Source organism: Vibrio genomosp. F6, assembly GCF_005146325.1.
In the GTDB taxonomy this organism is placed as follows: domain Bacteria; phylum Pseudomonadota; class Gammaproteobacteria; order Enterobacterales; family Vibrionaceae; genus Vibrio; species Vibrio cortegadensis.
On sequence record NZ_SYUT01000062.1, the window covers coordinates 1 to 44,130 of the forward strand.

General features: G+C 41.3%; 37 protein-coding genes and 2 pseudogenes. 16 read left to right on the forward strand and 23 right to left on the reverse strand.

Annotated features, from left to right (window positions below; genetic code table 11):
• Window positions 1-100 precede the first annotated feature (100 nt).
• Window positions 101-586, forward strand: a complete 486-nt coding sequence (locus FCV43_RS18085; RefSeq protein ID WP_136995936.1) for a VOC family protein — start codon at window positions 101-103, stop codon at window positions 584-586.
• 260 nt (window positions 587-846) lie between these two features.
• Here the strand turns inward: FCV43_RS18085 and FCV43_RS18090 are convergent, their stop codons facing one another.
• Complete coding sequence (locus FCV43_RS18090) at window positions 847-1,467, reverse strand: bifunctional 4-hydroxy-2-oxoglutarate aldolase/2-dehydro-3-deoxy-phosphogluconate aldolase (RefSeq protein ID WP_136995937.1); 621 nt, start codon at window positions 1,465-1,467, stop codon at window positions 847-849.
• A 333-nt stretch (window positions 1,468-1,800) separates the two neighbouring features.
• Between FCV43_RS18090 and FCV43_RS18095 the strand changes: the two genes are divergently transcribed.
• Together FCV43_RS18095 and FCV43_RS18100 are read left to right on the forward strand one after the other, a co-directional pair.
• Window positions 1,801-2,016 carry a putative quorum-sensing-regulated virulence factor gene (locus FCV43_RS18095; RefSeq protein WP_017054579.1) on the forward strand — a complete coding sequence of 72 codons (216 nt, stop codon included), beginning with the start codon at window positions 1,801-1,803 and terminating at the stop codon, window positions 2,014-2,016.
• A 172-nt stretch (window positions 2,017-2,188) separates the two neighbouring features.
• Window positions 2,189-2,518, forward strand: a complete 330-nt coding sequence (locus FCV43_RS18100; RefSeq protein WP_017054580.1) for a hypothetical protein — start codon at window positions 2,189-2,191, stop codon at window positions 2,516-2,518.
• A gap of 75 nt (window positions 2,519-2,593) precedes the next feature.
• Here the strand turns inward: FCV43_RS18100 and FCV43_RS18105 are convergent, their stop codons facing one another.
• Window positions 2,594-4,147: a sensor domain-containing diguanylate cyclase gene (locus FCV43_RS18105; protein ID WP_136995938.1), complete on the reverse strand. Its 1,554-nt coding sequence runs from the start codon at window positions 4,145-4,147 to the stop codon at window positions 2,594-2,596.
• A 292-nt stretch (window positions 4,148-4,439) separates the two neighbouring features.
• Between FCV43_RS18105 and FCV43_RS18110 the strand changes: the two genes are divergently transcribed.
• Window positions 4,440-4,760 (forward strand): YkgJ family cysteine cluster protein, encoded by a 321-nt coding sequence (locus tag FCV43_RS18110; protein WP_136995939.1) that lies wholly within the window; start codon window positions 4,440-4,442, stop codon window positions 4,758-4,760.
• Window positions 4,761-4,881: 121 nt separating this feature from the next.
• Here the strand turns inward: FCV43_RS18110 and FCV43_RS18115 are convergent, their stop codons facing one another.
• The 5 genes from FCV43_RS18115 to FCV43_RS18140 form a co-directional block, all read right to left on the reverse strand.
• Window positions 4,882-5,214, reverse strand: a complete 333-nt coding sequence (locus FCV43_RS18115; RefSeq protein ID WP_017054583.1) for a PBPRA1643 family SWIM/SEC-C metal-binding motif protein — start codon at window positions 5,212-5,214, stop codon at window positions 4,882-4,884.
• Between the two features lie 934 nt (window positions 5,215-6,148).
• Window positions 6,149-6,361: a transcription antiterminator/RNA stability regulator CspE gene (gene cspE / locus FCV43_RS18125; protein ID WP_017054584.1), complete on the reverse strand. Its 213-nt coding sequence runs from the start codon at window positions 6,359-6,361 to the stop codon at window positions 6,149-6,151.
• 622 nt (window positions 6,362-6,983) lie between these two features.
• A complete protein-coding gene (locus FCV43_RS18130; RefSeq protein ID WP_017054585.1) occupies window positions 6,984-7,886 on the reverse strand; it encodes an AraC family transcriptional regulator in 903 nt (300 codons plus the stop codon).
• Window positions 7,887-8,093: 207 nt separating this feature from the next.
• Window positions 8,094-9,317 (reverse strand): HlyD family secretion protein, encoded by a 1,224-nt coding sequence (locus FCV43_RS18135; protein WP_136995941.1) that lies wholly within the window; start codon window positions 9,315-9,317, stop codon window positions 8,094-8,096.
• Window positions 9,311-9,685 (reverse strand): MFS transporter, encoded by a 375-nt coding sequence (locus tag FCV43_RS18140; protein WP_136995942.1) that lies wholly within the window; start codon window positions 9,683-9,685, stop codon window positions 9,311-9,313. Before FCV43_RS18140 ends, FCV43_RS18135 begins: the two co-directional genes overlap by 7 nt.
• Window positions 9,686-9,809: 124 nt before the next feature.
• On the opposite strand from FCV43_RS18140, the gene FCV43_RS18145 reads away from it, so the two are divergent.
• A complete protein-coding gene (locus tag FCV43_RS18145) occupies window positions 9,810-10,820 on the forward strand; it encodes an AraC family transcriptional regulator (protein ID WP_017054588.1) in 1,011 nt (336 codons plus the stop codon).
• Between the two features lie 48 nt (window positions 10,821-10,868).
• Here FCV43_RS18145 and yjeH read toward each other — a convergent pair whose 3' ends face one another.
• A complete protein-coding gene (gene yjeH / locus FCV43_RS18150) occupies window positions 10,869-12,149 on the reverse strand; it encodes an L-methionine/branched-chain amino acid transporter (protein ID WP_136995943.1) in 1,281 nt (426 codons plus the stop codon).
• Window positions 12,150-12,451: 302 nt separating this feature from the next.
• Here yjeH and FCV43_RS18155 point away from each other — a divergent pair, with 302 nt between their 5' ends.
• The 3 genes from FCV43_RS18155 (at window position 12,452) to FCV43_RS18165 (ending at window position 14,572) form a co-directional block, all read left to right on the forward strand.
• On the forward strand, window positions 12,452-12,910 hold the full coding sequence (locus FCV43_RS18155) for an Lrp/AsnC family transcriptional regulator (protein WP_017054590.1): 459 nt from the start codon (window positions 12,452-12,454) through the stop codon (window positions 12,908-12,910).
• Between the two features lie 44 nt (window positions 12,911-12,954).
• Window positions 12,955-13,884 (forward strand): LysR family transcriptional regulator, encoded by a 930-nt coding sequence (locus FCV43_RS18160; RefSeq protein WP_136995944.1) that lies wholly within the window; start codon window positions 12,955-12,957, stop codon window positions 13,882-13,884.
• Window positions 13,885-13,957: 73 nt separating this feature from the next.
• Complete coding sequence (locus tag FCV43_RS18165; protein WP_136995945.1) at window positions 13,958-14,572, forward strand: LysE family translocator; 615 nt, start codon at window positions 13,958-13,960, stop codon at window positions 14,570-14,572.
• Here the strand turns inward: FCV43_RS18165 and FCV43_RS18170 are convergent.
• From FCV43_RS18170 to FCV43_RS18185, 4 genes are all read right to left on the reverse strand, one after another.
• Window positions 14,569-14,784 (reverse strand): hypothetical protein, encoded by a 216-nt coding sequence (locus tag FCV43_RS18170; protein ID WP_017054593.1) that lies wholly within the window; start codon window positions 14,782-14,784, stop codon window positions 14,569-14,571. The genes FCV43_RS18165 and FCV43_RS18170 overlap by 4 nt on opposite strands.
• Window positions 14,785-15,028: 244 nt before the next feature.
• Complete coding sequence (locus FCV43_RS18175) at window positions 15,029-16,468, reverse strand: glyceraldehyde-3-phosphate dehydrogenase (RefSeq protein WP_136995946.1); 1,440 nt, start codon at window positions 16,466-16,468, stop codon at window positions 15,029-15,031.
• 332 nt (window positions 16,469-16,800) lie between these two features.
• A complete protein-coding gene (locus FCV43_RS18180; protein WP_136995947.1) occupies window positions 16,801-17,844 on the reverse strand; it encodes a sulfate ABC transporter permease in 1,044 nt (347 codons plus the stop codon).
• 2 nt (window positions 17,845-17,846) lie between these two features.
• Window positions 17,847-18,287 carry a hypothetical protein gene (locus tag FCV43_RS18185; protein WP_136995948.1) on the reverse strand — a complete coding sequence of 147 codons (441 nt, stop codon included), beginning with the start codon at window positions 18,285-18,287 and terminating at the stop codon, window positions 17,847-17,849.
• Between the two features lie 112 nt (window positions 18,288-18,399).
• Between FCV43_RS18185 and FCV43_RS18190 the strand changes: the two genes are divergently transcribed.
• Both FCV43_RS18190 and FCV43_RS18195 read left to right on the forward strand, forming a co-directional pair.
• Window positions 18,400-21,048, forward strand: a complete 2,649-nt coding sequence (locus FCV43_RS18190; protein ID WP_136995949.1) for a hybrid sensor histidine kinase/response regulator — start codon at window positions 18,400-18,402, stop codon at window positions 21,046-21,048.
• 117 nt (window positions 21,049-21,165) lie between these two features.
• Window positions 21,166-21,969, forward strand: coding sequence for a phospholipase A (locus FCV43_RS18195; RefSeq protein WP_113799840.1), 804 nt, complete (start codon window positions 21,166-21,168; stop codon window positions 21,967-21,969).
• Window positions 21,970-22,060: 91 nt separating this feature from the next.
• On the opposite strand, the gene FCV43_RS18200 is transcribed toward FCV43_RS18195, so the two are convergent.
• Entirely contained in the window at window positions 22,061-22,681 is a 621-nt protein-coding gene (locus tag FCV43_RS18200; protein WP_136995950.1) for a 3'-5' exonuclease, read from the reverse strand.
• 999 nt (window positions 22,682-23,680) lie between these two features.
• Here FCV43_RS18200 and FCV43_RS18205 point away from each other — a divergent pair.
• From FCV43_RS18205 to FCV43_RS18215, 3 genes are all read left to right on the forward strand, one after another.
• Window positions 23,681-25,312, forward strand: coding sequence for a methyl-accepting chemotaxis protein (locus FCV43_RS18205; RefSeq protein WP_136995951.1), 1,632 nt, complete (start codon window positions 23,681-23,683; stop codon window positions 25,310-25,312).
• 149 nt (window positions 25,313-25,461) lie between these two features.
• A complete protein-coding gene (locus FCV43_RS18210; protein ID WP_136995952.1) occupies window positions 25,462-26,439 on the forward strand; it encodes a Gfo/Idh/MocA family protein in 978 nt (325 codons plus the stop codon).
• Window positions 26,440-26,629: 190 nt separating this feature from the next.
• The gene (locus FCV43_RS18215) at window positions 26,630-28,174 is read left to right on the forward strand and encodes a methyl-accepting chemotaxis protein (RefSeq protein ID WP_136995953.1); all 1,545 of its coding nucleotides are present in this window, start codon (window positions 26,630-26,632) and stop codon (window positions 28,172-28,174) included.
• A gap of 60 nt (window positions 28,175-28,234) precedes the next feature.
• Here the strand turns inward: FCV43_RS18215 and FCV43_RS18220 are convergent, their stop codons facing one another.
• The 5 genes and pseudogenes from FCV43_RS18220 to FCV43_RS18235 form a co-directional block, all read right to left on the reverse strand.
• The gene (locus FCV43_RS18220; RefSeq protein WP_136995954.1) at window positions 28,235-29,575 is read right to left on the reverse strand and encodes an MATE family efflux transporter; all 1,341 of its coding nucleotides are present in this window, start codon (window positions 29,573-29,575) and stop codon (window positions 28,235-28,237) included.
• 156 nt (window positions 29,576-29,731) lie between these two features.
• Window positions 29,732-31,651, reverse strand: a complete 1,920-nt coding sequence (locus tag FCV43_RS18225; RefSeq protein ID WP_136995955.1) for a monovalent cation:proton antiporter-2 (CPA2) family protein — start codon at window positions 31,649-31,651, stop codon at window positions 29,732-29,734.
• 3 nt (window positions 31,652-31,654) lie between these two features.
• Window positions 31,655-32,269 carry an NAD(P)H-dependent oxidoreductase gene (locus tag FCV43_RS18230; protein ID WP_136995956.1) on the reverse strand — a complete coding sequence of 205 codons (615 nt, stop codon included), beginning with the start codon at window positions 32,267-32,269 and terminating at the stop codon, window positions 31,655-31,657.
• A 161-nt stretch (window positions 32,270-32,430) separates the two neighbouring features.
• Window positions 32,431-32,574: pseudogene (locus FCV43_RS20875) on the reverse strand (helix-turn-helix domain-containing protein); the annotation flags it as partial.
• Window positions 32,575-32,622: 48 nt separating this feature from the next.
• Window positions 32,623-34,230, reverse strand: a pseudogene (locus tag FCV43_RS18235) (sigma-54-dependent Fis family transcriptional regulator); the annotation flags it as partial.
• A 278-nt stretch (window positions 34,231-34,508) separates the two neighbouring features.
• Between FCV43_RS18235 and exaC the strand changes: the two are divergent.
• A complete protein-coding gene (gene exaC, locus FCV43_RS18240; RefSeq protein ID WP_136995957.1) occupies window positions 34,509-36,029 on the forward strand; it encodes an acetaldehyde dehydrogenase ExaC in 1,521 nt (506 codons plus the stop codon).
• A 215-nt stretch (window positions 36,030-36,244) separates the two neighbouring features.
• Window positions 36,245-37,321, forward strand: a complete 1,077-nt coding sequence (locus FCV43_RS18245) for a threonine aldolase family protein (RefSeq protein ID WP_017054614.1) — start codon at window positions 36,245-36,247, stop codon at window positions 37,319-37,321.
• A gap of 54 nt (window positions 37,322-37,375) precedes the next feature.
• On the opposite strand, the gene FCV43_RS18250 is transcribed toward FCV43_RS18245, so the two are convergent.
• From FCV43_RS18250 to FCV43_RS20440, 4 genes are all read right to left on the reverse strand, one after another.
• A complete protein-coding gene (locus tag FCV43_RS18250) occupies window positions 37,376-39,070 on the reverse strand; it encodes an RluA family pseudouridine synthase (RefSeq protein ID WP_136995958.1) in 1,695 nt (564 codons plus the stop codon).
• A gap of 133 nt (window positions 39,071-39,203) precedes the next feature.
• The gene (locus FCV43_RS18255) at window positions 39,204-40,451 is read right to left on the reverse strand and encodes an iron-containing alcohol dehydrogenase (RefSeq protein WP_136995959.1); all 1,248 of its coding nucleotides are present in this window, start codon (window positions 40,449-40,451) and stop codon (window positions 39,204-39,206) included.
• Window positions 40,452-40,669: 218 nt separating this feature from the next.
• Window positions 40,670-41,818 (reverse strand): L-threonine dehydrogenase, encoded by a 1,149-nt coding sequence (yiaY, locus tag FCV43_RS18260; RefSeq protein WP_017054617.1) that lies wholly within the window; start codon window positions 41,816-41,818, stop codon window positions 40,670-40,672.
• A gap of 332 nt (window positions 41,819-42,150) precedes the next feature.
• Window positions 42,151-42,303 (reverse strand): hypothetical protein, encoded by a 153-nt coding sequence (locus FCV43_RS20440; protein WP_170961691.1) that lies wholly within the window; start codon window positions 42,301-42,303, stop codon window positions 42,151-42,153.
• 212 nt (window positions 42,304-42,515) lie between these two features.
• Between FCV43_RS20440 and yjjG the strand changes: the two genes are divergently transcribed.
• A complete protein-coding gene (gene yjjG / locus FCV43_RS18265) occupies window positions 42,516-43,190 on the forward strand; it encodes a pyrimidine 5'-nucleotidase (protein ID WP_136995960.1) in 675 nt (224 codons plus the stop codon).
• Between the two features lie 16 nt (window positions 43,191-43,206).
• Here yjjG and FCV43_RS18270 read toward each other — a convergent pair whose 3' ends face one another.
• Window positions 43,207-44,031 carry a sensor domain-containing diguanylate cyclase gene (locus tag FCV43_RS18270; RefSeq protein ID WP_136995961.1) on the reverse strand — a complete coding sequence of 275 codons (825 nt, stop codon included), beginning with the start codon at window positions 44,029-44,031 and terminating at the stop codon, window positions 43,207-43,209.
• Window positions 44,032-44,130: the final 99 nt, after the last annotated feature.

Sequence of the window (44,130 nt, forward strand, 5' to 3'; positions counted from 1 at the left end):
ATTTTAATAACTATCAATAATTTTTATTTATACCTTAAGCAACATACAATCATTTCATCGACACAAAGTACGAATCAATCATCTGAATTTGGGGTAAGTTATGAAAATGAATCATGTAGGCATAATGGTTGGCGATATGGATAAAGCGGTTGAGTTTTATACTAATGCTCTTGGCCTAAACGTTGTAATGGGTAATACCAAAGTTGAAGAAGAGCGCGAAACAGCCATTGGCAGAATGTGTGTCGCGGTTTTTGGCGAAGGCTTTAAAGGGTTTAACATTGCACACCTAATGACTTCAGATGGCATTGGCGTTGAATTATTTGAAATGAAAGAGCGCCAAGAACGTCATAATGTTGATTTCTCTCGAATTGGTATTTTCCACTTTTGCCTGCAAACCGATGACTTCCACGGTGTGATTGAACGCACTAAACAATTTGGCGGCAAAGTACGCATGGATATTATGCGTTACCACCCAGAAGATGAGACAAAACCAGCGCAAATGGTTTACCTAGAAGACCCGTTCGGCAATCTATTTGAGCTTTACTCTCATACTTATGAAGAGACTTACGCATCTGATTACGAATAAAATCGTCGTGTAAAATGAATAGCCTCAAGAGCTTCTTGGGGCTTTTTCGTATTTGAAATAACTCAGATCGCTTAGACGAACTAAAACCGATAAAAGGAGGCCATCGATGCCTCCTGTTCTATTACTGCTTTTAGAGCTGATGTGACGAATGCTTGCGGATAAAAGGAAGAACTCAAATCTTACTTTAGGTTACCTTAATGTCTCACGACATCGTCTTTATTATGGGCACAGTTATCCCGAAATTCTATGTCATGTATCTCTCATACATGTGTTATAGCATCGTTAATTAATTTACCTAACTCTTCCCAGTTACCTTCATCAATGAGGTTGGTAGGTACCATCCACGTACCTCCGCAAGTAATCACGGACGAAATGGATAGATACTCATCAAGATTTTTTAAGCTTACGCCTCCTGTCGGCATAAACTTAACAGGATAAACAGCAGATAGAGCTTTGAGCATTGCAGTGCCGCCAGAAGCTTCAGCTGGGAAGAATTTTAAGGTGCTAAGTCCCATATCCATTGCCAGCTCTACGAGGCTAGGGTTATTAACGCCAGGGATGATGGGGATATTTTTATCCAGGCAATACTGAACGGTTCTAGGATTAAACCCAGGGCTTACAATGAAATCAACGCCAGCATCGATAGCTTGATCTACTTGCTCGTTAGTTAAGATCGTACCAGCACCAATCAACATCTCAGGGTATTTGGCTCGCATAATGCGAATGGCTTCTGGGGCACATTCAGTGCGGAACGTTATTTCAGCACAAGGCATACCATTATCAATAAGAGTTTGGCCAAGAGGGATTGCGTCTTCCGCTTTATTGATTGCAATCACGGGAATGACTTTAAAGTTTGCTAGTTGTTCATTCAATGTCGTCATTATTTTCATCCGTTCAAATGGTACAAAAGTGATTAACCAGAATTTATGGCTGTGTTTGTCGATAAGATTATAAAGATTAATGTGGCATTGCATAACGTAGAAGAATAGGCATAGGTGATGGGTCACATTTTCAGTTAAGTAGAATGTGTAAAAACAAGAACTCTAAGCTCGTATCGATGATTGATGTGCTCTGTCAGGCGAAGCAACTCCATTTCGTTGCATGAAATGAAAATTTAATAGGAAAAATATGTGTTCTATTATTTGCTTTTGGTAAGCCACAAATTCAATGTTACCCTCCACTTTGAACATGCAGATTATTACGGTAGATAAAACGTGTTAGAAAAACAAAATTTACTTAAACTCGCTAAAATCAAGATGCCATATGGAAAGTTTGCGGGTCGTGTCCTTATCGATTTACCCGAAGAGTATTTGTTGTGGTTTGATAAGAAAGGCTTTCCTGAAGGCGAGCTAGGTGAATTATTAAAGCTTTGCTTATGCTTAAAAATTGAAGGCTTAGATAGTGTCGTAAAGCCCCTAAAAAGGATGTAGCGGAGCTAGGGTGTTCTTCAAGACTTCATTCTGCATGTGAGCAGAGCTTGTAAATTGAGCGAATGACAACTTTTCATTAGTTAGATCAAATGAGATGCAGTGTAAGTCAACGACAGGGTTCATTTAATTCGATATTATTTTTCTCGTTAGAATAACCAATGGCTGGGATAAAATGAGAATTTCCGTTGATGGCGGCTCTTTTAAAGTTGCAATCGAAACTGAGTTTGATGGTTTGGTTGCAGAATCAACCGACATCTTTCACGCTACTCGTAAACAAGCTGAATCAACTGATAAGGCCATTTTGCGTTTTTTGCAGATTATTATTGAGCACAGTGATGAAGATGATGCTATCGGCTACGCTGTGTTAGGTTTGCTGGGATGGTACAACGAAGTCATTAATCCGATAACGGATAAAGACATTGACTTGAATTTAGCAAAAATCTTGCCTCACCTGATTAACCCTAAAGGGGATTTAACAGCGCTGAATGTCAATAAGCATTAAGTTAGCTTCGAAAGATCAAAAATGCCTCCATCTTTGAAAGAAATGGAGGCATTTTTTGTCATGTAAAACAGTGAACTACTGGTTCTTCTTGGCTAGCTTTTGCTTATACATATCTTTGTCAGCTCGACCAATGAGTGACTCCACGCTGTCGTTATCCAACAATTCTGCACAACCGTAACTCATGCTCCAGTCCATGTTGCCCTTTAAGCCTAGAGTTCGTAAATTAGCTAAAATACGATGCATAGAGTGACTGGCATCTTCTACGTTACAGTTCATAAAGACAATTAGGAACTCATCTCCTCCAAGACGTGCGGAAAAATCAGAGGTACGCACTGTTGAGCTGATCGCTTTAGCCAAGCCTTTAATTAAATTATCTCCTGCCTCATGGCCATAATTGTCATTTATCTTCTTAAGATTATTCGCATCAATAAAGCCAACAGATAAAAGAGGAATGGAGCTTGGGGTTTTATCTATTTGTTCTTCGAGGAATTCTACAATAGCGTGGCGATTATAGAGCCCGGTCAAACCGTCATGGCGAGCTTCAATGGTTAATTTTTCTACAAGCCATTTCTGTTCTTCCTGTGAGCTTGCAAGTTGGTATGACAAAAAGGCCACGATTGGAGTAACTAAAAGGATCGCAATGAGGATGTTTTCCATCAGGGTTGAAAACTCATTAGTGAGAACACTCTTAGGTACATGCATCACAAGGAAGAGGCTCTCGCTATTGACACTAGAAAGCTCATTAAAGGGGTTTAAGGCGGTTTTTAGAAAGTAGAACTCACCTTGAGGTGTTGTCACCATTCCTTCAGGTGACGTCGTCATTGAAGCCCAAACCGTAGAAAACTCATCTGAGAACTTATACTGCTTTTTCTCAGGGTACATAAAAGACCACTCTTTCTCTTTGTCATAGCCTTTCAGCAAGTATCCATTGTCGTTAACAAGATAGATATTATCATTATTATGAATATTTAGATCGTCAAGAGAGTGGAGAAGGTCGCTACCTCTGTAGTTGATAATGCCAATACCAAGAAAAGATCCAGTAGAAGAGTAAATAGGTGTTGAAAACCTGATCATAGGTTTAATTGGGGATTCAACTTTTCCATGTTCTTTATTGAGGTCAAACTTTGAAATGAATATCTGATTTGGCTTCAGTTGACGTGTTTTTTGGAAATAGTAACGTGCGGATTTGTCTTGCAACCCCTCACTCGGGACTTGAAAGAATGTGTTAGTCGCCTGTTGATCGATTCGGATCACTTCTTGACCTTGACTATCGATAATTCTAATTTGGTCGTACTGTTTTTTTATCGTAGTGATTTTCAGCATTAATGATGCTAGGTATGAAGAGCTTTTAGGTTCATTAGACATCAATACCGACTGAGCAAGATCGCTATGTGCGAAGTAGGTAAGGTCGGTGCCTATTGATCTCACTTTTAATAAAAGGTGATCCTGCATACGCAGAATTTCGGAGGTTTGCTTTTCAGCGCGAGCTTGGTCGATATTTTTGTGAGTGACTAGGCTGATCGCTGTTGCAACAAATAATATGAATAAGAATATAAGGGCAATATAAGCAGAAAAACGTCTATTTTTACTGCGTAAAATGTCATTTCTTTCTCTAATAAACTTGACCATTTTGTAACTGTATTCTCACTTCTTACGACGCTGTAACATACAGCATCTAATGACGTATAGTATATGATATAAAGTAACAGCACTCAGTAGAAATCGTACAATCGATGATCAATTTGAGATGTCCGTTAGATATTACCTAGCACAACACATTATGTGATGTTGCTTCAATTCTCTTGAGTTAATGTCTAGCTCTGATCTTGTTGTAATATAGTCAGTGTCGTTTTGAAAAGATTTGAGAGAAACTTGTCAAATTAGGCTACTATGCTTGCAATTGAGTTAAGTGTATTTATTTATGACGATTGAAGTAACCAATATTGAAGTCGCTAACGTTAGTGGCACGGATAACGAAGCGTTAGAAGTTTCTTGTGCAAACTGCCAAGCTTGTTGCTGCCGTTTAGAAGTGATTATTATTTCAGACACCGGCGTTCCAGAGGAACATATAACTCACGATCAATGGGGTGGGGAGGTGATGGCTCGGCTTAATGATGGTTGGTGCTCTGCTCTCGACCGCTATACTAAAATGTGTACGATTTATGAGAATCGCCCATGGGTTTGTCGTGAGGTACAAGTGGGTTCATACGAATGTCTCGAAGAACGAAATATCTTTTTATAGAGATTTAATAAGGTATGTGAGGCAAATTGGTGAGTGGACTCAGAGCTTAGCTAAACTGAAAAATTGACAGGGTTAAACGTCATTGAAGTATTTAACCCTGTATAAATGTACGAAAGGCTATTTAAGCACAGCACTTCTTATATTTTTTACCACTTCCGCAAACGCATGGGTCGTTACGGTTAGGTGTTTTTTCAAACACTGTTGTTTTCGGCTTATTAATGACCGTATCAAACTCAATTGTGTTCTCTTCTTTTTCTGCATCAACGGTAATCGTGACGAATAGTGCATGTTCTGCCGCTAGCGCTTCCATTTCCAATTTACGAGCTTCTGAGTTAACCAATACTGAAATTGGTGATTCTTCTGTTCCCGCTTTGATCTTACGGTCTACATTGTAGCCAGATTGGACGTGATTCTGTCTTGTTTCGATTCGGCCTTTGAAGAACATTTTAGACATGGTTATTCCCACTTAGGATTGTTAATTGGTAAGGCGGGGATTATACGCATAATTGATGAGGGTTAAAGGATAAGCGAGAGTCTAGGTAAAAAATTTCAAATGAGGTTTTATTTTACGGATAAGATAAGGCAGTTTGTGAAGATTTCAGATGCTTTCGTTATTGAGAGTCAGTTGAGAGGATAAAACCGACTCTGTCCATTTTTACATTTATCGCTGTTTTACAGACTAATGCTGTCTGCTAAGCACATACTATCGAGGCCTCTTATCATTACTGCAATGAGAATTGTCCGATATTGTGTTCATTTTGATCTAATATTTTTCCGCTTTTCTCAAATTCGTCATAAGTGAAATGTATGGATGAGTTTGAGAGGTTTCCACTGTGCATAACATGACGATAAAGCACGTCGCTATTTAGCTGGTGAATGGTTGCATTCCAAGATGTGTTATTCGTGTAAATGGTAAACAGTATATTCAAATAGAGTATTCCTATGTTTTAGTATGTTGATGATTTTTTGGTAAAGCGTTGATTCTTATGGTTATAACATGAGTTTATGTCAGTCATAAGACAAACAGTGTATCGATTAATTTATTTACGAAACGTTTTTGGCTGAGAGCGATGATACCAAATGCGCTTTGGGCCTGTATTTTTTGACATATGTGCCTTTTATTTAATTTTGGTGAATTTGTAAATTAGTAATTAAAAAATCAGTTACTAGTAGTCGAGATCAATTGACTGAAATTACTTCGGATCAAATGAATCAATAAACTTTGTAAATCAAGGGATTATAAAAACAGAAAATTATAAATGGAGTATAAAAGAAGTGTTTATAAGTCGGAGATTGACGCGGTAGAGAGTGAAGAGAAAACGCTATAAAGAAAATAGACGCTAGAAGCTAGCGTCTATTCATATAATTCAGTTTAATTCGATAAAGAATTAAAGTGCGATTACGTTCGCAGCTTGTAGGCCTTTTTGACCGTTTTCAACATTGAAAGAAACCTTTTGGCCTTCTTTCAGTGTTTTGAAACCTTCTGATGCGATTGCACGGAAGTGTACAAATACGTCAGCGTCGCCGTTGTCTTGAGAAATGAAACCGAAACCTTTCTCTTCGTTAAACCATTTTACTGTACCAGTATTTGTATTAGACATAATGTGTCCCTTAAAATTTAATTGTATGTATATATAAAGTGCTGAGCGGTAGAATTATTTATCTTGCTTACAAATAGGGAAATCAAAAGACAATAACTGGTAGGTTGCATCTGAGGGTTTCACATTTACTTGAACTCTAAATAACTCTGAACACAGAGCGGGTAAGATATTACCATACACATTATGAAAGTACAGTGGTTTTTCTCATTAAATGATATTGGATACCAAGGCGAACCCGGTTTCGATAAATTGATAAGCGCGTGATATCTAACAGAACATGTCGATGGGGTTGCAGTTGTCACCTGAAAGGGTTTGTCAGCGGGGGTATTGATTTTGAGACAAAAAAATAGCCAATCGCAAAAGGGCAATTGGCTTATATATAATGTGAACAAAAATTATTCACTAACAACGTCAGTTGGCTAGGTGACCCTCGGCTTAAGAAGGGTCATTTATATTAATGCACTTAGTGTGCCAACTTTTATATGCACGTTTATGCCCAATTTGTGACCAATTGAGTTCAAATCGGAGACCGTCTTTGCATTTTGCAATTGTATTTTGCAAATGAATATAACATTGCTAATGATAAGGATATAAACAGCCTGAGACTAATAACCAAAAAGTATTAGTCAGCTAGCGCGGTGCAAAAGCTAACGTCAGCGACTCCCGTGTTGATGTCGTAGCTGTGATACAACTCGAAGCAAGGGCGATCATCGCAATCTAGTCCTTGCTCAACCACCTGAGACATGAGTTCATCCCAAGCGGATCCATATTGGTCTTTGCTAGTGATGGTTTTACGGATCACGCCATACTTCCCACCAGTAAAGTTCTTTGTCTCTATTCCTGAGCCTGGTTTTGTGTCTTCAGGAACCATCAGGCAGATATCTGTTCTACATTTCTCGGTGGGTGTGATTTCAGGGTTGTCATGGTAAATGAAGATTGATGTGTTACTTGCCAGTCCGTTTGGCCCTGCCCAGTTATAGAGTGTTCCAACCGCGGGCTCGTAGTTTTCACCGTAAGGCCCTGTTACTCGTATATATGCTAGCGTACTTGAATCGAAGTGTTGAATATCCATGGTGCTGCTCCATTGGGTTAATTTAGATTCAGTATAGCGAGCGTCATTTTCTGAATCGTGTCCAATCTTGCGCAGTGTGTGTCCGATCTTGCTACTTTGTAATAATGCTGAAAACGAATCAATGTTGGAACAATCTCTGATTTGACTCGGTGTGAGGTTGAAATATTGGCGGAAAACTTTCGCAAGGCTCTGTGAACTCGAAAAGCCATACTCAAGTGCGACTTCTATCACTGGGCTTTTCTTGTAAAACAGATCATTAGCAGCACTCTCGATTCGTAGTCGGCGTAAATATTCATTTAGAGTTTCACCTACCACAGCTTTAAATATTCGATGAAAGTGATAGGGCGAAAGATAGGCAAGATCGGCGACTTTTTCTAAATTTAGGGGCTGATTAAAGTTCTGTTCAAGGTACCGAATAACAGGAACCAGTCTGCGATGATAGTCTTTTTTCATAAGTGGTCGCTGAGTGAATGTTTCGTACCATCTTAAACAAACCAATATAGAGGATGCGATACTTACTTTCGTTTTGCCTTTTAGTTCACATAAAAATAGTGAGCTATCTACATTGCTCGCTCCGCCAGAAAATGGAAAAACCGACTAAGTTAAAGTGCTTAATCGGTTTTGTCTTGGATTATTAAACGCTAATGGTGTGCCTATTCATTAGATGGAGTAGAAGAAGTACAGCTGTGACTTCATTCTTATGATGATGCCACGAATAACATCTAAGAAGCCCATAAACGCCACAGGTTTATCTCCACTTATCCAGGCTAAACCAACAGAGCCAACCGGAATATCATAGCCTTCAGGCTCATCTAGTTTAAGGCGAACAAAGTGGTGTTTATTGTTTAAGTTTTTCCCTGTTGTTGTTCTGACTGAAGGTTCCAAGCCTAGTAGATTACTTTGTGATTCTCCCGTGGCCTCAACAATCCCTTCAACTTCTGCTGAAAAAACTTTGCCTGGATACACTGATGATGAAAATTCAGCGACTTGCCCAGCCTTCACATTGCGTATTGCTTGGTGATTGACTCGCATTAAGATGTATTTCTCATCGGTGTACATTTGTAAGCGTGGAATTCGGGAGATTAGTTGCCCTTCACGTAGAATGAAATTAGTCACAAAACCATCTGCTGGTGCGTATACCTTAGTACTATCTAGATCCCATTGTGCTTTTGCGACCGTTTGCTCCGCACTTAATATGTCTGCTTTTCTGCTGTCGACGGCAAGCGTTGACTTAGTGATATTTAAGTTTGCTTTATCGGCATCCACTTGTTTTTTCTTAATCTGTGATTGAATTGTAACCACATTTTGTTTTGCCATATCAACCGTGCTGATCTGCTTATCAATGTCACTGGCAGTGATGGTATTGTTCACGACACGGTTTTGCTCTTGATAGCGCGTCAACATTTTTTGTTGAAGTGTATAATCCACTTTTGCTGACTCAAGTTGGCTTTCCGATGTCGCTAGATCTTGTTGCCTAGAATGGTAGTCAGCAGTGGCAATAGCAATATCTTCTTGAGCTGCGGTGAGTGCCACTTGTGCTACGGCCTTTTTTACTTCCGCTTGGCGTAGGGCTATCTCATACTGTTCACTATCAATCTCATAGATCAGTTGGCCTTTAGTGACTCTCTGATTCGGTTGTATGTAAATGTGTTTTACTTTTCCATTTATGTTGATTGAATCTGGACGAAGTTGAATGTGAGGCGATTGCACCACAGAGCCACCAGAGAGATCCATTGGGGTATAATTGATCAATCCAACCCAGACGAAAAGAAGCCAAGATGTACCACCCAAATAAGAGAATGACTTAGTCGCTTTGTTCCATGGCATGCCGATTAATCTCAGCAAATAGATGAAAAGAGCCCATACCGCTAAACCTTCTAACATGATTGATTCTCCATTGCTTTCTCTTGTTGTTGGTTTATCGTTGGTTCAGTTTCTGGAGCTAAAGTTACGTTACTCGGTTCACTTTTCCAGATGTCGCGTAAGTTTAGGATCGCTTTTTCCATATCTACGAATGCCAGAATTACGGCTAAAACCCACACCCAGTGCCAAACAAAACCAATCCATGTGAGTGCCGTTATCAATCCAAGTTGATGGTGATCTTTACTGTGCGCTTTATTAATTGGTAATTCGTGCAAACGCCAGAAACCAAATCCAGCAGCAGCAATAGTGGCCAACAGTACGACACCAGCGACAACATGTAAGGCTGTATCAGCGCCAGTACCGACAAAGGGTACGCTAAGTAAACTCATTGATTGATCCTGTATTGTTTCGATGGCTTTATTGTGACTTAAGCCTCAATTATCTTTCAGGAAATGACAGATTATATTATATAGGCGTTATTATTGATGTGTTATGTTGTCTCTGGGAGCGAGGATGAAAAAACATGGGCATTTTGTTAGAGGGTTAAGTGTCATCTATATTTACCAAGAAATGCTTGATGAGTATGACATTAACTCGGCAGATTTAGTTTTCCCCCCATCGGTATTCAAAAATCCGATGAATTTGATCCCTATCTCGGAAGTGAATCGCTGGCTCAAGAGCCTTAACTCCGTAACGGGCAATCCTGATGCGATGTTTGAGGCTGCGAAAAGGGTTAACTTGGACAAAATAGGCTCGATAGGATATTGGTTTTTTTCGGGTCACGACTTATCTTCAACGATTCGCCGGATTAATACTGGGATTCACTGTTTGCAATCTGGTGTCTTTCTTGCTGGCGCTCAAGTTGGGCCGATCCTAAAGTGGACTTACCATAACCCTTCTATTGAATCTGAAGCAAAAGTACACGATAGCGTTCGGGTTGCCGTTTTCATGACTAAGGTGCTTCGTCGCTATCTAGGTGAGGATTTTTCCCCTGTTCGCGTCATGCTGTCTGGAAAAAGAGATAACGATTCGCTATATCGTCAATACTTTGGTTGCGAAATCGAGTGGAATCACTCGAAAACAGAAGTGTGGTTTAACTCAAACTTACGCTTAGCAACAAGGCAGGTTCTTTCTGGCGATAAAAAGCGTTTGGCGATGAGTTTTAGTGACTTAGATGAATATTTGAATATGCCAGACGCAGAAGATGAACTGAAAGTGATTTATGAAACCATCAACTACAGCCGTCATTTTGGTTTGCCAACGCTTGAAAGAGTGTCTGGGTTACTTGGTTTATCTGAGCAACAATTTCAAAGGCGTCTGCATCGACTTGGGTTAAATTTTTCCACCATCATGGGGTATGTATTGAGTAACATTGCTGTCGAGTTGTTAAGACACAACATTGCCATTGAAGAGATAGCGGAGCGATTAGGGTATTTGCATGTTGCGAGTTTTAATCGAATGTTCAAAAAGCATCGCGGTCTAACTCCAAAGCAGTATTTAGACCGTTTTAGTGATGCTTTTTAATTAAAAGCAATGTAGGCAATAGCGAATCGTTTATCTCGCAGTGAAGCCTTATTTTTGTTTTCTAAGGTTCTTATCCCAAGAAATAGAGCGATTGATGAAAATGCGCTTCCATGGAATAGAGAGCAGAGCAAAGATAGTAATGGCATACAGCATTGACCACCCTAAGCAGACAAAAACCAAGGTGCAAAGTAGAAGAGAGATAGCCGCAAGCCATTTTGCAAACCCAGTTAGTAACTGGAAAGCGGCTAGCATCGCGAGCAGGTAGACAAATACAAATATCCCGTTGGCAAGCTTTAGGAAAAACTCCAAATCCATACCAGATATTTCCCCAGCGATACATGAAATCAATAGGATACCGCCAACCAGATAAGTGGCATTAGCAGGAACGCCTCGGCGGGATACTTTCGCCAGTTTCCCATCTGGTTGATGCTGCCTAGCTTGTGCCCAAATCATTCGGGATAAACTCTGCGTGTAAAGGTTAATACTGGCAAAGCAGGCAAAGAACCCGAGTAGGCTGATGACGGTTTTTATCCCAGAACCAAACAGGTGCTCACTCAGCCAAGGGATCGAAGTACTATCAAAAGCGGCACTGCCATAAGCATTGAATTTTAGTATCACGACTGAGCAAGCCCAGTAAGTCGCCCCTGCAACAAAGCAGCCGACAATGATCGCAATCGGAAAGTCACGTTGCGGGTTTTTAAACTCTTCTCCCATATGAGCAAACGCTTCTATCCCAACAAAACACCAGAACATAACCCCTAAGGCCGCCCCAATAGACCAGAGTGAATCAGAGGTTAATGCGGGCATCGTTAAGTCTTGTGTGCCGATACCTCCGACCCAGAAGAAAGCGCCAACCAAGGAAAAGATACTTAAAGCGATAACGGTTTGTAGCTGGCCTGAAGATTTACTGCCGATCAAGCTGACAATAATGAGTAGCGCTATCGTTAACACTTGCGCCAACATGGCATTGTTGAGCGGAGAGGGGAGCAGTTGTTGGGCGAACCCGCCAGCCAGTTCAATGGCCGCAGGAAGCCCGACAGGAATGACACTGACAAATAACCACGCAACGCTGCGCTCTAACTTCACGCCAAACGCTTGTCTAACAAAATAGGCCGTACCGCCTGCGTTAGGATAACGTTTACCGAGTTGGGCAAAAGTGAGAGCAATAGGGCAAATAGCGATGAAGAGTATTATCCATGCCCACAAAGAGGCCTCCCCTGCGATACTTGCCGCAATGGCGGGGATCATGAATAGCCCTGTACCGAGTAGAGTCGTCGAAAGTTGTCCGATCCCGGAAAATAAGGTGATCTCTTGTTTTAGTTGGCTCATTAATCGTTCCTTGAAAAATGATCTAACGGGAAATGCGCTGCATGTGAACGATCAATTCGCTGTATAGATAAGATGTTAATTCAGATTAAATGCAGCATACCTTGGATTGGCAATGGACACAGCTACCAAAACGTCTCATATCACCGTCATTTTGACTTTTATCTTTTCCGCTTAAAGTCATATTGCCTACTTTTCGGATGTTATTTTTTGTGTCAAATTAGAAATAAGTCTGCGTAATAAGTGGATAAATAATAAATGGACTGGAATAACACATAACATTCATAAGCATAAGGAAGTGAGCCTTGGATAAGTTTGATCAGCAGATCATCGACATATTGAAAATTAATGGTCGGTGTTCGGTGAGTGAGTTAGCTCGTGACATTAATCTATCGCGCTCTGCTGTTACCGCGAGAATGAAAAAGCTAGAAGATGATGGTGTCATTCTCGGTTATGAGGTGAAGCTGGCAGAAGCAAAGTCTGAACGAACAAGTCTTGGAGCATATTTAGCATTAAAGTTTGATACATCAAGTTCTACACACTGCTGCGAATCTTATGCAAAGAAAATTGAAGCAATACCCGAAGTTCAGTGGTGTCATGCCATTAGCGGTGAAACCGATATGATGTTGTACGTGGAGGCGTGTAGTATGGCTCGGATCAATGAGATTCGTGATCACTTACATACTTACCCTGAACTTCGTCACTTAATGACACACGCGGTATTGAATGAATTTTTCAATAAACAGATGAAAGACAAAAAGTAGATGGTCTATTTCTCTTACCGAGCGGTTCAATTAATAGGTTGTATATGCTGAATAAAATGAATCTTAACCTGTTGCGCTCACTTTATGTGTTGTTAGAAGAGAGGCATGTCAGTCGAACTGCTGAGCGTTTGCATATCACCCAATCCGCCGTCAGCCGTCAACTGAGCCAATTAAGAGAGTGGTTTGACGACCCTTTGTTGGTTCGAGATGGGAATCAACTTATCCCCACTCCAAGAGCCGAACAGTTGTCACTTAAGCTGGTGGACTTATTTAGTGAATTTGAAACGCTTATCGATGATAAACCCTTCGAGCCATTAGAGTGGGATGATCAATTTGTGATGGCATCAAGTGATTATGTCGCCCAATATATTCTTCCAGAAATTGCTCAACTGTTTGCAACTCAAGCACCGAAAGTGAATTTACATTATCAGTTGTGGCTACCAGAGTATTTGAATCAACTGGCCGAAGGGTCCATTCAATTAGCTTCAACCATGCTGCCAGAGAAACCTGCAGGCGTATCAAGCGTACAAATAGGAGAAGATCGCTCGGTGTGTGTGATGAGAAAAGGGCATCCGCTTGATCGTAATACCGCTCTTAGTGTTGAAGAGATGCTAGCGTATTCTCATATTCGAGTTTCTGGCGGAGGGGATAAAGATAGCTATATTGATAAAGCATTAAAGGACATTGGACGCGCACGAAACATTGCCCTTACTGTCCCTTTTTTCTCTGCAGCCTTTAATTCGCTCTGCCGAAGCGACTACTTGATGGTGATTCCATTTCATATTGCACATAACCTGTCGCAGCATATTGAACTTTCATATCTACCATTGCCAGTAGAAACACCGACTCACAAATATTGGTTACTTTGGCATTCAAAATACGACCAAGATCCTGCGCACCAGTGGGGTCGAGAGATGATTAAATCAGTGCTGGATAAATCAGAATACTCGATAGGGTATGTTTTAAAATCATGAGTGATATGATTATGTTTGATTTCAATTAATAGCAGAGACTTGTTACTGTGAATTCAGTATCTAGGAGAACATTATGACATTCACAGTTTGGTTATCACTTTTCACAATTTGTATTTTAGGGGCCATGTCCCCAGGTCCGAGCTTGGCAATGGTTGCGAAGCACAGTTTAGCTGGTGGGCGTAAGAATGGGTTAGCGACCGCGTGGGCACATGCATTTGGCATTGGTATCTATGCGTTTGTGACCTTAATTGGTTTGGCGGTAGTATTGCAGCAGTCGCCAATTATCTTTAAAACCATTAGCTATGCAGGCGCGTTATATCTGGCTTATTTAGGTTTTAATGCGTTGAGATCAAAGGGGGGAGTGGCTGAAAAACTTGAATCAGGGAAAACAGTCAGCGTGTGGCAATCCGCTCGTGAAGGGTTCTTGATTTCACTTTTGAGCCCAAAAATCGCTCTATTTTTTATTGCGTTATTCAGTCAATTTGTCGCAGTTGGGGGTGAACCCGTGAGTAAAGCGATTATTGTTGCGACTCCATTTTTAGTTGATGGTTTGTGGTATACCTTTTTAACCTTCATGTTATCGAGCCCTAGATTGCTAGATAAGCTACGCTCTAGAGCTCAACTGATTGATCGCCTTTCAGGTGCGGTGCTTATTCTTCTTGCCGCACGAGTGGTGTGGATGGTTTAGCTTCCAGATTTTGAAGACATCTCTTCAAATTCACCTTCAATGACATGTGCGTTCTCTGGTGTCGCATTGAAACCCTGAGCGCGCATTTGGTTTTGAATTCGTTTTCCTGTCACTAACGCTGCGATGGTTAGTGGGATTGCAAGTAGCAAGCTAGTAATTAATGCCATGAAACCAGCGAATAGCGCAAATGCAGTAACCAATATTCGTTTCATATTAACCTCTCTTATTTCTGACTCTAATCTAGCGTACCTAATATGAATAAAAGATGAACGAATGTAGATTTTGATGAAGACGATATCAATGCTACGACTAGTTCTATTTGGAATACCAAAAAAGCCGCTCACGTAGAGCGGCAAATGCGGGGGAGTGTATCTCATTGTTTTAAGCGTGGAGTTTAATTCTTTGCGCTGTATCTTAAATGAGCTGATTTTTCACTCAGCTCATTTAATGAGTCGCTTATTTAACGATCGGATAGGTTTTGTATCGCACGCCCATCATCTGTTCCATACAATGAACAACTTGGCAGCTATAACCAAATTCATTATCGTACCAAATATAAAGTACACAGCGATTATCTTGAGCAATTGTTGCTACACCATCGACAACGCCAGCATGACGAGATCCTACCAAATCGCTAGACACTATTTCCGTAGAATCTGTGTAGTCGATTTGAGCTGACAATGGAGAAGAGAGAGCCATTTCACGTAGGTAAGCGTTTAACTCATCTTTTTCTGTCATAGATTTCAAGTTGAGATTTGCCACCGCCATCGAAACATTTGGTGTTGGTACTCGAATCGCATTACCCGTTAGCTTTCCTGCTAATTCAGGTAGCGCTTTTGCTACCGCTTTAGCTGCCCCAGTTGATGTCAACACCATGTTCAATGATGCAGAGCGCCCACGACGATCGCCGGAGTGGAAATTGTCGATCAAATTTTGGTCGTTAGTGAAAGAGTGAACGGTTTCAATATGACCAGAAGTGATGCCATATTTATCATTAACGGCTTTAAGAACGGGAGTTATCGCATTTGTGGTGCAACTTGCAGCTGAAATAATAGTATCTTCAGTTTGAATATCCTTCTCATTTACACCGAATACGACATTTTTGATATCGCCTTTTCCTGGCGCGGTGAGAAGCACTTTGTCTGCGCCATTGCACGCCACGTGTTGGCTTAAGCCTTCGCTGTCACGCCATACACCGGTGTTATCCACAACAAGGGCATTATTGATACCATAAGTGGTGTAATCAATATCTTCAGGCTTGTTGGCATAAATAACTTGGATGTAGTTGCCATTCGCAATAATGGCTTTACGTTCTTCATCGACAATAATGCTGCCGTTAAATGGACCGTGAACGGAATCTCGGCGGAGCAAACTCGCACGTTTTTCTAGATCACCTTTTTTCCCGCCACGAACGACAATTGCACGTAATCGCAAAGGGTAACCAGGGCCGCTTTTTTCAACAAGTAAGCGAGTCAGCAAACGGCCGATTCGACCAAACCCATATAAAACAACGTCACGAGGTGCTTCTAATTTTCGTCCATTTAATGCATCAATCAGTGCGGTTTGAAGAAAATCTGCTAGAGCATCCGTATCGTCATGATTCGTCCAATATTGGTGAGCAAGTTGGCCTACATCGACTCTACATGGGGAAAGATCCATGGATGATAAATGTTGAATAAATGGGAGAGTTTGTTCAGGTGAAAGCGTTGTGCCTGTGTAGCGTCGTGCAACACGGTGGGCTTTGATAAATTCTATGGTAGTAGCATTGACCAGTGGTTTCCCAAAAAGGATAACCTCTACACCTTTTGTTCTATACAGTTGACCAAGAGTGGGAGATACGGTTTCGGCAATCGTTTGGCTAGTTTGCCAGTCTAGAAGATGTTTCTCAGGACTCATTTTTACTCAGGACCTTTCACGTTCTCGAATCATTTAGATTGTAGGGGGCTCTAAACATTCAGGGGTTATTGGGGGTGTTTTTATGTTGTTGTTTTTATGTGGCGGAATTGTAATTGCAAAAGTCTTAATCTGCTAGTAAAAATAATGAAGCGATTTATAGTGGTAAATCTTTGATTTCTAGGCTTTAAAAGCTTGTTCATTCTGCTTAATAGGGAATTGACATTTAAATATAGTGAGACTTAATTCTCGACGATATGGTTTTATCACACCATTTGTAATGTAATTGTGTACTTTACCCTAGCTATTGATGAGATATTGGTCTGGTTATCAACTCAAAAAGTAAACGACAATCCTAAAGTATAGAGTTGAACTTCATTCTCTATCCCGTCCTCTGGTTTTTGGATTTGAGTAAAGTGTCCATTGAGAGCATTTTTTTGTCCGTAGATATGCTGAAATTCCATGTTTATGCTCAAATTAGCTAGCAGCGAATATTTGACACCACATAACAGAGATTCGCTACTGGCTATCCGTCTTTGTTGGCTGTATTGACAATATGGCGTCCAGTTATTCCAGGTTTTATCCACGCTGATGTACCAATTAGAGTGCAGCTCTTTGGTAAAAACGGTCTCAATGAGTAGATTGAAACCATGGAAGTATTGGTTCCAACCTAACGAGATCATATCGATCTCTTCATCGGTTCTTTCATCTTGGCTAAGTGTTTGTGTGTATGAGCTTTTTAGGTAAGCGAGTCGTATAGCGTTATCGTCGTAGTAGATATCAGCAGATAATCCGAAAGTGTAGTGAGATTTAATCGACAATTGTAAGCCATAGGCGTTGTAGTGCTGTTCATGAGGGACGGTTACAAAAGGAGACAAATGCAGCTGCATGTCATCCGTCATCCAGTGATCCCAGCCAAATGAAAGACCATCATAGTGTGTGATGCCTAAAATACTTTCATAGACATCTTGAGGAGGTCGGATCCAAGGATAGGCATGGGAAACATAGTAGTATTCCGACATCATAAATAGTGGGAGTCTTAAGCGACCCAATTTGATATTGAAATCATTAAACTGATAAGAAATAAACGCCCATTCCAGTTCGGGCTCAGAAAAATCATCTTGGGGCCTTTTAACTACTTGAATGGAACTTCGTAATTGAGGCGAGAAATCCAAATCAAGTTGGGCTCCTAATATCGTATCGCAGTCAAAACACCAATCGTTATTAATCATTCTCTTAGTGAAAATAGGAGTGTCTTGATTTGTTCTCGCTAAGCTAAAACTACCAAATCCACTAAGTTGTAATGAATCATTTAATTGCACTTGTGAAAATGCAATGGGTGTGAATAAAGCCATTAATATAAGTGTGGTTATTTTCATGATTAATCCACTTTTTTAGTTATATAAAGTATATTGACGTTGCGAGGTACTTCTTTTATCGGTAAATAGGCAATACCTGTCGAATTCTTTTCTAGCCAAGAAAGAATGGAACGAGTATCACTTTTTCTTAATTGAAATGGTGCTTTTGCTCGGCCAGAAAAAGATTGTCTAGCCCATATTATTTGCATTTGGTTCGGGTTTTTACCTAATAACGCGCGATAAAATTGTTCTTTGTGTTTAGAAGATGTTGGTAAATCAACTAAATGAACATTAATACCTTGGATATGATTTGTTTTTCCGCGGTAGAGCATTTTTGTTTGGCTTTTGGATAGTGGCTTTATCTCTGAATTTAAAGAAAAAATCACATACTGATAAGCTGTTGCTGGGGATGCAACAGCAATGATTAAAGTAACAAAAATCAGTGACAGCCAAGACATTTTCATCGGTGATTAACTAACCTTAACGCTATTATTATATAAAATTCATGATTAAGAATCGTTTTTATGTCTATTATTAACTGTAGGCTAGGGTGTGTTACTTTCAAGGACGAGAATAATGCTAATATTAACCAAATTATCAATAAAAGCTCGTTTGACTATTATTACATCAATTTCAGCGTTGATAATCAGTGCGTTTGCCGTAGATAAGATTCTCAGTAATAAAGAAAAATTGAAACGGTACTCTATTTTATCTGAAAAAATAGAAGCGATGAAATCAGTAGATAATGTATCTAATTTAGTACGTAAAGCCTTAAATACCCATTCTCGCAATAATGAATTGTCACAGCCGATTAATATTGAATTGGAGAAAGTACAGTTTTATTTTACAAGTTCAGCTAATAATCAAATCCTTGAAGAGCACAAATCCAATGTTGATGAGTTAAAAGACGCTATCGATGAACTCGCTATTTTAGAGGTTACTGAAGTTACGGATACAGGTTATTGGATCTTTGATTTAACTCGCGATCTTTTGGAGCAAGTCAGTCAGTCATCGTTCATTCCATTATCTGAATTTACTTACATTTCAGATCGCGCTTTAGATGATCTGTCCTGGCTATCTTACTGGCTTCAGAAAGAGGCATGGTTAATTAGTGATTTAGCGATTAACCCTGATCATCTACTCGATAACTCACCTCTTGTATATCAAGCCATCGAAAGGCAGCAGCAGTATCTTGAACAGTTTATATCTTCCGGAGCAAGTAAGGAGCAGGTCGAAAAATTGCTTCTGTTATTTTCCCAAACCGACTTTCAGAGTGGGCAAGCTTTTCGGAATAAAGTGTTAGCGAATGATACAAAAGGCTCGGACTTTACACTGCATGCTGCTCTTTTAGAAAAACGTTATGAGTCACTGTCGTTAGCTATCAATCAATTTTCATCTCAGTTATCGTCGAACCTAGCCAGTCGTATAGAGTCCGAACAGCGCTTAGTGATAATACTCTCTTTACTTGTTGGGCTTGTGATAGTGATGCTTTGCATATTAGGAGCCAGCACTTCTCTACGAGTTAATCGAAAGTTAGCGAAAATATTAACTACGATGTCGGCACTTGAGGAGAGAAAGGGCGAAATTCAACAAATAAAAATTGATGGAAATGATGAGTTTACTAAGTTTGCTCTTAGAGTTAATCAGATCATACTTTTCCAGCAAGAGCATGAGTTGCAGATTTTAGCGGCTAAAGAGTCGGCTATTTTAGCGAATAAGGCGAAAAGTGCGTTTTTAGCCAATATGTCACATGAAATAAGAACGCCTCTGAATGGCATTATCGGGATGACAGAGATCTTATCTGACAGTCAGCTAAATTCGAATCAGAAGGAAGTTCTTAATGATATAGACTCTTCGTCTCACTCCCTTTTGGTACTGCTTAATGACATCCTCGATTTATCCAAGATAGAGTCCGGGAATTTGGTATTAAACCCTCATGGCTCTGATATTAAGGAAGCAGTATACGACTCGGTTAATTTAATCTTGTCGAAAGCGAACAGCCAAAATATAGAGCTACTCATTTCCATTGATCCCGCGATTCCTGATCAGGTATTCACAGATGATCACCGTGTCAGACAGGTTTTAATGAACCTACTGTCTAATTCAATTAAATTCACTCGTAACGGCCATATAAAAACAGAAGTGAAGTATAAGGAAATCAGTGCAGAAAGCGCGGAATTATATTTTTCTGTAGCGGATACCGGAATGGGCATTGAGGCCGAAAAATTAGAGTCTATTTTCGAACCGTTTACACAAGCTGATGGCAGCATCACTAGGCAGTTTGGGGGGACAGGATTAGGCCTTGCTATTTGTCGGCAGTTAGTCAATTTGATGGGGGGATCGATTCATGCACGATCAACCAAGAATGTCGGTAGTTGTTTTGAATTTTCAATTGCAGTTGGGGCGTTCAAAGGTGAGGCCAGGAATGAACCTCTCAAGTTGAAACGTGCTTTATTAGTCAATAACCACTTCACATATACGTCTCAGATAAAAACAGAATGCAATTTGTTGGGGATTAATATCATTGAAGTTCATAGCACTGAAGAAGCGTTAGATGTGAAACATGACGTTGATTTGGTGCTGTACTGCGATGTTGTTCACCACTCATTGAGTAAGTGCTTGCAACAATTACAGCAATGTTACCCTAGCAACATGATTTTGGTTTGTCAGCATCATCTATTTAAACAACCTGTGGCAGGTTTAGGTACTCATGGACAAATAACGCTTCCCTTTTTAGGTAATCGTTTTAGAAATCATCTGCATACATTGGTCGAGAATAGGGGACCAAAAATCAATCATTCGGACATCAATGCAGAGACGGTTCCTGTTGGAAAAACAAGAGGGTTGAACCGGAGAGTCTTGATTGTTGAAGATAATTTAATGAATCAAAAAATTGCGAGTTTCTTTCTAGAAAAGGGGGGGTATGACTATTTTATTACCAGTAATGGACAAGAAGCCGTCGATGCCATCACTCAAGGTGGAGAGTTTGATGCGATTTTGATGGATTGTATGATGCCTGTAATGGATGGATTGACAGCAACAAAACTCATTCGTCAGTGGGAAGTAGAGCAGGGGAGCACTAAATTGCCAATCATCGCGCTAACGGCAAGCGTGCTAGACGAAGATATCCAGCATTGCTTTGAAGCTGGGATGGATGCGTATTTACCGAAACCTTACAAATCTCACCAATTGTTTGAGTTATTCAATGATCTCGAACTCGTGTGACACCTATTGCTTGTTGAGTATTTACTTATCTTCTTTGTATGATCTCTAGAGATCCACTGCAAAGGTTGATAATATTTACAAATAAAGGCAGTCGCCCCTTAAGTTATGGTGTTAAAAATGTTCCAATTTGTCCGAACGCACGAATTAGCGATAGTCATAATCGCTCTGTGCGCAGCGCTACCGGTAAGCGTAAATGCAAAATCTAATAAAAGCTTGTCGATCTACGATGACACCTATTTCATGCAAACTTACACCAGTGACATTAACCAAGAAGTTTATGATGAAGCATATGACAACAAAGCGGATAAAATGAGTAAAGCTGAGATTAAATATCAGTTTTCGCTCGCCATTCCGTTAGTGCAAATGAAATATGGGACATTAATGGCCTCATATACTCAACTATCGCTTTGGCAACTTGGTAATACCGATGCCAGTTCACCTTTTCGTGAAACCAACTACAAACCTCAGATGTTCATGATGCATCAAGGTAAGTACGGTATTTTCAACAATATTGAATATGGTTATAGGCACCAATCAAATGGTAAAGAAGCGCTTACCAGTCGCTCATGGGATATGGGATACATTGCGATTGAACGTGTAAATACCAAATTAGATTTCGGCCTTCAGGGGTGGTACGCGACGAACCTTAAAGACAATAAAGACATCGAGGATTTTATTCCACCTTATGAAGTGTGGATGAAATACCATGGTAAAGCGGGCTACTTTAAATTAAAAACAGCCTATAACTTTAGCACCGATAAAGGCCATGTTGAGGTTGGGTACACTTATCCTCTGTCAAAATTTGCTGGCTTGTATTTCCAAGTGTGGGAAGGATATGGCGAGTCGATGATTGATTACAACCACAGGCAAACTAGAGTTGGCTTAGGATTGATTGTTGAGTCTAATCTGAACGTTTTCTAATGTTTTGTGTGCTGTGAAGCTTTAGCTCCTACAAACTTAGCTCCTATGAACTTAGCACTCACAGCACATTTCATACGTTCTAATTATGTTTTTACTTCTTAGCTAACAACTTTCCGATGTTAGATTTACTTGTCTTCGATATCTTCTGCATGAACTGGAAGCTTGGGTCAGTGATGTTGTGCTGATCCATAAGTTTGTTGATCATGTAGAGCCATAAGTTAACGGTCATTTCTGAATCGGCTAATGCTCTGTGAAATACGCCATCATTCTCTAATTGTAGAAATCGCACTAAATCGCCCAATTTATGAGTTGGAGATTCTTGTACGAGTCGTCGTGCAATTAGCATTGAACAGGCGAATTTCCCACTATATTGTCGATTGATCAAATTCAATTCAGCATCTAAAAATCGTTGATCAAATGAGGCGTTGTGCGCCACCAAATTGTGATCTCCAATAAAATCACAAAATTGATCCATGACTTCATCGCAGGGCGCTGCGGATTGGAGCATCCTATTTGTAATGCCGGTATAACCCTCAATAAATCCACTCACTCGGAACCCAGGGTTCATGAGTTGCTGAAAAGTATCAACAATTTCCCCATTTTGTATATGTACCGCGCCAATTTCAATGGCTCGGTCACCTTGGTTGGGGGAGAGTCCTGTTGTTTCAAAATCGAGTACGATGACGGAATTAGCAGAGGTATTGATGGTCACAAAAAAAAGCCCAGATCATTAGTGAATGCAAATTGTAACTTACTTAATCCCAGAATTGTTGTTTTTGCTTAGATTACTTATAGGTAGGCATGAGGATTGTAAAGCAGGTGACAAGAATGGGTTTTGAGAGTGAATTGCCAGGACAATCGTTCGGATAAGAAATTAATGTGATCACGATCTCTCTATTTTGTAGTTGAGAATTTACTAATATAAGAGTTGCACCCTATCGTTTGTAAGAGATCTCTTACAAGCTCGTAAGTATAAGTCACTATATTACGCCGACGATAGCTTGTGTTTTTTTTAAGGTGTTGTTTTATAAGTTATTTGTTGATATTTAAATATGATGCTTGGATAAATATCTGCATTTTATCATTGTCGAAAACTCAAGTTGGCGTAATCTTAATGTTGTCAGCAGGATGCAGACACGGAACAGGAAAGGCCCAAGGATAGGTCATCTTCAGGACGAAGATTCGATAATTCAGGACGAATTATTGGCATGGAAAGCAAAGGACATTAGCTGGAAGCTATGCGACTTGGATGGTTGCACTATGGAAAGTTAATGGACCACCTCTAGGATTGAGGAAAATACCATCAGGATGATGGATAAAGGACACCACTTAAGGATAAGTGAAGAGCGTTAACTAGGATAGTTAACAGGCTGGATAGCCAAGGACACCGCTAGGATGGCGATGAAATGGATTGCGCTGAAGGATTACAGCACACTATCAAGGATTCGATGCATGGAGCACTTTTAGTAGCTGGATTGCTGCGAGTAAGAATAGGAAACCCACTAAGTGAAAGCTTAGTGGGTTTTTCTTTGGGTGAAAGAAAATGTCGGGATACTGTCATGGCCAATAATTTGGCTGTATAAAATCATCAATAACAGTATGAAACAAGTGGAGTTATATCTAGACAAAAGTGTGATTTAGATCTATATTTGCGCCCAGAATTTAAAGGAATTTCTGCGCAAGGACGATAAATCAACAGATCGAGGTACTAATGCAGCTATCGCTAAAAAACACATCTATCCGGTTCCAAATACTGCTTCCAGTATTATTTACAGCCCTATCACTATTTATTTCCTTATGGGTCACTAAATCCAATTTAGATGCAGAGCAACAGATCATTAGTGAAAATGTTGATTCTATTGTTTTCTACAAGGATGAATTGGCAAAAATCGATGATAGAGTTTATCCCCTTAGAATCAGTGCTGTATATTCGATCTATGATTCATCTCGCCGCCAAAACTTTTTAACTGAGCTAAAAAGTGGCATGCAGGCAATCAATATAGAACTTGATAAAATTGATGACCGACAAACCTTTAGTCGTGAAGTCAGTGTTGTTCGTAAAGCCATTTCAGATTATGTTTCGTACTCAGAGAGAGCGGTAACTTACTTCAACCGCCGTGATCAAGGGTTGTCTTTGAACCAAAGTAATGATGATTTCATTGCTGGTTACCGCAATGTTGGCCAAACTATGGTTGAGTCAATCAATAAACTGTCGCAACAAGTCAATACTGCGGCAGGCCAAGCGATGCGCGAAAGTGAAGAGAACAATGAGCAAGTTGAAATCAACGCGATTTTGATGGTGCTTTCTGTATTCGCGGGTTCTCTTGTTGTTGCTTGGTGGTTATCTGGTTTGATTGTATCGCCGATTCAAAAACTACAAGTTGTTATTCGTGAATTAGCCCAGGGCAACCTGACAGTGTGTGCTGATAGCGATGGTGACAATGAAATCGCTCAATTAAGCCGAGATGTGAATACGACAGCCGCTCAACTTCATAGCACTGTTGAGGCTTTGACTCGTATCAGTGAAGACGTTGCTTCTGCATCAACAGAGCTTGCGGCCGTAATGACCCAAGCAGAATCGAATGCAAACCAAGAGCTAAGTGAAATCGAACAAGTGGCTTCGGCGGTTAATGAACTGTCGAGCACGGCTGATAATGTCAGTGATAACGCAACGGCTGCAGATTCAACGGCCCGTCAAGCGGATGAGCTTGCGAAAGCTGGTTTGGATGTATTTGCTCAAAGTGCTGACGCTAGCGAACAAATGGGCACAGCATTAAGTGATGCGGCAGTAGTTGTAGGCAAATTAAAAGAGCAGTCAGAGCAGATCAATGATGTTATCGAAGTGATTCGTGGTGTATCTGAACAGACAAATTTATTAGCACTGAATGCCGCCATTGAAGCCGCTCGTGCTGGAGAATCTGGCCGTGGTTTTGCTGTTGTAGCAGACGAAGTTCGTTTACTTGCGGCACGTACGCAAGATTCTACACAAGAAATCCAAACGATCATCGAAGAGTTACAAAATCAATCAGGTCTAGCAAATGAGAGCATGCTCACGAGCTTAGATATGCTAGAGCGAAATAAAGCGTTAACGGGTCAAGCGAATGATGCATTAGTCGGTATCACAGAGTCTGTAACTGATATTAACGACATGAACACTCAAGTGGCAACAGCAGCAGAACAGCAGTCGCAAGTGACTCAAGATATTAACCGTAATGTGGTGAACATGTCTGAACTTGTGAATCAGAATGTGACAGGAATTAGCCAGAGTGCAAGCGCAAGTAATGAGTTATCTCGTCTTGCTGAGCAACAAAAACAACAACTGTCGTTCTTTAAGCTATCGTAACTGATCGCTTCAAAGCAAAGATTCGATAAGTAATTCTAAAGCTCATGTGCCAAGTCGCCATGAGCTTTTTTGTATATGCTATAAACCACTGACGGAAAGAGCAATACAAGGCATAATTACGGCAAACACCTATTGAGAAGATATAGATTATGATTAGGCTTGCAGTAATTGGAACTAACTGGATAACAGAGCAATTTATCCAAGGCGCGTTGCAAACGGGAGAGTTCGAACTTACAGCCGTTTACTCTCGCTCCCTCGTCCAAGCAGAAAACTTTGCCGCCAAATATGATGTGAACCATTGTTTTGATCAATTAGATGAATTCGCCATCTCTGATGCTTTTGATGCGGTATATATTGCAAGTCCGAACTCCTTTCACGGCCCGCAATCGATTCAAATGTTAAAAGGAAAGAAGCACGTAATTTGTGAAAAACCATTAGCCTCTAATTATGCACTCGCGCAAGAGATGTACAGAACAGCAGAAGAGAACAATGTGGTTCTTTTTGAAGCATTCATGACCCCGTTTATACCTAACTTTCAGGTTCTTAAGCAAAACCTCCAACAGATTGGCCCAATCCGCAAAGCGCTCATCAGTTATTGCCAGTATTCATCGCGCTATCCAAAATATCTGAACGGTGAAAATCCAAATACGTTTAATCCTGACTTCTCTAATGGTTCAATCATGGACATTGGTTATTACTGCTTAGGTGCTACATTAGAGTTGTTTGGTGAGCCGAGATCGATTCAAGCCACTGCACACTTACTGGATTCAGGCGTGGATGGAAATGGAAGTGTAATTCTTGGTTATGATGGGTTCGATGCAACCATACTCCATTCAAAAACCAGTGACTCGTTTCTTCCAAGTGAGATCCAAGGTGAGCAAGCTTGCTTACACGTTAATATGATCTCAATTTGCAATGATGTAATCAAGATTGAGCGCGGTGGTTTGAAAACGGATTTAAGCGTAGAGCAACAAGAAAATCGCATGTTCTATGAAGCAAATATCTTTGCTGAGCAGGTCAGGGCCAATACTGTAAATACTCAAGCGAGAGATCGTTCTTTACTTGTGGCAAAAGTACTGACTGAAATTAGATCTCAAACGGGCGTTGTGTTTCCTGCTGACAAATAGAGTCGATGCATTGAAGTAATTTGTTTGATTTAAGTGGGTATTTAAAAATAAATAGATGCAATAAATCTTAATATTGAGAATATTTATAAATTTATGGCTTATATTGATAGTAATCATTATTGGTGATTTTTTTACATGTTATATGTACAAAATCATCAATAAAGGATTATTTAGTAGGAATAAGTCACATATGAGAAATGACTTCAATAAAGAATATGCAAAAGATGCAAATTTAATCTCTACTACCGATCCTTCAAGTTTAATTACTTATGCTAACCATGATTTTTGTCACGTAGCTGAGTATGAAATGGATGAGTTGATCGGTAAGCCTCACAATGTAGTGCGCCATAGTGATATGCCCAAGCAAGCCTTTGCACAAATGTGGCAATACTTGAAAGCAGGAAAGAGCTGGATGGGATTGGTAAAAAATCAATGCCAAGGTGATAAGCATTATTGGGTATCCGCTTTTGTTACTCCGATTAAAGGTGAAGATGGCGAAACTGTTGAGTATCAATCAGTAAGATCGAGACCAACAGAAGCTCAAACTGAACGTGCCGGTCAACTTTATGCCAATATGAACAAAGGGAAGATGAATATTGGTAAGCGCATTTCTTATCATTTTATTCAGTATGTCTTCTTTGCTGCATTTTTGGCGTTATTTGTTGGGTTGATTGCTTCGCAACAACAAATACTATTCGGTGCTATTGGACTTGTATTAACGTGTGCTCTTGGGGGCATTACAGCGCTTCAGAATAAGCGTTTTAAAGTGCTTAGAAAAATAGCTCAAGACTCATATTCCAATCCGTTAATGGAAAAACCTTACACTGGTTGCTTTGATGATTACTCTGAAATCGAGCTTGCTTTATTGATGAAAAAATCTGAGTTGCGAGCGGTTTCGGGGCGTGCGACGGACACTGCTGGAAAGATTTTGATCTCTGCTGAAGATGAGTTTGGAACGATTCAGTCAATGGGGCAAAGTTTAAATCAGCAATGCCAAGAAACGGAGCAGGTAGCCACCGCCGTTGAAGAGTTAACGCATTCAATCCATGAAGTGGCAAGTAGCGCAGCTGCTGCTTCAAGGCTTACTGAAGAAGCCAATGAAGAGTCAGCCAAAGGTTTAGAGTGTATATCCGCGACGATTAATTCGGTGAATGAACTTGCAAGCGAGTTGGATAATTCAAGAAAGGTCATACATCAACTTTCATTAAATAGTCAGAAAATTGAAAGTATTCTTGAAGTGATCAGCAGTATTTCTGATCAAACTAATTTATTGGCTTTGAATGCTGCAATTGAAGCGGCCAGAGCAGGTGAAGCAGGGCGTGGATTTGCCGTTGTTGCTGATGAAGTTCGAAATCTAGCATCGAAAACGGGCGATTCAACCAATGAGATTCAAGAGATGATTACTCAGCTTCAACAGACTGCAACGGAAGCCGTAAGCGCAATGGAGCGTGGTGAAGTGTTGTCTGAACAATGCAAAATGCGTGCAGATGATACAGGCGAAGTGTTGAATCAAATATCCGAGAAGTTATTCAAAGTCTCTGATAGTAGCCATCAAATTGCTGCTGCGGTTGAAGAACAAGCAACAGTGACCAATGAGATCAATCACAATGTGGCGAATATTAAAGAACTGGCCGATGAAACATCTGCAACATCTGAGAGTTCCATTGCTCGTACAAGCCGCTTAGTGGACGACATAGAAGCACTGCAACGCTTGATTAAACAATTCCAATCATGATTCTTATCAAGGAATAAAAAAAGGAGCGAATTCGCTCCTTTTTCGTTTACTTTTTTAAGTCTAATCACTTACCGCTGCTTTCTCTATTCTGGTTATGATCTTTTGATACATCAACCAAGCGGTTATGCCTGCAAGAATATTCCCTACTAATGCACCTACAAATAACCCTTGTATATCAGCCACAACTGCACCTAACCATAAACAAGGTAAGAAGAAGGCGAATAAGCGTAGTGCTGAAATCGTAAGGGCAGTGTATGACTTCGCAAGGGCATTAGAGACCGACACCATCAACATGCATATCCCCAATGGACCTAAACTGAGGGGAACAATCATCAGGTGAGAATTTAGGATCGCTTCAACACTTACATCACTGGTCATTAGCCCAGCAAGTTGGCTTGAGATGAAAAAGGTGATCAATGCAATGACAAACTGAAATCCAATAACAAAGCGACAAGCAATACTGACAAGCTGACGAATTTCGGCAATTTTATTGGCTCCAAGTAAACGCCCGATCATCGGAGGCATTGACATGGTTAACGCTAATACAGAGACGATCGCAAAAAATTCATATCGAGATCCAAGCGCCCAAGCAGCAACGGCGGCGGTGCCGTAACTCGCAAGGAGCTTTGTGGCGAGCATTGAAGATAGAGGGGGTAACAATTGGCTTGTCATTGCTGGCCCCATAATATTCGTAATCGAGCGAATGCTAGAAGCAATGTTGAGATCACTCCAATCAAAACTCACCCAATGTTTGCGAGTGACTTGAGGGGCAACGATCAATAGACCAATACCAAAAGCAGCCACAGTTGCCAAAGCGGCACCATTGATACCAAGGTCGAAAGTAAAAATGAAAAGGGGATCAAGTGCAAGGTTGATAGCACTTGTGACCATCATCATAGTACCTGGCAGCATTGTGTTACCGTTTGCTCTGCAAATACTATAAAAGAAGTATAGGAAAGCCCCGACCCACGCACTGGCTAACCATACCGGCCAGTAGCTATCAATGATTGGGTAAACGGAATCTGGTGCGCTGAGCAAGCTCAAAAGAGGCTCTCTAATCAACCACAATATCCCAGAGATCAGCGCAACACCGACTCCGCCAATCATTAGGATTAAACCACCAAGTTGTTTAGCATAACGAATTTGCTGCGCCCCAATTGCTCTGGAAATGACCGCTGTCGTAGCAATCCCTAAGCCTACTTGAATCCCGATAATAACCATTTGCACTGGGAGTGTGAAACCTTGAGCAGCAAGAGGCAAAACCCCGAGTTGCCCAATGAATGCACTATCCACGAGCTGAAAACTCATTAAAGATAGAACCCCAAACATCATTGGCCAAGTCATTTTAAATAGTTGGTATGCAAGGGATGAATCTGATTTATTCGTTGCGATGGAACTCATAATACTCTTATATTTTTGGTTGAATCTAAAATTAGATAGAAGATGCTTGTAACGATATCTTGAATGAAAATTGGATGACTCGGTATCAGCGGGTTTTAAAAGTAATTCGAAATTAACGATAAAAACCCGCTTATTACTGTTAGCTATTTATAATCGCTAGTCGTCAGAAAGGTCGTCGGCGTAACCTTTTGGTGGTGGCGTCCAACCTCGTTCATTGCGTGTATGTTTGTCTGAGCGATCTTTCGTCATCGCATGTTTGATATTGTCTTCAAGCTCCATAAATAATTTACGGTAGTTGTTATCAAAGCGATCACCTTCAGAATCATCCGCCCACGCTTGATATAAAATATCGGACTGTTTTTCTTCCGTATTTTTATAGGTCGATTTTTGTTGCTCTACAAAGAAGGGGTGATGGCCGAGTGAGCGCATTGCTTCTGCACCAATTTCGAGTGCTGAGTGATAGGTTTCAGATTCAATATAATCCGCTCCCGCTTGGCGTAATAAGTAACCATGACCACGGTCAAATGCACGTGCCAATATTTTTACTTTTGGATAGGTGTGCTTAACGTATTTCACCAACTCAAGGTTGCTCTCTTGATTATCAATGGCAACCACAATCATTGCAGCCTCTTCAATGCCAGCAGTATGCAGTAGATCGGGACGAGTCGCATCACCAAAATACGCTTTGGTTTTAATTTGGCGCATGAGATCAACTTGATCCGCTTGGTGATCAAGAACAACCGTTTTCACTCCATTTGAAACTAACATTCGATTGATTATTTGACCAAATCGACCAATGCCAGCGATGATCACTGTGCCTTTTTCTTCAATACTATCGGCTTCTCGTTGATTCGATTGCTGTTGAAAACGTGGCAAAATAGCCTTATCGAAAAGAATAAATAACCCTGGAGTTAAAAACATCGACAGCGCGACTACAAGAGAAAGTGTCTGAGCAATATCCACAGGTAGGACATGATTTTGTACTGTGAAACTCAACAGAACGAAGCCAAATTCCCCGGCTTGAGCAAGGCTGAGGGTGAACAACCAGCGGTCACTGTTTTTGATTCGAAAAGTGAAAGCAAGCAGGTAGAGAACCAAGGCTTTCAATGCCATCACTCCGACAGTGAGGCCGATGATGAGTCCAAACTCATCGAGTAGGATCCTAAAGTCAATGCCAGCGCCAACCGTAATAAAGAACAAGCCTAAAAGCAGTCCTTTAAATGGGTCAATATTGGATTCTAATTCATGTCTAAACTCACTGTTTGCCAGCACAACGCCCGCCAGGAAAGTACCTAAAGCAGGGGATAGCCCAACCAAGCTCATTAAAGCCGCGATGCCAATGACCAACATTAATGCCGTGGCAGTAAAAATCTCTCGTAGCCCTGAGCTCGCAACAAAGCGGAAAAGCGGGCGACTTAAAAAGTGTCCGCCAACAACGACGCTAGCAATAGAAACCGTAATCACAAGTCCGTATGCCCACCCTGGGAGCCCTGCAACAAGGCTTAGTTCTTCGTGATGCTCAGCAGCATTGGCGGCGACGCTTTGAGCTTGTTCGATTAATTCTGGCAGAGCGAGTAATGGTATGAAAGCCAACATTGGAATGACGGCAATATCTTGGAAAAGCAGTACAGAGAACGCATTTTGACCGCCTTCCGTTTTACTTAATCCTTTCTCATTAAAGGTTTGTAATACAATCGCGGTGGATGAGAGAGCGAAAACTAAACCTATGGTGAGTGCGATAGTCCAAGGTTGACCAAAGTAGAGTGCAATCCCCATCACGACAACGGTGGTACCGCCAACTTGAAGCCCACCCAATCCCATTAAGCGGTTGCGCATCGCCCATAGCATTTTTGGTTCAAGCTCTAAGCCCACCAAAAATAGCATCATGACCACTCCAAATTCCGCAAAATGTTGAATGGTGGTTGTCTCTTCACCCACTAAGCCAATAATAGGGCCGATAACGACACCAGCAATGAGATAGCCTAATACAGAGCCGAGCCCTAAACGCTTAGCAATAGGAACGGCAATGACCGCAGCAACTAAGTAAATGAACGCTTGTAGAAAATAGCCTGTCATCGGTTAGTCCTTATGAATGATGTCGTTAAGGTGATGATTTAATTTTTCGACTTGGCTTGCTTTTTCCATATCAACTTTGTCGTTCACTAAAGCGGTGAGCAACTGAGTCCACTGATTAATATGTTGATCAAGTCGACTCTCTTCTGCTGCGGTACGCGCCCCGAATAGCGCTAAGGGAGCCAAATAAGTCATACGGGTCATCGCGCTCATCTGCTCAATTGGGTAAAGCAATTCACGAATCGTAAAATGGTTGTAGCCGTCGGTTTGATAAGCATCGGCTTTACCACCTGCGGTCAGGGAGCAGAATAGGGCTTTTCCTTTCAATGCTTTTCCCTCGGCTCCATAAGCAAAGCCATACTCTAATACTAAGTCTTGCCACTCTTTTAAAATAGCAGGAGTTGAATACCAATAGAGTGGGAATTGAAAAATGATCACATCATGTTCAAGTAAGCGACGCTGTTCTTTATCAATATTGATATTGAAAGTCGGGTATTCATGATAGAGATCGACGGTGGTGACCCCTTCAATATTTTTGGCGGCATTGAATATTGGAGTGTTGACCTCAGAACGGTGTTGGGAAGGGTGTGCGAATAGAATCAATACTTTTTTGTTTGTCATAATTACTTGTCATTCCCGTCAGGTTTCTTTACTCATTAGTAAGCAATGAGTCGTGTCTAACTCTAGAAAGTATGAACAGTGTAAATTATATGATTTTTAATATATACCGCTAAGGGGCATGATTCGAAATTAAGAACAGGGACATCACCAAATCTAGAGTTCTATTTATTTGAATAACCAAGATTTTTTAGCTTTCGATAAAGTGTATTACGGCTAATGCCCAGCATTCGAGATGTTTTACTAATATTGCCTTGATTTGCTTGAAAGGTTTGTACGAGTTTTTCTTCAACTGTCGTTTTTAGATCGTCTGCTTTTATTTCTGATGAGGGTTGGTGTGGCGCTGATGCCGTCATTAATAGTTGCTTTAGGTGACTCGGAAGGTCATCTAAAACGAGAGTGTTACCTTCAGAAAGGAGAGCAGACACTTTAATCAGGTTATCGAGTTCCCTGATATTTCCGGGCCATGAGTGGTTCTGCAAAAGTTGCATCAAATGAGGACAAATGGTTTGCTCTGCGGAGCTGTACTTGGCATGGATTTTATCAATCAGTCCAGATTTATCTTGTCGTTCACGAAGTGCTGGAAGAGTGAACATCAGCCCATTGAGTCGATAAAAGAGATCTTGTCGAAATTCTCCTGTAGACACTAGTTTTTCAAGGTTTTTATGAGTTGCTGCAATAATTTGAATGTCTACTTTTGTTGAGTGGTTTGAGCCAATGGGAACCACCTCTTTTTCTTGTAATACATGTAATAAGCGGCACTGTGCTTCTAATGGCATGTCAGCAATTTCATCGAGAAATAGAATACCTTTATCGGCTTGGCGGATTTTTCCCTGATAACCTTTTGGGCTAGCTCCAGTGAAAGCTCCCGGGGCATACCCAAATAATTCAGATTCAATGAGTTCCTTTGGAAGTGCGCCGCAGTTGACCGTGATGAGTGGAGACCGTTTTCTATCACTTTGCTGATGGAGGTGTTTTACAAATTCACCTTTACCCACACCTGTTTCCCCTAGGATGAGCAAACTAATATTTTTATTGATGACTTTATTCGCTTGCTGCCACGCGTGTTCAATATTGTCATCACCATCATGAAGTGGGCAAGAAGGGGAGTAAGTGGCCAATTTGACGCTTTTTGGGGCGGATTTAAGCGAATGAACCGCATACACCAGATCAGACTTTTCTTGCTGATGTGTGAGTGGTTGATTCTCTTGATAGGTTTGAACAACAGAATCTAAAGGCTGTCCTAAGATCACGTGATTGTTGAGTAGCTGAGATGCAACGCTATTATGTGCGACAATTTTTCCATCTTCATTAGCAATCACAATCCCTTGCCATCCACTGGTTAGTAACGATTGGTCAAGAGCAAGATCCATGCGTACTGAGCCGTTCGGCACTTTGCACAACAAGTTATTTTCGACGAGCTGAACCATATTTTGAACTAACAGTTGAGTGGATGCATTATGGATTTGCTGTTCACTTGTGATGTCTAAAATGCCTAGCATGTTCCCCTGGAAATCGAAAACAGGACTGGCTGAACAGCTAATAAAGCGGTGCTGATGAATGAAGTGTTGATCGCCAATAATCGAAACGGGTTTGGCTTCGACAATTGCCGTTCCAATCGCATTGGTTCCTTTGAGATTTTCACGCCAACAGACGCCTGTCTCCAGTGCAATTGAGGTTAGTTTCTCTTTAAAGCGCTCTTGCCCCCACGATCCAATAATCACGCCCTCAATATCAGTGAGGATCAAACGGCTGTCTGTTCGAGCAAACATTTGATTAAACAGCGGTAAAGCATGCTCTTTAACGGCGCTAATCAGTGCCGATACGATCTCTCTACGTTCGGAAACTTGAGATTTCGCGAGTCGAATATCTTCTGGTAGACGGCGCTGTTTTAATCCCGCTTCAGAACTCCTATTCCAAGAGGAGGTTAGCCAATCTATCTGCTGAGTTGAATTTAGATCCATGACTGTTCCAAGTTGAGACAGTGAGGGTGTGCCATTTTGGGACACTTGAACAGTGAGCTGCGCTTTAGAACTGTTGTTCAACCATTATAACTGTCGTTTGTTATCGTTTGGTAATCATAGCTTTACAATTCATTAACAACAAGAGGCGCAAACTTGGTCTGTGAATTGCGTTATAGAAAATGAACAAGCGCAAAATTGAAGTCCGTTTAAAACACTAAATCGAAAGACAAATTAATCAAACTGACACATTGTGAACACATAAAAAGAGGGATCTCACTATGATTTATGCTCAACCTGGAACTGAAAATGCTGTTGTTGGCTTTAAGTCTCATTATGACAACTACATTGGCGGTGAGTGGGTCAAACCTGTTGGCGGCGAGTATTTTGGCAATAAGTCGCCCGTTAATGGCGAAGTTTATTGTCAAGTGGCGCGTTCAGGAGAAGCGGATATTAATTTGGCACTGGATGCCGCACATGCGGTTAGGGCTTCTTGGGGAGCAACGAGTGTTACTGAACGTTCAAATATTTTACTGAAAATCGCTGACCGCGTTGAGCAACACCTTGAAGAGTTAGCGGTGGCCGAAACTTGGGAAAATGGCAAACCTGTGCGTGAAACGCTTGCGGCAGATTTACCTTTGGTGGTTGATCACTTCCGCTATTTTGCAGGATGCATTCGAGCACAAGAAGGTTCTGCGGCTGAATTAGATTCAAACACCGCGACTTATCATTTCCCTGAACCTGTCGGCGTGGTTGGGCAGATCATTCCATGGAATTTCCCAATGCTGATGGCGGCTTGGAAATTAGCTCCGGCTCTTGCGGCAGGCTGTTGTGTGGTTTTGAAACCAGCAGAACAAACACCCACCTCCATTCTTGTTCTGATGGAAAAAATAGGCGATCTTCTTCCTGCTGGTGTGGTAAACATTGTGAATGGTTACGGTGCCGAAGCGGGTCAGGCTCTTGCAACCAGTAACCGTGTTGCCAAGCTTGCATTTACAGGCTCAACCGATGTTGGGCACCATATTTTGAAATGTGCAGCAGAGAGTTTGATTCCATCCACTGTTGAGTTAGGAGGCAAATCGCCAAATATCTACTTCCCAGATATTTTTGATCACGAAGATGCCTATCTAGATAAATGTATCGAAGGGATGCTACTCGCCTTTTTCAATCAAGGTGAGGTATGTACGTGTCCATCTCGTGTGTTGATCCATGAATCTGTTTATGACAAATTTATTGCCAAAGTGGTGGCGCGAGCTCAAACGATCAAGCAAGGCAACCCGCTAGACACGGATTGTCAGGTTGGAGCGCAAGCATCACAAGAGCAGTTTGATAAGATCTTGAGCTACCTAGAAATTGGTAAGCAAGAAGGTGCGGAAGTCTTGATAGGCGGTGAGATCGCCCAGCAAGAAGAAGGACTAAACAAAGGTTACTACATTCAGCCGACTATGCTTGCAGGACACAATAAAATGCGAGTTTTCCAAGAAGAGATATTTGGGCCAGTGATTGCAATTACGACCTTCAAAGATGAAGCAGAAGCGTTGGAAATAGCTAATGATACCGAATATGGCCTTGGTGCGGGTTTATGGACTCGTGACGCGAACTTAGCTTATCGAATGGGAAGGAACATAGAAGCAGGTCGTATTTGGGTAAATTGCTATCATGCCTATCCAGCACATGCTGCATTTGGTGGTTACAAAAAGTCAGGTATTGGACGTGAAACTCATAAAATGATGCTAGATCACTATCAAAATACCAAGAACTTGTTGATTAGCTATGATGTTAATCCACTGGGTTTCTTCTAGAGTGAACGATTTGCTCTTTATACTCACGTTTAGATAGTCATTTATTGTTCGACTCAATAAGCCCTCATCATCGATTAATGGTAATGAGGGCTTTGTTGTTTGGAACGATGAATAATGGCATTGGCTAACCTCTGTTTTTGAAAGACGTTTTATGTTTGATTCCATCTGATCATGGTAATCTGCTGCTGTTGAATTGAATAAATAAGGACAGAGAAATGGCGAAGGATTTACGTGCTCAGTGCAATGTGGTGGTTTCAGGGAATGAGGAGCTTTCGCCTGCATTACTATTTCAGAAAATGGCTCAGTGGTGTGAAGCGAATAATGTTGAACATGACATTTATGGGGAAGGGGAATTAATACAAGGTTTTGAACAAAAAGTCGCGGATTTACTTGGTTTTGAATCTGCGGTTTTTGTTGTGACAGGCACAATGACTCAACCAACCGCTCTTCAACTTGTTTGCCAAGAGAAGAACAATAATTTAGTCGCGATGCACCCTTCAAGCCATATCTATTGCCATGAACGGCAAGGTTATCAACTTCAAAATCGGTTTAATATTCTTCCCATTGGCGATCCATTTAGAACATGGGGAGTGAGTGATCTTACTCATTGGCCTGATGATATCGCAGCTGTTTTATACGAGTTGCCGATGCGTGAAATTGGTGGTCAGTTACCTAAGTGGGATGAGTTACAAGCCGTCAAAGATCACTGTTTGCAGCAAGGGATCCATTTACACATGGATGGCGCTCGTTTGTGGGAGTGTGCGGCGTACTACCAGAAGAGCTACCAAGAAATTGCTCAAGGCTTTAATACCGCTTATGTCTCGTTGTATAAGGGCATTAATGGTTTGGGGGGCTCGCTGTTATTAGGAGATAAAGCGTTTATTGAAAAAGCGTCGATGTGGATGAAAAGGCAAGGGGGAAATGTTTATCATCGCAGTCCCTATATTGCCTCTGCGGCGATGCAGTTTGACGAAAGACTTACACAGATGCCTGCTCTATATGAACGCACGCAACAGATCTATCAGTTATTCTCTGAATATCCTTTATTCACTTTAAACCCATCACAACCGCAGGCAAATATGCTGCATTTCTATCTGCCCGTTAGCTATGAGAATGCTCTGGTTCTGCGTAACCGACTCGCTGAAGAGAAAGGTATTTGGCTCGGTTACCCGCAAATTACGGCCTTGCCAGATCAGTCAATGATAGAGTGGTATGTGGGGGATCGCCTATTAGCAATGTCTGATAGAGAGTTGAAAAGTATTTTAGATTGGCTAGTACATGAAATGGCGTAAGTAACGCATGGCTGAAATAAGTGGGGGGAGTGACTGTCTCTCCCCCTTTCCATTTTAAAAGTTAGCTTCAGCTTGAAATTGCATAATTTCTTTTGTGATCGGGTGTTCAAGCTCTAGAGTTTCAGCATGCAGATGAAGACGATCTGCTTTTAAGCCATACAAATCGTCCCCAACAATCGGCATGTTTAAACCTAAATGATGGGCACAATGGACGCGAAGTTGATGGGTTCTACCTGTTTTTGGATACAAATGAACTTTGGTTTTTCCAGATTGACGTCCCACCACTTGCCACTTGGTCTCGGCGGGTTTTCCATGTTCAAAACATACTAACTGCCTTGGTCGGTCGTAGAGATCACCGCGCATTGGTAGTGTAATCACGCCTTCATCTTGCTCAAATTCACCATCAATAAGTGCGACATAGCGTTTTTTTACACTACGGCTGATAAACTGTTTTTGTAAGCTTTTGTTTGCTCGTTTTGAAAGAACAATCACCATTAATCCAGATGTCGACATGTCTAAACGGTGCACAATGAGCGGCCCTGTTGCATCGGGAAATTGTTGTTTCATGCGTAGATAAACAGAATCTTCGATGGTTTTCCCTGGAACAGAAAGGAATTCGGCGGGCTTGTTTACAACTGCGATGTCGTCATCTTGATAAATAATCTCGACAGTTTTTCCTTCGGCAGGATTATTCAGTAGTGGATTATCATCAATCTCCATTCCCTCAAGCATGTGACCTAATATGGGGTGGCATTTCCCCATACATGCCGCGTAGAATTTTTTATGTTGACGTATTTCAGATTTAGGTGCGGATCCCCACCAAAATTCAGCCATTGCGATAGGCTTCATCTTATGTTTAAAAGCAAATTGCAGCAGTTTTGGTGCCGCACATTCGCCAGCACCTGCGGGTGGAACGTGGTTTGGCATCTGCTTGAAAATTGCCCCTAAGCTTTTTTCTTCGCCATCGATCTTTAAGAATCGATATTGATCGAACAGCTTGTTTTGTAAAGCATTGGAAAGTTGCTTACGGGTCTGTTTTAGTTCAATTATTGGATCCGTGACGCTCAGTAATTGCTGCTGCGCGAGATCAATTCTCTCTTGCCAGTGTGATTTAAGGGCTTTGAGCTGATTTTTTTCTGCGACACTCTCTCTGCTCAGTTGAATACTGAGAGCGGTAAAGTCGTCATCGTTTAAATTCGTTTCACCTTGAGCTCGTCGTTCCTTTCTCGATTTTCTACCCTCAATCATCAAGTTGCGATGAGCTTCAATTTCCGCTAATGAATTGGCTGTTTCTGATGCAAGGTGTCGTTCGTATTCATCAATTTTGGGATCTGCTTGTAGCTCTTTCAATCTGTTGCTTACTTGGGTTACTTCATCGAGTTCGTTTCTGAAAAAGCCATCTTCAGCCAACATATCAAACACAGGTGGCACAAAATGAGGCAGTAAGTTGCGGTCTGCAATTTTTCCAGAAAAAGCAGAAAGGAAACCGATCTCGCCTTGTGAGTTTTCGACGACCAACACACCGAACATTTTCCCTATTGCGGGTGCTGCTGGATCTTGCGCATCCTCGGCTACACCGAAATTATGTTGCCATTCTGTTTGAGAGAGCAAATGCTGTTGAAGTTGTTCAGCAGCCAGAATGCACAAGGGATGTGGTTGATAGTAAAATGGAAACGTAAAACGCTCAGGAAAAGTATAGGTTTCAATGGATTGATTGAAAGGGGTAAAGCAGTCTGTTGAGCTGTGCATGGTTTTCTATCTTTTTGAGCGAGTAGTGATAATTGGCAATGGTGAAACAAGGCACCTGCAATGTGAGGCGCCAAGTTTAACTCTTCACTTTAGATAGGTCACGATATTGTTAGGTCACTATATTGCCAAGTTACTATTTTGGCTCTGGCAGGGCTTCATCCATGACAGTGGCAGGAGTCATCATAGATCTTAAAAGTTGTTCGCACTGCTTTTTGCCCATATAAACAGGGACAGGGTAGTTATGGTGAGCTTCTTTGAGAGCAAGTTTCGTCAAATGTGATATATCATTTTCAACCAACATATCTAGCGTTGCTGGGATTTTTAATTGTTGCTGCAATTGTCGGACAAGTTGAATGAAAGCTTGCGCTTGTTCTGATTCTGACATCACTTCATTTGAGTTGCTGGTGGCGCGAAATAGTTCCGCTAATTGAGGCTGTGCTGCATGTTGGGAAAAGTCTAAAACGTAGGGTAGAACAATAGCGTTTGCAAGCCCGTGAGGCACACCGTATAACGCACCGAGATTATGGGATATAGCATGTACGTAACCCAAGCTCGCTTTCGTAAAGGCAAGGCCAGCGTAGTAAGACGCTATAGCCATGTTTTGTCTGGCCACTAAGTTTTCACCATTTTCATAGGCTAGGGGTAGGTTTGTCATGACGAGTTTGACCGCTGCTAGCGCATAACCGTTGGTCTCATTTGTTGCGTTCATAGATAGGTAAGATTCAATCGCATGAGTGAGCGCATCCATCCCGGTCGCCGCCGTGATTGGGCGGGGAAGACCTACCATGATGCTAGGATCGAGAGCGGCCATCATGGGAACAAGTTTGGGATCAATTAAAGGCGTTTTCTGATGAGAGTCCGGATCTGACACCACGGCGGCAATCGTCACTTCTGATCCAGTTCCAGCGGTTGTTGGGATTGCAAATAGAGGGGCAGGGGTTTTCCATACTCGAAACAATCCGGCAAGTTTATGAATCGGTTTTGGGTTATGAACTTTTGCCGCGATGACTTTGGCGGTATCTATGGGCGAGCCACCTCCAACCGCAAGAATACCATCACACTCACAGCGTAAGTAAATTCTTAGCCCTGCTTCCACTTGCAAATAGGTCGGGTCGGGTTGGACTTGGCTAAAAATGGCCATTTCCACACCACTGTCTTGAAGTGCCTGTTGGATGGGTTTGAGTAAGCCTAATCGCACAATGCTTTCGTCTGTGACAAGCAGTAGCTTTTTTATCCCAATGAGTGATATCGCTTCACACAACTCTATCGATGATCCCACGCCCGTAAATAGTGTGGGCTTAGGCATAGGAATCACTTTCGCCGCTACTTTGAGCGCTTTCATGTAACTTTTGTATCCAAAAAGCTGTATTTGAGTCGGCATTCGATGTCCTTGCTATGCTTTATTTCAATTAACAATAACAAAGGAATTAGAGTTGGTTAGTTCTTGAGCGCAATTATTTGTAATCAAGCACAGTTTTATTGTGAATTGGCAGCATTAGCAATGCAAAGTAGAGATGAAATCGGACGCGAATATAGGCATGAAATGAAAAAGCCCTGAACAGAATTCAGGGCTTTGATTAGGGCAAGGGTAACTAAACGTTACATAGCAGCTTCAAAGATTGCAGAAATTTCTTCGTGCGTTGCTTGTTTAGGGTTAGTGAAACCACAAGCATCTTTAAGTGCGTTATCTGCAAGAACAGAGATGTCTTCTAGTTTCGCACCAAGGTCTTTAAGACCAGCAGGGATACCAACATCTTTAGAAAGTACGTTGATTGCTTCAAGAGCAGCGTTAGCACCGTCTTCAGCACTCATACCTTCAACATCAACACCCATTGCTTTTGCAACATCACGTAGGCGCTCAGGACATACTTGTGCGTTGTAGCGTTGTACGTGAGGAAGAAGTACTGCGTTACATACACCGTGTGGAAGGTCGTAGAAACCACCTAGTTGGTGTGCCATTGCGTGTACGTAGCCCAGTGAAGCGTTGTTAAATGCCATACCCGCCATGAATTGTGCGTAAGCCATTTGGTCGCGAGCTTCAAGATCGTCACCGTTTGCAACTGCTGTACGTAGGTGCGCTTGGATTAGTTCAATCGCTTTAATCGCTACCGCGTCAGTGATTGGCGTTGCCGCGATAGAAACGTAAGCTTCGATTGCGTGAGTCAGTGCGTCCATACCTGTTGCTGCTGTTAGAGAAGCAGGCTTAGCAAGCATTAGCATTGGGTCATTTACAGAGATAAGTGGAGTCGTGTGCTTATCTACGATAGCCATTTTGATGTGACGAGCTTCATCAGTGATGATGCAGAAGCGAGTCATTTCAGAAGCAGTACCCGCAGTCGTGTTGATTGCGATAAGTGGTAGCATTGGTTTTGCAGATTGGTCTACGCCTTCGTAATCGCCGATTTGACCGCCGTTAGCCGCAACAAGAGCAACGCCTTTAGCACAATCGTGCGGAGAACCGCCACCAAGAGAGATTACAAAATCACACTCATTTGCAGAAAGCAGTTCAAGACCCGCTTTTACGTTACCAGTTGTTGGGTTTGGTTGAGTTCCGTCAAATACAACAGTAGCAACTTCACGTTCGTTAAGAAGATCTTGAACTTGTTTCACAACACCAATTTGGTTTAGCACTTTATCAGTAACGATTAGACCTTTTTTGAAGCCTTGAGATTTGATGCTGTCAGCTGCATCAGTTAGGCAGCCTGCGCCCATTAAGTTAATTGCTGGAATGAAAAATGCACTAGCCATTGGATAACTCCGTTAGTAAATATTGAATTTTGTATAGTTGTTGAATTGGGTTTAGCTTGTCACATAGGGGTACTTTTCATTTTTGATCTGAGACAATTTACAAAAGGTACTACCACTTTAGAGTAATAGAGTGTGAGCCCCCTCACTAAGCAATCGGTTGGTTTTTTTTCGTGGTACAAAAATGAAAATTGACATTGATAAGACGCAATCGGTTAACCAACAGAAAGTGATATTACCCTTTGCTATCATAGTGTTATAGGAGTCACAAAAAAGAGCCGCATAAAATATGCGACTCTTTATTTAAAACAAATTATGGCTTTTTATTGAGCAAGTTATGTCGGGTTATTCATATCCGATGGCGCTTCATCACTGGTGCAGATACTGTCACTTTCTTGCTCTTCATCTTCTTGGTCATCTAATTCCGAATCATAATACTTTACAACAAAAGGCGTTAACATTACGGATGATGGTAAAAAATGCTTCATATTGGACTCCAATAACAGCTGAATTTAGCTTACGTTATAGAGGCTAAGTCAGTTGCATAAGTTGCGTTGCATCATTTCTTATTGCGCTTTTCAACTAGGTTTAATGTTTTTGATCTTTGCTCACAGTTTTTAAGGTCGTGAAAATCATTGAAGAGAAGAACATTCAGTAAAAAACAATTACACTACAGCGCAATAAAAATAAGGGAAACGACATGAAGTACGATTGGATTTTATTTGATGCGGATGAAACGCTGTTCCACTTTGATGCCTTTAAAGGAATGCAGCTCATGTTTTCTCGACTGGGTGTTGATTTCAGTGCGCAAGATTTTGCGGTCTACCAAGAAGTGAACCAGCCATTATGGGTTGATTACCAAAATGGTGTCATCACAGCAAGCGAGCTCAAGCACACTCGTTTTCAGAGTTGGGCCGATCAATTAGAAACAACAACGGCAGCATTGAATAGTGCATTCTTAGAAGCGATGGCCGATATTTGTACACTATTGCCCGGAGCAAAAGAGCTGATGGAAGCCCTAAATGGAAAAGTGAAGATGGGCATCATCACGAACGGCTTTACTGAACTGCAAGCCATTCGTTTGGAACGAACAGGGATGAGTGATTACTTCTCTCATGTGGTTATTTCAGAAGAAGTGGGCATCGCTAAGCCTGATATTGGTATTTTTGAACATACCCATAATCTGATCGGTCGACCAGAAAAGCAGAGAGTGTTGATGGTCGGCGATAACCCGCATTCAGATGTGCTTGGTGGGTTAAACTTTGGAATTGAGACATGTTGGCTGAATACAGCTGAAGCGATGAAACCTGAACATATCAACCCTAATTACCAGGTTCGATCCTTGTCTGAATTGCAAGGCATCTTGTTAGGGTAACTCACTGTTGTGCCGCTTATGGCACAACAGCAAAACTTTCTATGTCGGTTGTGTCTTCAATATCGGTTGTATCTTCGATATGCATGTGTGCTCGTCCATGTGCTTTTACTTTGTATAGCGCATCATCAGCGGTTTGAATCAATAAGTGTGCGTTGCTGTTTTTCAGTGTATTGACATCAAAAATAGCGCCACCGATCGAAAAACTTATTCGATCGCTACAATAAGAGTTTGCATGAGCAATATTAAGTTGCTCTGTTTTTTCTTGTAGTGAGGTCGTCAATTCAATAATAGTTTCACTGCTATCTGCAGGCAGTAGCACCAAGAACTCATCTCCCCCATAGCGGAATACTTTGTGATTTGGTTTGTCGAAATGCGAACTAAGTAACTTGGCTAAGGTGACAAGTACGTTATCCCCTTGTAAGTGTCCGTATCGATCATTGTATTGCTTGTAGTAATCGATATCGATTAACAAGATACCAAGTTTCTGTGTTCCTTTAACCGCCTCTGTTTGCTCAATGATCGACTCAACAAGAGATTTACGATTGAACAAACCACTGAGAGGGTCGATCAACACCAGCTTTTCAAGCTCTCCTTGCTGCTGTATCAGAAGTCGTTGCTGCGCTTTATTCTGCAATCCAACCGTCAGGTATGAGCATAAATGTTTGAATAAGGAGAGGTGGTAATCTCGATAAGCCAACTCTTTTTGACTCTGTACCGACATAACACCAAGGATCTGACCATCAAGTATTAGAGGCAACATAATGATGGATGGAAACTTACCTTCTTCATCCTCAATTTTGTCATCTACATAAGCTATAGATTCAGGTTGTTTTCCAGTCAATTGTTCAAAAACACGGTCATTAAATTGCCCATGAGTAAACGAGTGTCGAGTTTCGATACAATAAGTGCTTAGTGTTTGTGTCTGTAGTGGTCAACTGAT

Coding starts and splice junctions, on each gene's coding strand:
- FCV43_RS18085 (WP_136995936.1), top strand. CDS start 101: ATGAAAATGAATCATGTAGGCATAATGGTTGGCGATATGGATAAAGCG.
- FCV43_RS18090 (WP_136995937.1), bottom strand. CDS start 1,467: ATGACGACATTGAATGAACAACTAGCAAACTTTAAAGTCATTCCCGTG.
- FCV43_RS18100 (WP_017054580.1), top strand. CDS start 2,189: ATGAGAATTTCCGTTGATGGCGGCTCTTTTAAAGTTGCAATCGAAACT.
- FCV43_RS18105 (WP_136995938.1), bottom strand. CDS start 4,147: ATGGTCAAGTTTATTAGAGAAAGAAATGACATTTTACGCAGTAAAAAT.
- FCV43_RS18110 (WP_136995939.1), top strand. CDS start 4,440: ATGACGATTGAAGTAACCAATATTGAAGTCGCTAACGTTAGTGGCACG.
- FCV43_RS18115 (WP_017054583.1), bottom strand. CDS start 5,214: ATGTCTAAAATGTTCTTCAAAGGCCGAATCGAAACAAGACAGAATCAC.
- cspE (WP_017054584.1), bottom strand. CDS start 6,361: ATGTCTAATACAAATACTGGTACAGTAAAATGGTTTAACGAAGAGAAA.
- FCV43_RS18130 (WP_017054585.1), bottom strand. CDS start 7,886: ATGAAAAAAGACTATCATCGCAGACTGGTTCCTGTTATTCGGTACCTT.
- FCV43_RS18135 (WP_136995941.1), bottom strand. CDS start 9,317: ATGTTAGAAGGTTTAGCGGTATGGGCTCTTTTCATCTATTTGCTGAGA.
- FCV43_RS18140 (WP_136995942.1), bottom strand. CDS start 9,685: ATGAGTTTACTTAGCGTACCCTTTGTCGGTACTGGCGCTGATACAGCC.
- FCV43_RS18145 (WP_017054588.1), top strand. CDS start 9,810: ATGAAAAAACATGGGCATTTTGTTAGAGGGTTAAGTGTCATCTATATT.
- yjeH (WP_136995943.1), bottom strand. CDS start 12,149: ATGAGCCAACTAAAACAAGAGATCACCTTATTTTCCGGGATCGGACAA.
- FCV43_RS18160 (WP_136995944.1), top strand. CDS start 12,955: ATGCTGAATAAAATGAATCTTAACCTGTTGCGCTCACTTTATGTGTTG.
- FCV43_RS18165 (WP_136995945.1), top strand. CDS start 13,958: ATGACATTCACAGTTTGGTTATCACTTTTCACAATTTGTATTTTAGGG.
- FCV43_RS18170 (WP_017054593.1), bottom strand. CDS start 14,784: ATGAAACGAATATTGGTTACTGCATTTGCGCTATTCGCTGGTTTCATG.
- FCV43_RS18175 (WP_136995946.1), bottom strand. CDS start 16,468: ATGAGTCCTGAGAAACATCTTCTAGACTGGCAAACTAGCCAAACGATT.
- FCV43_RS18180 (WP_136995947.1), bottom strand. CDS start 17,844: ATGAAAATAACCACACTTATATTAATGGCTTTATTCACACCCATTGCA.
- FCV43_RS18185 (WP_136995948.1), bottom strand. CDS start 18,287: ATGAAAATGTCTTGGCTGTCACTGATTTTTGTTACTTTAATCATTGCT.
- FCV43_RS18190 (WP_136995949.1), top strand. CDS start 18,400: ATGCTAATATTAACCAAATTATCAATAAAAGCTCGTTTGACTATTATT.
- FCV43_RS18195 (WP_113799840.1), top strand. CDS start 21,166: ATGTTCCAATTTGTCCGAACGCACGAATTAGCGATAGTCATAATCGCT.
- FCV43_RS18205 (WP_136995951.1), top strand. CDS start 23,681: ATGCAGCTATCGCTAAAAAACACATCTATCCGGTTCCAAATACTGCTT.
- FCV43_RS18210 (WP_136995952.1), top strand. CDS start 25,462: ATGATTAGGCTTGCAGTAATTGGAACTAACTGGATAACAGAGCAATTT.
- FCV43_RS18215 (WP_136995953.1), top strand. CDS start 26,630: ATGAGAAATGACTTCAATAAAGAATATGCAAAAGATGCAAATTTAATC.
- FCV43_RS18220 (WP_136995954.1), bottom strand. CDS start 29,575: ATGAGTTCCATCGCAACGAATAAATCAGATTCATCCCTTGCATACCAA.
- FCV43_RS18225 (WP_136995955.1), bottom strand. CDS start 31,651: ATGACAGGCTATTTTCTACAAGCGTTCATTTACTTAGTTGCTGCGGTC.
- FCV43_RS18230 (WP_136995956.1), bottom strand. CDS start 32,269: ATGACAAACAAAAAAGTATTGATTCTATTCGCACACCCTTCCCAACAC.
- exaC (WP_136995957.1), top strand. CDS start 34,509: ATGATTTATGCTCAACCTGGAACTGAAAATGCTGTTGTTGGCTTTAAG.
- FCV43_RS18245 (WP_017054614.1), top strand. CDS start 36,245: ATGGCGAAGGATTTACGTGCTCAGTGCAATGTGGTGGTTTCAGGGAAT.
- FCV43_RS18250 (WP_136995958.1), bottom strand. CDS start 39,070: ATGCACAGCTCAACAGACTGCTTTACCCCTTTCAATCAATCCATTGAA.
- FCV43_RS18255 (WP_136995959.1), bottom strand. CDS start 40,451: ATGCCGACTCAAATACAGCTTTTTGGATACAAAAGTTACATGAAAGCG.
- yiaY (WP_017054617.1), bottom strand. CDS start 41,818: ATGGCTAGTGCATTTTTCATTCCAGCAATTAACTTAATGGGCGCAGGC.
- FCV43_RS20440 (WP_170961691.1), bottom strand. CDS start 42,303: ATGAAGCATTTTTTACCATCATCCGTAATGTTAACGCCTTTTGTTGTA.
- yjjG (WP_136995960.1), top strand. CDS start 42,516: ATGAAGTACGATTGGATTTTATTTGATGCGGATGAAACGCTGTTCCAC.